The organism is Rickettsia endosymbiont of Cantharis rufa (assembly GCF_964026445.1).
Classification (GTDB): domain Bacteria; phylum Pseudomonadota; class Alphaproteobacteria; order Rickettsiales; family Rickettsiaceae; genus Rickettsia.
Genome location: NZ_OZ032150.1, coordinates 1,263,592 through 1,321,262, shown reverse-complemented (window position 1 = coordinate 1,321,262; position 57,671 = coordinate 1,263,592). Strand labels below are relative to the sequence as shown.

The window sequence follows — 57,671 nt, the reverse complement described above, 5'->3', positions numbered from 1 at the left end:
TGGCTATTAGATCGGCATTACATCGTGCTCGTGAAGCATCGGTTCAATATCCTGAAAATTTTAAATGTCCTAGCCCTTATGAAAGAAAATAAAAATTAACTTAAAGGAGTGCTATATGCAAAAAATTATTACAGGCTTATTTCTATTAGTTATAACATTTTCAGCTTATTCTAATGAGAAAGTGCCTGCCGGTTTGAATGGTTACGTTACTAATTTAGTAAATGAAGCTTCTAGTATATTAAACGATAGTAAACTATCTGAGAGAGTAAAGATTGCTAAAGCACGTGAATTAATGTCTCAGAACCTAGATTTTGATTGGATGGCTAAATATACGTTAGGCAGAAATGGGATAAAAACTTTATCAGGCGGGCAAGTTCAGGAATTCATCAAAGTTTACTCTAAATATATTACTAAATCTTATACTGACTTAATAAAAGATTATAAAGGCGAACAGCCTAAAATAGTAGGAGTTCGTACTTTAAGCTCAACCGATTTCATGGTTGCTATGAATATCATTAGTAATAAAGAGCAAGACTCTATTAAAGTAGAATATCTTGTACGTGAAATGAAAGGAAGCGGAAAAGATTTTTTTAAAGTTTCTGATATAATTACGGAAGGAGTAAGCCTTATTGGAGCTCAACAAGACGAGTTTACTGATACTTTAAAAAATCAAGGTTTTGAGGCACTAATACAAAAATTAGAAAGTCGTTCTTAAATTCGGGGTTTATAACCATTGCATAGTTCTTAAAAAATGGTTTATGTCATTCCCGCGTAGGCGGGAATCTAGTACTTTAAAGCCTTTTAAAAGCTCGATTTATCTCGCTTTACCCTGGATTTCCGCCTACGCGGGAATGACATAAGAAACATTAATATTACCTCTATGAAAATCCTAGCAGGCAGTAGTAATAAGTTACTCGCATCTCGTTTAGCTATAGCATTAAATATTAAATTTGAGCCGAAAATTACCTATTTCAATGATTCCGAAATAAAAGTAGAAATTCAAGAATCGTTTTATAATGAAGAAGTAATCATAGTACAATCCACATCAAAACCCGTTAATGATCGCTTAATTGAGCTGTTCTTGCTATTAGATGCAGAAAAAAAGCGGGAGTAAATCGAATAATATTGATAATGCCTTATTTCGGTTATGCAAGGCAGGATAATCAGTCCACAATTCCTGCTAGGTTAATAGCTGATTTTTTGGATAAGCTCGGAGTAAACCATATAATTACTATTGATTTGCACTCCGATAAAATAGAGAAATTTTTTAATATCCCTGTTTCTAATCTTGAACCTATAAATTTATATATCCCGTTTTTAAGAACTTATAGCAACTCTTTCATAGTTGCGCCTGATAAAGGAAGTATTAACCGTGTACAAAAAATTAGTAATTTACTGAATATAGATTCAGCTTATATAAACAAAAAAAGGGATAAAAATAATAATTGCGAGATGATAGAAATAAGCGATAAAGCCCAGGGAAAAAATTGCATATTAATTGATGATATTATAGATAGCGGCGAAACAATAGTAAAAGCAGCGAGGTTTTTAAAAGAATATTCGGCTTTAGCGGTTAGTGCTTTTATAGCTCATGCAGTGCTCTCTGTCGGTTCTAAAGATAAAATTGAAAATTCGGCGATAGATAATATTTTTGTTACCGATACTATAGAAGTAGGTGACTTATCTACAAAATTTCATATAATACCCGCGTTGCCTATCATCGTAAAAGAGTTAAGAAATATACTATGAGCTTGTGTACTCTAGAAATAAATCTATCTACAATAAAAGCTAACTATCGTTTGTTAAAAGATATTTGCAAAACCTCACCAGTCGGTGCTGCCGTTAAAGCTGACGGTTACGGTCTTGGGGCAGTACAAATTTCTAAAGCTTTGATAGAAGAAAATTGTCGGCATTTTTTTGTAGCCTCAAGTGAAGAAGGAGCGTATTTACGCAAAGCTTTAGGAGTAGATGTTAATATTTTAGTTCTTAACGGAGTTTTTGAATATGACGCTTTAGAGCTTATAGAATATAATGTAACACCTGTTCTAAATAACTTAAAACAAATAGAAATTTGGCAAAAATTTAGCAATTTGAAAAATAGATTACTGCCTTGTTATTTACATTTTAATACTGGGATTAATCGTCTTGGATTAACTCGTAATGAAATAGAGCAGCTAATTAATGATCGTGATTTGTTAAAAGGGTTAGATTTACAATATATTATAAGCCATCTAGCTATATCCGAAGAAATAGATAATCCTTATAATCTAGAACAATTAAACAGATTTAAAGCTTATTTACAATATTTTCCAAACGTCAAAGCAAGCCTTGCTAATTCCGGCGGTATATTTTTAGGACAGGATTACCATTTTGATTTAGCAAGACCGGGGGCTGCTTTGTATGGGCTAAATCCTTTAACACACAACCCTGTAATCTTAAAAGCCCCTATAATTCACTTACAGAATTTGACACTAGATAGCCACGTCGGTTATAATATGACTTTTACAACTAAGCGTGATAGTATCATTGCAACGTTACCGCTTGGTTATGCCGATGGGTTTAGTCGTAATTTTAGCAATCAAGGCGAAGTATTTATTAACGGTTACAGCGTTCCTATAGTAGGGCGAGTATCGATGGATTTAATAAATATCGATGTTACCGATCTACCACCGCCCGATATTTTTCTAGGGCAGGAAGTGGAAATTATCGGAAATTATTGCACGCCCGATAAGATAGCGAGTATTATAGGTACTATCGGGTATGAGGTATTGACTAGCCTTGGTAATAGATATAAGAGAGTGTATAAGTAAGCGTCATTGCGAGCGACTGAAAGGAGCGTGGAAATCTCAGAATTTTGGTACGAGATTGCCTCGTAAAAATTTTTAATTTTTCCTCGTAATGACTATTAGGTACCCACTAACATATAATAAAAAATATACACAAATGTTATTAAATATAGCTAATTCAGTCGGTAAACGTATCATAAAAATAGCACAAAATGTAGGTAGTTTTTCTTTATTTAGCTTTGCTGCTATTAGTAGTATTGTAAGACCGCCCTTATATTTGAGTTTAATCATTCGACAATTATTATTTATCGGATTTTACTCTTTACCGGTTGTCGCTATGACGACTTTTTTCTCAGGTGCGGTACTTGCTCTGCAAAGCTATACCGGATTTTCCCGTTTTTCGGCTGAAAGTTCTATTGCAACGGTAGTAGTATTATCGCTGACTAGAGAGCTTGGACCTGTCTTGGCCGGATTAATGGTAGCAGGACGAGTAGGAGCATCGATTGCCGCAGAAATAGCAACAATGAGAGTAACGGAGCAGGTAGATGCTTTATACACTTTATCTACCGATCCTATTAAATATTTAGTTTTCCCAAGAGTAATAGCTGCCATTATTACAATGCCTTGCCTTGTTTTAATCGGTGATGTAATAGGTGTTATGGGTGGTTATTTGGTAGGGGTATATAAACTTGATTTTAATAGTGCGGCTTATTTAACCAGTACTTTTCAGTATTTAGAGCCGATTGACGTAATTTCTGGTCTTGTTAAAGCAGGAGTTTTTGGGTTTATTATTTCTATAATAAGTTGCTATAGTGGCTATTATTCAGATAAAGGAGCTAAGGGAGTCGGAAGAGCCACTACCTCGGCAGTAGTAAATTCTTCTATCCTTATCTTAATAAGCAATTATTTAATAACCGAATTATTTTTCAAAGTGTAAATATGGCAACAAAGGAAGAATTTAAGATTAAAATTCGGTCATTATATAAATCTTTTGCTAATCATAAGGTGTTAGACGGAATAGATTTGGATGTAAAAAAAGGCAGTTCATTAGTTATTTTAGGTGGTTCCGGTAGCGGTAAATCAGTTCTAATAAAAAATATAGTAGGATTGATTAAACCTGATAAAGGTAAAATTTTTATTGATAATGCAGAAATCCAAAATATCTCAAGTAAACAAAAATTTGAGGTTATGGACGGTATAGGCTTTTTATTCCAAGGCGGAGCATTATTTGACTCCTTAAATGTACGTGATAATATTACTTTTGCGACTAAAAAATTATCTAAGAAAGAAAAAAACGACCTTGCCGGTGCAAAGCTTAATTCCGTAGGTTTATCCACTAGAATACTCGATCTTTACCCATCGGAATTGTCGGGAGGAATGCAAAAAAGAGTAGCTCTTGCTAGAGCAATTTGTAGCACGCCGTCGATTTTATTCCTTGATGAGCCGACAACAGGGCTTGATCCCATAATGGCAAATGTTATTAATGAGTTAATTATAAAAATCCAAGAAGAGCTTGGAGCAACTACGATTACTATAACTCATGATATGATTAGTGCCGAAAAAATAGCTAAAGAAGTAGCTATGATTTATCAAGGAAAAATTAAATGGTACGGCAATAAAGATGAAATGCGTAATAGTGATAATCCTTATTTAAAACAATTTATAAATGGATTAACTACCGGTCCTATAGATTTTAATTAGGATAAGAATCTATTCTAAATTCGCATTATTGAGGTATAAAATGTTAAGAGATTTATTATTTGCAATAGTGTTTTTAGGTATAAATCTAAATGTTTATGCTATAAATACTAGCGCTTATACGGCAGATGATATAATAAAAGTAGTAATTATTCTTGGAATAGTTATTTTAATTTTTAGTCCTGCAAAATTCCGTATAGTAGCTATTGGAACTATTTTAGGTTTGGTCTTTGCCTATTTCGCGTATAAATACATAGTACCTATCTTTGTTTCTTCATTAAATGGACCATAATTAACTCTTGACACTATGGTAGTATTACTTTATATTTTTGTCTATTGTGTATTTATAAGTTTTAAGGTATTTAGCTTATGTCTCGTAAGTGCGAACTCACAGGTGTGGGTGTTTTATACGGCAATAATGTGTCACATTCTCAGCGTAAAACTAGAAGACGTTTTGAGCCTAATTTAAGGTCTGTTAAGTTTACAAGTGATATAACGGCTGAAGGATATAGATTATCAGTTAATGCTAAATGTATTAGTTCTGTTGAAAAAGCTGGCGGGTTTGATGCATATATTCTAAAAGCCAATGATAATGTTTTATCTAATACGGCTAGAGCTATTAAGAAAAAAATAATTCAGACTAAAATGGCGAAATCATCATGAAAAGCGGTATACATCCAGAATATAAAAAGTTTTTGATTAAAGTAGGAAGCGATGTTTTTGAAACAATGTCTACTCATCCTACAGGTGAAATTTTAATGGACGTTGATTTTAGAAAGCATTCGGCATGGAATAAAGATTCCGGAAATGTAGTAAATCAATCGAACAAAAGTGTTAGTGATTTCAACAAAAGATTCTCAGGTCTTTCTTTTGGTAACAAAAAAGAAGCTAGCTAGATTTTCGCTTTCGCGAGAATGGCATTAGCGATGTTCGTATAGTAGTGAGTAAGTCACGATATAATGCGGACAAAGTCATTAATTCTCAATTATTGCGGGGTGGAGCAGCTCGGTAGCTCGTCAGGCTCATAACCTGAAGGTCGTTGGTTCAAATCCAGCCCCCGCTACCATATTTTATATTTTCAGTAAGCTATTTTCTGAGGATTTCCACTTTTAGCGATGTTGTCGCATGGCTTATTTATGCCATTCCCGCCTTCGCGGTGAGGTATTGTTGTGTGAATACCCGAACCGTCATTGCGAGGAGCGAAGCGACGCGGCAATCCAGAAAAATAATTAAAAAAATTCTGACTTACAGAATTTTTAACTGGATTGCTTCGTTGAATTACTGCGTAATTCTTCTCGCAATGACGAGAAAACCGGTCCACGCAACAATGCCTCGCGGGGATGACATCGCACAGGTTTTTCGAGCCATACAACAACGCCTAATTCTTCCTGCAATGATTACACAATACCTGTAAATTTATCAAATCTAAAAAATTATGACTACTCAGAAAATAGTGCCTACAAAATTGACTGATGGCAGCAAGCTTTTTCGTCATGAAGCTAAATTTGTAGCTGGTGCTATGAATATAAGCCAAATCCCCAATTCTTCATTACTGGAAATTGCTTTTGTCGGTAAGTCAAATGTCGGCAAATCAAGTCTAATAAACGCGATATGTAATAATAAAAATCTTGCTAAAGTTTCCAATACTCCAGGGCGTACTAGGCAAATCAATTTCTTTAACCTTGCAGATAAACTTATTATAGTTGATCTTCCCGGCTATGGTTTTGCTAATGTTCCTATATCAGTCAAAGAGCAGTGGGAAGTATTAATTAGCTATTATTTACAAAATAGCCATAATTTAAGGTTAGTTAACTTATTGATTGATTCAAGAAGGGGTATAAAAGAAAACGATAAGAAAGTAGCTGAGCTATTACTTGCAAATAAAAGAGAATTTCAAATTATTTTCACAAAATACGATAAAGTTACGGATCGCAAAAACCTTAACGACGAAGCACAGAATTTTCTTGCAACTTTAAACTACTCATGTAATGTTATGTATGTAAGTAGTAGGAGTAAAGAAGGTGCAAGAGAACTTAAAGCTAGTTTGGCAAAATGCATCAAACCTCAAAGGTAAAGAGGTAGATAGTATTTCTTCATTAAATAACATTGCTATAATTAAGAATATAATAAAGTGTAGTAGTGAGTTAAAGAATCAAGCAATAGTTCTAAAATTACCTGCTACTATTATTATTGACGATAAATTATTTACGGCTTTTATTGAATCTGTTAGATTGCTTGAGATGTGCGGTGCTAAAATATATATAGTACATGATCATATTGATTTACGAAGTTCGTCTTTAATATCACAAATAGATGAAAATTTTAGTCAAAAAATTAGTAAAATAAGCGACTATAGTTCCCTAAATAATCCTATTATTATGGAAATTTTATCCAGTTACGTTAACAAGCTCATAGTAACAAAATTAAGTAGTGTAGGTTGTTATGCAATTGGTATTTCAGGTAAGGATGTCAATTTACTGCAAGCAAAAAAGTCAAAATTATCTCACCGAAAAATTGTAAATAATGATGTTATAAATATTGGTTTTTTAAGCGAGCCTATTATCATTAACCCGGAAATTTTATTAAATTTTGAAGATAATAATATTATACCTGTAATAGCACCATTTGCGAGCGACGATCAGGAGAAAACACATTTATTAAATGTTAACTTAACGGTAGCAACAATTGCTTCTGCATTAAGTGCGGAACATTTAATATTTCCATATGAGATATTACAGGTATCTGAGACGTTTCCGTATAATATAAAAATACGAGATATTAACTTATTGAAATCAATGTTGGGTGATAGTAATAATTTTATCGAAGAAGAATTAATTAAGATAGCAGTTAATGCGCTTGAAAATAATAACAGTTACGTACATTTTGTAAATAGTGAAGTACCGAATTCAATACTATCAACTATGTTTGATATAAATATAAACTAAAGAGGTTTTTTATGGCAGGAGCACTAGCATCCGATCTTTTATTTGTAGGGTTAACTAGACCACCGATGATATTTGGAGTAAGTATTAAGTTTGCTGCATTAAATATGATAATGACGATGATAGTATTTATTTGGAATAACGGTATTATGATTTTATTCATTGCGGCTGCTTTGCATTTGGTAGCTTATATTATATGTTTTAAAGAACCGAGATTCATAGAGCTATATTTAAATAAAATGTCAAGAACTAGCCAATGTCCTAATAAATTTTACTATGGAGCAAATTCGTATAATATTTGAGTTTGTTATTCATTCCCGCGTGGATACCAAGTCGTCATTGCGGGGAAAAACTGTAAGTTTTGACGAAGCAATTTTAGTAGTTTGTTATTATTTCATGAGATTGCCACGTCGAGGCTTCGCCTCTCCTCGCAATGACATTTAATAAATCAAAATAGTTAAATCAGGTGAGGTAATGAAGTTATTTAGAACTAGAGCAGCTAAAGAATTAAGGTCTAAACAAGAAAGACCCACTTCGCATTTTATTCCTTATAAATGTCACTGGGATAGTAATACTATTTTAACCAAAGATAATTCATTATTGCAAGTCATTAAAATAAACGGCTTTTCTTTTGAAACTGCGGATGATGAAGATCTAGACATTAAAAAGAATATCAGAAATGCCTTACTTAAAAATATGGCTTCGGGAAATATCATTATGTATTTCCATACTATTAGAAGACGTAAAGCAGTGATATTTGACGATACGGAATTTACTTATGATCCTACCGTAAAAGTCCCTAATGATTTTATTACTTATTTAGGTGCAGAATGGCGTAAGAAACATGCGGGCTCCAGGTCGTTTTTTAATGAATTATATGTTAGTATTTTATATAAGCCCGATACCGGCGGTGCTGCTATAGTTGAGTATTTTCTAAAGAAGATTAGACAAAAATCTAATAAAACCGCTTGGGAAAATGACATGAAGGAGATGAAAGAAAATCTTCAAGAAATGTCAACTAGAGTGGTTAATACATTAAGAAGTTACGGAGCAAGATTACTTGGAGTTCGTCAAACGCCATCAGGTAGTTATTGTGAAATTTTAGAATTCCTTTCATCTTTAGTTAATTGTGGCGACTCACCCGGACCTATATCATTACCGCGTGGTACTATTGATGAATATTTACCAACCCATCGCTTATTTTTTGATTCTCGTACTATTGAAGCAAGAAGTCCACTTGGCAAGAAATATGCTGGAATGATCAGTATACTTGAATACGGTCCTAATACTTCAGCAGGAATTTTTGACGGATTCCTGCAAATGCCTTTTGAATTTGTCATGACTCAAAGCTTTGTCTTTGCTAATAGAACCGTAGCGATTGGTAAAATGCAATTACAGCAAAATAGAATGATACAATCCGGTGACAAGGCTACTTCACAAATTGCTGAAATCAATACGGCCCTTGATATGGCTACTAGCGGCGATATCGGTTTCGGTGAGCATCATTTATCGCTCTTATGTTCCGCAAATAATATTAAAGCTTTAGAAGATATATTATCAATGGCAGCAGTTGAGCTTTCTAATTCAGGAATTCAGCCGGTTAGAGAAAAAGTCAACATGGAACCTAGCTACTGGGGACAACTGCCCGGAAATATGGATTATATAGTACGTAAATCTACTATCAATACATTAAATATGGCTAGCTTTGCATCGCACCATAATTATCCACTCGGTAAAATTAAAGATAACCATTGGGGAGAATATGTCACAGTACTTGATACTACTTCAGGTACACCGTTTTATTTTAATTTCCATGTGAGGGATGTTGGACATACTCTAATTATTGGTCCAACAGGTGCTGGTAAAACAGTTCTTATGAATTTCTTATGTGCTGAAGCACAAAAATTCAAACCTCGTATGTTCTTTTTTGATAAAGATCGAGGAGCAGAAATATTTATACGTGCTTTAAACGGAGTTTATACAGTAATTGATCCGGGTTTAAAATGTAACTTTAACCCTTTGCAGCTTGAAGATACTAGTGAGAATAGAACGTTTATTTTAGAGTGGCTTCGCGTGCTTGTAACTTCTAACGGCGAAAGTTTAACTGCACAAGATAATAAGATCTTATCTCAAGCAATAAGCGGTAATTTTAGATTAGAAAGAAAAGACAGGAGACTCAGTAATGTTATAGCATTTCTTGGTATTGATACACCAAATAGTTTGGCAAGCAGGATTGCAATGTGGGTCGGTAAAGGTTCGCACGCTAAGATATTTGACAATGAAATAGATGATATTGATTTACAAAAAGCAAGGGTATTCGGTTTTGATATGACTGAATTACTTAAAGATCCTATAAGCCTTGCACCGGTATTATTATATGTGTTCCATCGTATTAATATCTCTTTAGATGGGCAGAAAACTATGATAGTGCTTGATGAAGCATGGGCCTTAATCGATAATCCGGTATTTGCACCTAAGATCAAAGATTGGTTAAAAGTGTTGAGAAAATTAAATACTTTTGTTATATTTGCTACACAGAGCGTTGAAGATGCAGCTAAGAGTAGAATTAGCGATACATTAATTCAGCAAACAGCTACGCAGATTTTTTTACCTAATTTGAAAGCTACAGATATTTATCGTAGTGCATTTATGTTAAGTCAGCGAGAATATATTTTAATTAAAACTACCGACCCTACTACACGTTATTTCTTAATAAAACAAGGAATAGATGCCGTGGTTGCCAAAGTTAACTTAGACGGCATGAATAATATAATTAGTGTTTTATCCGGCAGAGTTGAGACTGTAATATTGCTCGATCAAATTAGAGAGAAATACGGTAATGATCCGGATAAATGGTTACCTATATTTTATGAAGCAGTTAAAACATTATAAATTCCTGCTTGTCACCCCGCGAACAAGCCGGTGTTGTTGCATAGACACCCTAACCGTCATTGCGAGGAGCGAAGCGATGCGGCAATCTAGAAAAATAATTAAAAAAATTCTGACTTACAGAATTTTTTACTGGATTGCTTCGTCGAATTACTACGCAATTTTTCTCGCAATGACGTTAAGAGCCATCTCATACGGGGCAAGTAACTAGTTATGAAATTATTTCCTCGTAGTATACTTATAACATTAATATTAAGCTTTGTCCTAAATTTAGGGCTAGTTACTAAAGCTCATGCCAAAGATACTCTTGATAGCATTGTAGATGTTTTAAGCGGCTTAACTTGCGAAACTCAAGGAGTCGGAGATTTATTGCGTAGTGAATTCTCTCATACATGTGTTGTTGCTCCGTTCTTTACTTTTGCGGTAATGAATCTTGTTTCCCCAGTTTTGTACATGAATACGTTTCTGAAGCTTAAAATAAATGATAATGAATTATTTAACGATAGTAGGTTTGGAAATTTTCCAGGAGGTCAATGTACTCGTGAAAATAGAATTAATCCTAAAAACCCGGAATTACGTTTTGCCTTATGTAGTAATGCTAAATTAATTGTAGCTCGAGCAGGGGCGGTAGCAAAATCGGCGCTTGCTATTTCTAAAGCCGTATTAACAGGGAGTGATCCTTGGGGCGATATAAAAGAAGCGTGGAAAAATAATAAAAAGGATTATTATGTTCCATATAGAGGTAAGCCCGGTGATGACGGCTTTGCATTTGATGTGGGCTTCCCTGTAATATATTGGAAAGTTATTCAAGATAAAGATAGGATATGTGTCTCAACAAAGGGGTTTACAGGAGACGTTCCCGTCGGCTGTAAATATATGAAAGAGCCGTTTCCGAAATCCATGTATAATAACTTTATGGATGTAGCAGATAAGGATTTTATTGAGGACCCAAATGCAACTCCTACCGATCCTTTAGCCTTAGTTTCCTGTAGTGCCGCAGGCGATGGATGTTATCAAAAAGCTTATAATGCTTCAAAAACTGCAGTAGTCATGACTTCTCCTCTTATAGAATGTATGAGGCAAATGATTGCTAGATTACTAATTAGTAAAGATGTTTGTAGTTTTGATAATGTAAGTCAAGTGGTTAATTTGGCTTCAAGGCAAGATAGTGCATTATTTCAGTTCCAAGTAGGAATGTATAAAATAGTTACGGCCTTTCTAACTTTATATGTTATGTTTTTTGGCTTTAAAATGTTACTTGCAGGTGAAGTGCCACCAAAAAGTGAATATATAAATTTTGTATTGAAAATGATATTCGTAACTTATTTTTCAATAGGAATTAATATAACCCCTGGTAGCGGCTCTCCGTATGATCGGCTTGACGGTATGATTCAGTGGGCGTTTCCTTTCTTACTTGACGGTATAAACGGTTTAGCAAGTTGGGTTATGAATGCTGCTCCGTCCGGTTTATGTAAATTTAACAATATTTCCTATGAGGGCAGTGTTTCTTATATTGCATTATGGGATGCGTTAGATTGTAGAGTAGCTCATTATTTAGGGCTTGATATATTATCTACGTTACTTGTCGAAAATGCTTATCGAAGCCATGATTTTTTAAATTTTGATTTCTTTAGCTTTAGTGCCCCGCCATATATTTATTTGCTAATTCCGGCAATAATATCAGGTAATATGATGTTAGTGTCGCTCGCTCTTTCTTATCCGTTACTTGTGATTTCAGTTGCTGCCTTTATGGTTAATGCAACGATTATGTGTATGATATCTATAGTAATACTCGGTATTTTAGCTCCTCTTTTTGTACCGATGTTTTTATTTTCATATACACGAAGTTATTTTGATAGCTGGGTTAAACTGATGATCTCATTCTTGCTACAGCCTATGGTGGTAGTTACTTTTATGATCACGATGTTTTCGGTTTATGATTACGGTTTCTACGGTAAATGTCAATATAAGAGCAAGTTGATTAATAATAGTATAGAAGACAAAATTCAAGGTGGTATTATTTCTAAGCGGGATGTTTTAATATTCTATATTAATAATGATTGGACGCAATATACTAAAGACGATGCAAAAAGTTGTCAAAATAGCTTAGGTTATATGTTAAATAACCCTATTACCACGGCATTTAATTTTGCAAAAGATAGTGTACAACAAATAGTTACCAGCAAACCAGATGAGACTTGCAATCCAGACGGTACTTGTACTCCAAAACCAGGGGAGGCTACTTGCTCTTGCAATGCAAAACCAGGGGATAGTAGTACAAGTAGCTTCCTTGGTAAATTCCAGTTTTTATCGGGAGTGGTTTTAGGTCCAGGGATGTTTTTTATGTCTCCAAAAGTGCTTTTTGAGAAAATTAAAAATATTTTGCTTTCGTTAGTTACGGCATGTTTTACATTGTATTTGATGTATAATTTTAGTAGTCAGCTAGCTGAATTTGCTGCAGATATGACGGAAGGGGTAGCTCTTAGTAATGTTGCTATAAAACCGCAAGTAATATTTAAGGCAGCTATGGAAGGGCTTGCTATGGCGGGGGTTGCAACCAAGGGGCTTGATAGTATAGCAAGTAGGGGAGAAGGAGCCGGTGATTTAGGTGCAGCTAAAGGTGGGGTAAGTGATAATGTCGGTGCAAGCGGAGGAGGAGTCGGTGATAATATTGCTGTGAGTGGAGGTACATCGGCACCCGCGGTAACAACGCCGACAGCTTCGTCTTCTGTAGCAACTTCTAGCCCTAAAACTGTAAGTAGTGAAGCAAGATCGAATATTGTTACTCCTCCTTCTGCTCCTCCGAAATCTGTTTCATCGCCTGCTAGCATTAGAACTTCTATTTCTACACCCGCACCTGCGCCACAAAGTAATATTGAACCTGAAAGTGTCGGAAAAATCATAAGAGATAATAATCAAGAAAGTAAAAAAGAGGCCGATAATATTCCGCCTCCACAAGAGAAAGTTGATAATACATCGCCTTCACAAGACAAAGTTGATAACGCAAGTAAAGGTACAGGAGTAATTGGTTATAGTTTTAACTTAAAGGAACATGATAATCCTACAGGAGTAAAGCAGATACGAGAAAATGCAGAGATTCGGGATAAGCGTGCAGCAGTAGAGAAAGCGTGGAATGAATTAGTAGCAAGCGGAGGAGGAAGAGTAAGAGACCAGCAAGGTGAAGAAACATCCGAGCGACGTACGAATGCAGAAAAGAAATGGAATGAATTAGTCGATAGTGGTGTAGCAACTGAGATAAGAGAAAGAGATAATAGTGTAACTAATAAATTTGATAAATTAGATGATCAGATTAATAAATCCGAAAAGTCAGAAGACGTTAGACCAGAAGATAAAAAAAATCAGAGGATAAAAGAAACTACCGAAGTTGAACCTGAACTAGATTTACCCGGTGATCTTAAGATTGATCGTACTATTAGAGGGCCTCAAGATAGTAATAACCCTGAAAGAAAAGACGAAGTAAATGAGAATAGAAGCAAAAAAATAGATAGTGGTTCCGATGAAAATTCATAATTTTATAAAAATTTTTATTGTAATTTGTCTTGAGGTTTTCGCTTTAAATAGCTTTGCCGGCTTTGGGGAGTCATGTTCTAGTTTGTCAACTACCGGAGATGGATATTTAGAAACCGATACGGCATATGGCTATATAATTCGTAATATTGATATGAAAGATCCGAGAGGTAATTGTAACTCGGCTGCGTCCGGTATAACGTTTTGTTTTAAAAATGTAGAGGGTAGTAGTAGTCCTTGTACCATATATACTTTAAATGAGGGCGACTCTAAGAAGATTAGTGATTTAAGTATTGATAATAATCCTGATCTTGGAGCAAATCCCGTATTACAGAATATTGTTTTAACGGTTAAAAAATGGGATAATGATCTATGTTTAGTTATGCCCACGTCAAGGGGACCGTTGCCGGTAGCATGTAAATCTTTAAGTGCAACTCCGACGCCTACCCCGCCTGATAATGAGAATTGCAATATAGGAAAAAGCTGTTATACGGGAGCAAATTATAGTCAATCATTAATTAATTTTTCCGGTCTTGCAGTTCAGTGTTTGAGCGAAACGCTTAATAAAATATTTTTTGTCGGAAATGGCTGTAGTTCTCAAGATCAAAATTCTAGAATAATCAATCTTGCCGCTTTTTCTACGTTTCAAGGTTATTTAAAGAGAACTATAGGTGCGGCACTAATTCTGTATACTATGTTTTTTGCCTTTAATATGGCTCTAAATAAAGAATATGCAAGTACTGAAAAAATAGCTCTTTTTGTAATAAAATTCTTATTTGTTGCTTATTTTTCTATCGGTCTTGGGCCTTTAGATTTTAGCGGCAGTCAGCCGACAAAAGAAAACGGTATGTTAACATACGGATTACCTCTTTTGACAGGGGCAGCACCTAGCTTTGCACAGATGGTCTTTAATGCAGTAGGTTCTAGAGGATTATGTCAGTTTAATAATTCAAAATATAAGGACAGTTATAAATTTTATGGTTTATGGGACGCTATTGATTGCCGTATAGGTTATTATCTTGGCTTGGATTTACTTTATAATATAGATAAGAATGGAGTTTTAGGGAGGCCGGTCGGAAATGGTCCCGGCGGTAATAATACACCTATACCTAATTTTGATCCTGATGGCAAAAAAGACAGACCAAAGGATTTAAGTAAAGCGGGATCATTGAGATTTTTTACCGTTATGTTTGGCTTCTTTATGGCTGGAAACATCATTATACTTGCAGCAGGTTTAGTATTTTCTGTAATATTTTTATCTATACTTTTATATTTTATTACGCATTATTTAGTTTGCATGATTACTATTTACGTTATGACATATGTTTCTCCTATATTCATCCCTATGGCTCTATTTACTCGTACAAAAGCTTATTTTGACGGGTGGTTAAAAGTATGTATCTCATGTGCATTGCAGCCGGCAGTAATAGCAGGTTTTATAGCTTTATTAGTCACTATGTATGATTCCGCAATATTTAAAAATTGTGAATTTCTTAGATATGATTATGAAAAAGGAGATATTAAATTTAGTACTTTTGAGTTAAGGTTACCAAGCGGCGGTCAAGATAAATGCCAGGAAAGTTTTGGATATAAAATGTTACAATATTATGCAGGTGAAGGTTGGGAAGAGCATTTATTGATACTTTTCCCAATAAAATCAATTGTTAGAGATGTTGTATCTATTTTAGCGGAACTTTTGTGCGTATTAGTATTTTCGGTTATTTTTTATTATTTCTCTAAATCTATAGGACAGTTTGCGGCTGATTTAACTAACGGTCCTAATATGAATGCAGTAACGGCAAGTCCAACTAAAATTGTTGATTTAGTAAAGAAAGGAATAGATTTTGCTAAAGATGCTACTATGGCTACGCAAGGTAAGCCGCCGGTAGGAGATAAACCTGGTGAGAGTGGACGTAAGGGTGGAGAACAAAGCGATGATACACTTGGTTCAGCGGAAGGAGGTGGTGATAATGCCAAAGATGCTGTATCATCAGTTGGAGGTAAATGATAGAATATGCAGAGTAACTTATTAAAAGTTTTAGGAATACTCGCTATAGTAGCAACGCTAGTTTGCTTTATTTTTGCAGCACTTGGTATGATAGGAGCAGTAAAAGTCGGTAATGGCTGTTATATGAGATATGCTCCGGACGGTAAAGGAGGCTCGGATTCAATAACCGGTACTATAACCCTTAATGCTAATGCTAATCATGTAAACACTTCTAAAATGCTACCTGACGGCACAACTCAGCTCATTCCTGATCCTACTCGTTACAATGAATGGTTAAATACCCAGGTGCTAGTAGAAAACAACCAACAGGTGAATTTACAAGTGGTCGGTCAGACTAGTTTATGTTTAGCTTATATACCAAAAGATAATTTACAACGTACAGGAGCTGGATCTAATTTAGACGATAGCGGTAAAATGATTCCAATCCCTCGTGTTACCGATGCAAATAATCCGCCTGTCTCTCTAATAATGGATGCAAAAAATAATGAATGGCGTAATATTACCGAATTATATGCTAATGATAGAGTTTTAGTTTCCGTATATCCTAGTTTTGTCAGTACGGGTGCAACAGTTAATGATGTTTTTAAAGGTAATGTGGTTAAGAAAGATTGCTCACAAAATCAAACTTCCTACGATCCGATTTGTGGAAAATATTCTATTTATTCCGGTCCATATGTTAATGCTTGCGAATTGAAGCAGAATTATTGGAAAGGCAATAAACGTAGAGAAAAATGTTCAGGATGGTGTCTTGCGGGTTGTATTCATCCAGAGGGTGGTCAATTCTGGTGTAATCTTGCGGGTGCTTGTTGTACTTATTGGATATGCGATTCTTTATCTGCTTGGGTAAATCACGAGGGCTACATGCCGGAAGCTTATAAAGATGACGATAGTTTTACCTTTAATTGGTCAGATAATCCGGGTAATTTATATATAAATTACATGAATATAAAATGTAATAATGCTAATATTGGTCAAAAACCTGTCGGAACTTGTCCCGATAATGATGATTATAGTGTATCAAAAGATAAAGATTATATAAATGGAGATTTTCAAAAGAATCGGAGATTTTGGTATACGGCTGATGGTAAAGGAGGCAAAGGACCAACCGGATTAATGTGGCAGCTTAGTCATGATCCTCAGGATAATCAATTTGCTAAGTTTGTTGCAGATTCAGATCAACCGCCTGAGTATAAAGATAAAGACGGTAAATATATATATAAAGTTGTATATAATATACCTTTTAACAGTAATATTGAAAAAAGTTATTTACAATATAGGCTTTGGTCTCCCACCTCACAAGATGCTAATAAGAATACGGGCGGATATGTTCTAAATATTAAACAGACTAGATGCTATAGAGAGAACGGTAATAGTTTTAACGATACTTTTGATGATCGGGGACAAGTGCAATATATAATAGTACCGGCTTCAGAAGATCCAAATTCTAAAGATTCCAACGGCAACCCTATTAAACCTTATTCAGTCACCGGAATTAACGTTGATAGTGATGGTAAAGCTACCCCCCCTATTACAGCAAACGAAGCGGGTTATATATGGATGAAAATTCTAAATGATCCGAAGGATTATAAAGACAGTGACGGTAGCTATAAAGTACATTTCTCAACATCCTTAAAAGTAGGAAGTTTTACTATTAAAGTAATGGAGCCATTACTTCAGTTATTTAAAACTAAAGTTCAAGGGGCTGCTACTTCTATTTTTAAAAATATGGTATGTTATAAAGCCACTGATAATTCATCATGTACTAACTTTTTTACCTATATTAAAGCAATTTTAATTCTATATGTGATGACTTATGGAGCAATGTTCTTGCTCGGCTTTGCCAAGATAAACCAAAAAGAGCTAGTAATTAGAATAGCAAAAATCGGAATAGTTAGCGGGCTTATGAACGGTAATACTTTTGAATTTTTCAGTAATTACCTTTTTGATGCAATTACTGGTTTTTCAGACTCAATTATTGCTAATATGAGTGGGTATAGCTTATTTACTTCTACTAATACTATTTCTAATCCTTTTATGTTTTTAGATGCAGTAATGAGTAAAATATTTTTTAGTCAAACATTTATCGCTCAATTACTTGCGCTTCTTTCTCTTGGGCTTAGCGGTATTATATATTTTATAATTACTTTTATTGCGGTCGGTATAGTAATTATTACGGCACTTAGAGCTATTGCCGTTTATATTATGGCATTTATGGCAACTTGTATATTAATCGGTGTAGCTCCTTTATTTATTAGTTTCTTATTATTTGATTTTACTAGGTATTTATTTGATAATTGGGTGAGGTTTACGATCCGCTATATGGTAGAACCGGTAGTTATGATGGCAGGTATTATAGTACTAACACAGCTATTTACCATTTATCTAGATTTTGTTTTAGGTTATAGCGTTTGCTGGAAATGTGCTGTACCGATAAAAATTCCGTTTATCGGTACTATTTTACCTATTGCATTACTGAACGTACCTATCTTCTGTATTAATTGGTTTGCTCCTTGGGGAATGGATTATATGTCAGGTATGATGGGAGTAAATATGCAAAATATCGTAGCTCTGGTTATTATTGCTTACGGTATGTACGGTTATATTGAATTTTCAGGACGTATGGTAGCAAAATTAACTAGCGCTGCCGGACCTTCAGCTACCGGTATGGGGGCAGCAATGTCTGACGCAGCAGAAAATAAAGCATTAAGTCAAATAGGTATGGATGCTAAAACAAGACAAGGTATCGCCGGCAGAGCGGAAAGTCGATTAAAACAACGCAATAAAACGTTAGGTCAGGCTGAAAAAAATAGAAAAAATATGACACAAGAAGGGGGTGAGAAGAAAAATGAAGAACCACCTAAACCTGAGTTGCCGAGATAGAGAGTGAATCAAAAATCGTCATTGCGAGCGACTGAAAGGAGCGTGGCAATCTCGTGAAAGGGATTGCTTCGTCAATTACTTACGTAATTTCCTCGCAATGACAAAAAATAAAAATCACGGTATGACGTGTTGGATAACAATTTAAATTATGAAAATCCCTAAGAGTTTAGTTTTATTAGTTTTGTTTATGGCAATGCCAGCTAAAGCTGTTGATGCTTTTTCATGGATGTCAACCGGTTTTGGTGGGTTAAAAAGCTTACTCGGTTGTTTAGAAGTGCCTGAATTTACAAGTTTTCAAGAGGGCAATATAGGAATTAGTTTATCTACCGCCGGAACTTGGCAGTCAACAGGTAACGCTGTTGAGAAAGGTAAATTGTTAAAAATAAATTGGTCTACTTCAGGTATTACTCCTGAACCTAGAAAATATCTAGTATTATATAGAATTGATCCAAGATTTAGTACGCCGCAAGTTTTCATTAAAACTTATAATTATTCTAAATTACAATTTGAAGCTTTAGGATTTCCTCGTTTTGTTACAGACAATAACAGTGAAACACCGGGGGCTATACCGCCTGATAAAGATCTTGATGCACTTTCATTTAATAAAATGTCTGATTCTGTTAAATATTTTAACTATTCTAACGGTAATTCGAGAATTGAAGTTAAGGCCGGCGATATAGTAAATATTAGTTTAGTGAGTAAAGATAATTTTTTTAGCCCTAATGCTCCAGTATTTCCAAGTACCGTAGATAATATTTTAGCGCAGGAACTTGATAGTTCGATATTTGCCGCTTCCGCACTTTATACTGAAAGCAACCTTGGCAACTTTGATAATAGAATAATTTACTCATCTGCAGAGCAGGTATGTAATCTTATAGATGCTTCAAGAGATCCTGACAAACCAAGCGGATGTAGCGGAGCTGGCTCAGCTACAAAATATAAAAGTATAAATAGTAACGAAGCATTAGTCGGCAAACCTATGAGAGTTGGAGTAGTACAGAATTTTATGGGCTTAATTAATTCTTGCCCTATGGGCTCTAATTTAAATACTAGCCCTGCCTGCTATTACGATCAAGGTAGAGGAATGACAATTAAGGTAGGCGGTCAGGTTATTAAGGGGCGGGATCAAAGTTTTGTAAATTCAAGTAGTACTCAAAGTAGCTTTATATATTATCAAGCGACTAGCGGCGGTACTATGGATTTTACTAGCGATTGGCAAACAAATAATATGTTTGCTGAGTCAGCCCTCATGAGTGATTGGAGTCGAAATTTTTCGAATTATAATGATTTTAATGATTTCATAACTAATAAACCTAATCCTAATCCCCCGCCTCCTAAGGTGCCTAAGGATTGGTTAGTTAATTTTTTATATTTTGGTCGTTATGCGATGATTGTTGAAATAGGTAATGGAACAAATTCAATTAGTCCGGGTGATCAGCAAAATATAAGTTTAGAATATGTAATAACACAGGACGGTGCGTTACCTGATTCATCTGTTCGCGGTACGCCAGTAGATTATAATTTTGCAGCTGATGCATCGCAAGATGGATATTTATGGTTAAGGGTAGTAAATCCTAATAGTAATATACAAGGGGTAGTTAGTGTAAATTATGCTAATTATACCGGTACAACTTGGTTTTCGGATATAGTATATAATGGTGCTATTAAACCTATTACCGATCAGTTTAGAACTTTTAGTAAAATGTTCTATATGAATCTAGTTAAAAATTCTGCAGTGCAGAATATAGCTAAAGCTGCATTAACCCTCTATGTTACTATATTTGGACTAATGTTTGTTATGGGAGCATTAAAATTAACTGCCATAGAAGTAATAATACGTATATGCAAAATAGCTATGGTAGCTTTTTTAATTAGAGAAGAAAGCTGGAGTTTCTTTAATACATACTTCTTTAGTGTATTTACTGACGGTATTGATTTCTTTGTAACTAACGTAGTAGGTGCTACAAGCTCTAGATCTAATATTTTTGGTTTTATTGATCCTATATTTGATAAATACACTAACGGCAGAATTTGGGGGTTGTTATTTATTGAATTATTACAAATACACAACGGGTTAACATTTATTGCTATTATAACCATCTATGGTCTTATTACTTATTTTAGAGCTGTTTTAGAAGTTATAATAGGTTATGTTATTGCGTTCATAGGGGTAACCGTTATGATTTCATTAGCACCGTTTTTCATAATATTAATGTTATTTGAAAAAACTAAGAGTTTATTTGATAACTGGATATCGACATTGCTTAGTTATGTAGTGCAGCCGACAATATTATTGATTTTCTTTTTATTGATAGATCAGATTTTATCTGAGCAGCTTTTAAAAGTGGTAGTTAGAGCCTGCTGGGATACTCTTATACCGATAAAAATAGGGCTTGATTTAACAAATCTTGGTGTTCCGATCAATTTCTCTTTTACATTACCGTTCTTACCCGGAATACCTTTCTTTGTACCGGATGTTCCGGAAATTAGTAGTTCTAATATTTTAACAAATAATACTAATACCTTCTTAGTATTATTTACTACAGCTTTATTATTTTATTCATATTGCTTGATGTCATATGGTTTAGTAACTTTTGTAAATATAGTAGTCGGAATGCTTACAAATGTTACGCCGGCACGAATATCAGGAAATTATCAAGAACGTTCTGATCCTGTAGGAGCTGTTATGGATGATATATTACTAAAACCAACTAATAAGGATGGTACAAAGGGATCTTCAAGGATTAAGAGTGCCGTAATGGCTCCGGTAAATCTTTTCAAGGATAAAATAATTGATCAAAATTATAAAGCTAGAGAACCTCAAGGTGGCGGTGAACATATAAGTAAATTTTTATCTGAACGTAATGATGTATCGAAGAAAGAAGAAGAGAGAAAGTAGTATAGGTTATTTTAGTGTCATCCCAGCTAATTTGAAAATCGCCATTTCGAGTAGCCGTAGGCTGTGCGGCAATCTCATGAAATAATAACAAACTTCTGGGATTGCTTCGTCAATTACTTACGTAATTTCCTCGCAATGACGTTGAAATTAAGAATATAAAAATAACACATAAAAAATAAATGAACAAAAATATTTTTATTACATTATTAATATCGTTATTGCTGCTGCTTTCCGGTTGTAGTGGTGATACTTGTATTGATCCTGATGATTTTGGTTTTATCAAATTCAATGTCTCTTCTAGATATGATCAGGAAGAAATTACTTCAAGACAAGAGGGTGATCAAGTAGCACCGTGGCGTGACAGTGCTTATAAAGTAAACGGCTATCCGTTAACAGTTATGGTAAGACCATGGAATTATATACTTGGAGATAAAAATACTTCAGGTCAGTTATCTGCATGGTGTCCATGGTACGGTCAAAAGAATAATACAACTACTTTGGCTGCTTTTTGTGTTAAGCTACAACCGTGTACTTTTTGGGATAATGCTAGGCTTGATATGTGTACTCCTAATCCCGCAAGTCAAAATGATGCAATGATTAGTAATGCTCCATGTATAATGACAGACGGCGTCGGGCTTTATTTTCTTATTGCCGCTAAAAATGCTGATCCTAATATTTCACCGGATAAACAGCGTAAACCGGACGGTATAACTCAACATTTAGGAGAGCTCACTTCGAGTGTAGGCTATGACTTTTATAGTATTAGTAGTACGGGACAATTCTTAAAAGCCGGGGGTATAAATTATCAATATAAAGGTGAAGATAAGTCAAAACATGCTCAATCGCCCCTTTATTTTAAGATTATAGATAAATTTTATAATGATAATAGCGGGCAATATAGATTAGTAATAAAGTCCGGAGTTAGTGATACTAGACCCGATCCATTACAATTTTTAACTGATTTAATAAAAGGAGTATTGTTTGGTAACGATGGGATCATAAAGAAAACTTATCAACAAATAATTGATACGCCGGGTTATAGGATGAGTGTCTCGGCTATTTTAACTCTATATATAATGTTTACGGGCTCCTCCTTTTTAATAGGTAATATAAACCTTACTCATGTCGAACTTATAGTTAGAATATTAAAAGTTAGTATAGTTTCAATATTATTAAGCACTAGTAAAGCTTGGACATTTTTTCATGATTATTTATTCGTATTTTTTATTGATGGGGTTCAGCAAATACTACAAATAGTTAATGAGGCTTCGGCTACTGGTCCGGGTTCTCAAAGCTTGCTTGGGTTACTTATTTCTCCTCAAACTTTATCTAAATTATTTTCGTTACTGTTTGTTGATTGGCTTGGCTTTATATATATCATTCTATATATGATAGCCCTGTATTTTATTTTCTTCCTTATATTTAAAGCTACTATTATCTATCTCACTGCCCTTATAACTATCGGTATGATTATAATTATGGGGCCGATATTTATTTGTTTTATGTTGTTTAATATAACTCGTTCGTTATTTGAGAATTGGTTAAGACAATTAATATCATACGCATTACAGCCTATAATTTTATTTGCCGGTATCGCTTTTATTTCAATGATAATCAGAAGTGAAGTATATTCAACACTCGGTTTTGCTGTATGTAAGCATGATTTTCCTAATTTAGGTCCGATAAATGAAATATTTGGTAGTTTCCTTGAGGATATAGATCCAAGCCTCAGTAATTCAATATTTTATTGGTGGTTCCCCGTACCAATGAAAGGCGGTATAAATAATTTCCACAAAGCAAAGATATTAGTTCCTAAAGATTATATAAAAGATGATGGTACTACGCACTGTTCTGCGTATGAGTGTATAGAGGAACGCTATATTGAGTTACCGTTTTTAGATTTAGTTAAAGATGCAAAAAGGATTAGTAATTTTATAAATGGGAAATTTGTCCAACTTGATGGGATATTACTAATTTTTGTGTCTATTTATTTGCTAAGTAAATTTAACGATACTGCTATATCGACGGCACAGTTTATTGCCGGTACTTCAGGTAATTTAACGGATATACAAAAAGTTAATCAGCAATCTTATGATTCGGCTGCAAAACAAATGAACAGGCCGCTAAGTTATGTGGCTAAGACGGTAAGTGCACCTATAACTACACGGGTAAGTGCGAAGGTAGAGGAAGCTAGCATGTCCGTTGCCAAAGGATTTGAGGGTATGATGATGGGAAGACTTGAAAAGCAAGCCCTTGGCCCTTCTGCTAATAAAGCCATACAAAATGAGGTTAAAAGAAAATACGGCATAGATTCTAAAGATGTAAAAATGAATGCTATTACGGACTATGAAAACGGTATTTCAGGGTTATTAAAGAATTTACCTAAAGGGAATGAATTAAAAGCAAAAGAACTATCGCAAATGAAATTTACTCAGCTTCGAGATAAAATTGCCGCAAATAAATATGAAGTGAAAGATTACGCCGCTTTAAGTAAAGAGCAAAAAACTGAGCTTGATAAGTCATTAAAAGATGCTAACTTACGTGAACTCGCTAGTGACGCAAGCTTTACTAAGGACTATCAAGATGCTTATAAGTATGCCCACCAAGCAATGTCAGGGCGAGGTGTTGGTCTGTTTGGTAAGAATATAGGAGTGCTTAGAAGTTGGCAAGAGATGGAACATCGTATTGATACAAAACGTAACCTAAAAGAAGAAAAGCGCGTAGGTATAGGTGAAAAAATCTATGCCGGTTATACGGGATTAAAGCGAGAAGCATTAACTGCTATAGTTGGTAAAGATTTACGTGATAAATATGAGGGTAATCTCACAAGTGCCGAATGGCATGATTTTGAATATAACGACCCAAGACTTAGAACTTATAGCGAAAAATTAAAAGATGAAGAAAAAGCGCGAGAATTTAGTGAGCTTCAAATGCATATTAATAAGGAAACGCTGGCTGCTCAAGCAGATATATTATCTCCTGAATATTTAGCAAGGCTAGAGAAAACAGGTAGACAGAGTGATGCGGAATATTATCAAGAATTAGCTCAAAGAAAGCTCATTCATGAAGTGCGTAGTAGGTTATTCGAAGATGATGATCCGGTGATGATGGGTGATAGATTTATGCGTGAAAAAGCTACTGACTCTCAGATGCATGATATGATAGATAACGCTCATAGAAAACATGCGCAATTTATAGATGAAGATCGATATACTCGTCGTCAAGAGCATTATGATATTGTACATGAGAAAGCTCAGGAAAATATAGAGCAAACGTATAAAGAGCTTAAAGATCATTTTAAAAGAGATGATATCAAGATCGAAGAAATACCGGCATTAATAACACAAAAAGTTAAAGATACCACCGAGGGAGTTGAAATAGACCAAAAGATTACAGAAGAGCTTAATAACTTTAATGCTGATGTTAAAAATTATGAATATAGTACTGAAGTGTTAAATAAAATAGAGGATAGAAAGCAAGCTATTACCGATGAAGTAAATGCTCAGATCGATCAGGTTAATAAGTATAGGGAAAATGCAAAAATGCAAACCTATGTAAAACCTATAGTAAATGAGGGTAGAAAACTAAGAAAATTAGAAGATCATTTGAGAGGGGTGAAGTAGTATACTCGCTCAATTTGAAAAATTGGTTACGTCGTCTTTGTAAGACCTCGAATGCTCATGTATTAAGTATACGCTCCGCCCCTTGGCTTACAGACCGATTACTCTTTTTCAAATTAAGCTTCGTCTACCAATCAATTACTAGCCACTTGTCCGGCGTTGCATGACTCTTATGTCATTCCCGCGAAAGCGGGAATCCAGAAAAAAATATCAATATAGCAAATTTTTAAAATTAAAAGCTCGATTTATCTCGCTTTAGGCTGGATTCCCGCTTTTAGCTAGGAATGACATAAAGTAAAAATTGTCCGCTACTAGAGGACAAGCCACGGGATGACATTGCGTATATACACTGTTGCGCTAATAGTACTTAAGAAATTCCCACTAAAAACAATAATTAGTTTTCCATATATTAATTGGGCTATATATTATTTAATAATATATATAATTACTAATTATTATTAAGGGGTTTATGAAGAAACAACATATAATAAACGAGACATTTTTAGATGCGATTCTAGCTAAGAAATTAGGCGCTACTTACACTCCTCCAAAAGAAATCAACGATCCTGACTTTGATGAAGCAGCAAAGCATTTCATCAATCTATTACTTAGAGCAGACGGCTTTAAGCCTGTTAAAACTGCCGTAGTTCATCCGATCGATAAAGAATCATTATTCGGAGCAGTTAGAGCATCACAACTTGATATAATAAAACCGATTCTTATAGGACCGCAACATAAAATCGAATCAGTAGCAAAAGTTAATAATGTAGATCTTGAGGGTTATCAGCTTATTAATGTTGAGCATAGCCACGAAGCAGCAAAAAAAGCTGTAGAGCTTGCAAAGAAAAGAGAAGTTGCAGCGATTATGAAAGGGTCGCTGCATACTGATGAGCTTATGTCTGCGGTAGTTCATAAAGAGAATGGTCTTCGTACTGAACGCCGTATAAGCCATGCTTTTTTAATGGCCGTTGCTACTTTTCCAAAGCCTTTTATTATTAGCGATGCTGCTATTAATATCCGCCCTACTCTAGAAGATAAGCGTGATATAGTACAGAATGCTATTGATTTAATGCATATGATCAAAGAAGAAAAGCAGGTTAGAGTTGCAGTATTATCGGCAGTTGAGACAGTAACCTCTGCAATTCCTACAACCCTTGATGCTGCCGCTTTATCAAAAATGGCAGATCGTGGACAGATTACGAATGCTATAGTTGATGGTCCCCTTGCGTTTGACAATGCTATATCTTTATTTGCGGCTGAAGCGAAAGGTATTAGCTCTGCAGTTTCAGGAAATGCTGATATATTAGTAGTGCCTGATCTTGAATCAGGTAATATGCTTGCAAAGCAGCTAAAATATTTGGGACAAGCGGTTATGGCAGGTATCGTGCTTGGGGCCCGTGTGCCGATTATTCTAACCAGCAGATCTGACCCTATGGATATGCGTGTTATTTCCTGCGTACTTGCTTCATTTATTTATAACAATACCAAGGCAAAGTTACATATCCAAGCAGGTAAATAATATGAAAGATGTTATTTTAATAGCTAATGCTGGATCATCTAGTTTGAAAATTTCTATTTTTGAAATTCAGAATAAAAAAGTTAAGGATAAAATTTATAATATTTTTTTAGAAAAAAATGATAATAAAATATTATTTCATATAAATAAAAAACAAGAATTTGCTATCGACATTAAAGATGATGCTATTGAAGTGATGATTGATCTTTTTGAAGATTGGTGGAAAAAACAAGAGAATCTCAATTTAATTGCAACCGGTCACCGTATTGTCCATGGTGGAAAAAATTTTAATAAACCGGTTATTGTTAATGAAAAAATTAGCGAAGATTTGAGAGCATTAATACCCCTAAGCCCCTTGCATCAACCTTATAATTTGCAGGTACTGGATTTATTTCTTCAAAAATATAAAGAAATCTCGCATATAGCATGTTTCGATACGTCGTTTCATTTTACCAATCCGCCTATTACAAAAGCTTTCGGTTTACCGAAAAAATATTATGATAAAGGGGTAATTCGTTACGGTTTTCATGGGTTATCATATAAATATGTTAGCAACCATTTTAAAGAAATGACAAAGGAAGATTTACCTGCAAAGACTATTATAGCCCACTTAGGAAGCGGTAGTAGTCTATGTGCTATTAAAAACGGTCTCAGTTTAACAAGTTCCATGGGCTTTAGTGTACTTGACGGTGTTATGATGGGTACAAGAACAGGTAACCTTGACCCTGGAGTAGTGTTATATCTTATCGATCATGAGAAAATGACTACACAAGAAATAACTGAGTTATTATATAAGAAATCAGGCTTGCTAGGTATGTCCGGTGAAAGCTCTGATATGCGCACTTTGCTTGCCAGTAACTCGCCTGATGCTAAATTTGCTATAGATTTATTCGTGTATCGCATTGTACTTGAAATAGGTAAGCTAACCGCTGCACTTGAGGGGGTTGATTGTCTAATTTTTACTGCCGGTGTTGGACAGCATTCCGCTGTAATACGTGAAATGATTACCGAAAAACTTTTATGGCTAGGTATTAAAATAGATGATGTAAAAAACCAAAAAAACGAGCATCTAATAAGTGCTGAAAGCAGTAAGGTTAAAGTTTTCGCTGTGCCGACAAACGAAGAGCTAATCATTGCCGAGGAAATGCTGATGTTTTTTTATAACACAAATTAGTTAATTTTTGATTACTTATAAATATATTTTATTTATTAACTTTCTTTAAAATAAAAGATATGCAACTATAGGTATATTTTTAACTTAAATATTGGAGAAAGTTATGGTAGAAAAGTTTGATAAAAAGAAAGTAGAAAAATAATAGAGGATATTAAGAATGATAAGATAAATCCATTCTCTCTTTCCCCCAATAGTGATGAAAAGGCTGAGAAGGCCAGTAAAGCTTACAAAGAGCATTAAAAATAGAAGAAGAAGCAAAAAATGCAGAAGAAACTTTAAGTAAAGATGCTCAAAGACGCTTAAATAAAATAAAAACTCGTTATAAAAAAGCCGTCGAAGAAAGAATGAAGGATATTAAAAACAATAAGATAAATCCATATAGTGATACAATGAAGCAGGGTTCTAAAGTGGATTTTATAGAAAGGCAAGTTATAGCTAAAAACGCAGCCGAAGGTTATAAGGTCGCATTAAAAATAGAGCAGCAAGCAAAAGAAACAGGTGTTAGTTTAGATAAAGATGCCATGAGACGCTTAGAGAAAATAAAAAGTCGTTATATGGCAGCTGATAAGGAAGCGAAACTTAAAAAACAACAAAGCGATCAAGCTTATAAAACGAATCAACAAAAAGCTGAAGCATTTAGAAGTGACGCAACAACTGCTACTAGAAAACAAAGAAAAGAAGATTATAGAACAGGGGATGGGGTAGATAATCAAATTATAATTGTATTGTATTAATTGGTACTATGCACTATTTTAAAAATATGCTTCTATTACGCGCCACAATCTTAACCGTTTTTCCTGAAATGTTCCCCGGGGCTCTAGGACATTCTTTAGCAGGTCGGGCTCTGAAAAAAAATATTTGGTCATATGACGTTATAAATATTCGAGATTTCGGTCTAACTAAGCACAAAAATGTTGATGATGAGGCTTACGGAGGAGGTAGCGGGCTTATAATGCGTCCTGATGTTCTAGGTAGTAGCATAGATCATGCTTTATCTTTAAATCCTAATGCTCAGATTTACTATCCATCACCTCGCGGTAGAGTCTTTACCCAAAGCTTTGCTAAAGAGATGTTACAGGGTCAAAATCTTATATTCTTATGCGGACGTTATGAAGGGATTGACGAACGTGTAATTGAAGAGTATAATATCATGGAAATTAGTGTGGGTGACTACATTTTATCCGGCGGAGAAATACCTACTCTTACCATTCTTGATTGCTTAATTAGGCTACTTCCTGAGGTGTTGATAAATCAAAATACCTTATCTTCCGAGTCTTTTGAAGAAGACGGGGAATTTAAAGGAGGGCTTGAATGCGGTCTATATACAAGACCTGAAATTTGGCGCGATCGAGCTGTACCGAGTGTTTTATTATCCGGTAATCATAAACTAATTAATGAATGGAAAAGAGAGCAGTCTCTTATGATTACTAAATTACGCCGTCCGGAGTTACTTAAAGATTTATAGTATGGAGTTAATAAAATGAATATTATTGATAGTTTTGAACAAGAAAATATTTCAAAACTTACGGCAAATAAAAAGATCCCTGATTTTGAAGCCGGTGATACAGTTAAAGTAACCGTTAAAATTATCGATAGATCAATTGAAAAAGACGGTAAGGAAAAGCTATCAGAAAGATTTCAAGCTTATGAAGGTGTAGTTATCGCTAAAAGAAATCGTGGCATTACCTCATCTTTTTTAGTACGTAAAATTAGTCACGGTGAAGGTGTTGAGAGACGCTTTATGATTTACTCGCCGATAGTACACTCTATTGATGTAGTAAAGTACGGGGTAGTTCGTCGTGCTAAACTCTACTATTTAAGAGAAAGAAGCGGTAAGTCGGCTAGAATTAAGGAAAGATACGTTCATGTTTCTAAAAAACTTGAAGCCAAAGCAGCAGAAGCTTAAGAATATTCGCAGCTAACGTCATTCCTAGCTCAGCATTATTGCGTGGATTGATTTCACTGCTGCCATTCCGCGACTTGATCACGGGATCCAGTTTAAAATACTAAAGTCATCAGTATCTCTTATTGTTTTTCTGGATTCCGCGGTCAAGCCACGGGATGACAAGGAGAATTCTAGATTCCCGCTTTCGTGGGAATGGCATTAATCTACGTAGCAAGACACTAAATTCCTAAAGTATCTCTATAAAGTTCAAGCATAGCGTCCTGCTCGGCAAGTTTATCTTTATCTAATTTCTTTAGTTTCAATATAGATTTCATAGCCTTAACATCAAATCCATGTGAAGAAGCATCTTGGAAAATATTTTTGACTTCTTCCGATAAATCAGCTTTTTCTTGTTCTAATCTTTCTATTTTGCTTATATACTGCTCTAATTGTTCTTTTACTACTACTTCTGACATAAAAAATCATTTAACCTTTTTGAATTTACTATATAATACAAATATACTGCCTGTATTTCAAGAATTGTTCTTTCATTTTATCAAGGATTTGCATCCTCACCTATTAAGTATAGGCTGTGGGTGTTCACCTCTCAAAATAAAATGAGGGTTCTTGAAGTACAAGTAGTATATAACTTTCATTCAACGAAATAGTAATAATGCAAATTTACCCTTTAAGGCTTTTACCGAATAAAATCAATTTTGATTTTATGAACTTTAAAAAAGTCAGCTACAGTTTCTCAATTATTTTATCACTTATTAGCTTTATTTGGATCGGTATATATAAATTTAATTTCGGTATTGATTTTGCCGGCGGTATAGTTATTGAAGTAAGGCTTGATCAAGCCCCTGATTTGCCAAGAATGCGGGGGGTTCTAGGCGAGCTTGGAATAGGTGAGGTGGTCTTACAAAATTTCGGTAGTGAGCGTGATCTATCAATTAGATTCGGTAGTAGTAGTGAAGAAAATCTTATGAAAAATATTGAGCTAATTAAAGCGTCTTTGCAAAATAATTTTCCATATAAGTTTGAATATCGTAAGGTAGATTTTGTCGGTCCGCAGGTTGGTAAACAGTTAATAGAAGCAGGGACTATGGCAATGTTGTTTTCTTTCTTAGCGATTATGGTTTATATTTGGTTGCGTTTTGAGTGGTATTTTGGTCTTGGTATACTTATCGCTTTAGTGCATGATGTAATACTTGCTCTTGGGTTTATGAGTATGACAAAGCTTGATTTTAACTTAAGTACTATTGCCGCAGTGTTAACTATTATAGGTTATTCCGTTAATGATTCAGTAGTAATATATGATAGGATTAGAGAGAATTTACGCAAATATCATAAAAAAGACATTACGCAAATTATAAATTTAAGTATTAATGAGACTTTATCAAGAACTATTTTAACGGTAATTACTACGCTACTTGCCAATTTAGCCCTTATTCTTTTTGGTGGTGAGGCGATCCGTAGTTTTAGCGTACTTGTATTTTTTGGGATAATAGCCGGCACTTATTCCTCGATTTTTATATCAGCTCCAATACTTACAGTGTTTGCTAATAGAAAGTTTGAGAAGAAGAAGTAAAGAGTGTTATATGCCATTCCCGCGGAGGCGGGAATCCAGCCTTTCGAATGTTTTTTCTGGATTCTCGCCTCCGCGGGAATGACATAAACGTACATACCGTAATTTCTAAGAGAGTGTATGCTAAAAGAAGAAGACAAAATTTTTACTAATCTACATGGACAGCAAAGCCATGATTTAAAATCTAGCAAGAAGCGAGGCGATTGGGATAATACTAAAGCTTTGCTTGATAAAGGTAGAGGCTTCATTATTGAAGAGGTTAAGAAATCAGGACTTAGAGGGCGAGGCGGTGCTGGGTTTTCTACCGGTATGAAATGGTCTTTTATGCCTAAAAATTCTGAGAAGCCTTGCTATTTAGTAGTAAATGCTGACGAGTCTGAGCCTGGCACATGCAAAGATCGTGATATATTAAGGTCTGAGCCGCATAAATTGATAGAAGGCTGTTTGCTTGCAAGCTTTGCTATAGGAGCGAATAATTGTTATATCTATATTAGAGGTGAGTTTTATAATGAAGCTTCTAATATTCAGCGTGCATTAGATGAAGCTTATAAAGACGGGTTAATAGGAAAGAATGCTTGCGGTTCAGGCTTCGATTGTGATATTTATCTACATCGTGGTGCGGGTGCTTATATTTGTGGCGAAGAAACGGCATTGCTTGAAAGCTTAGAGGGTAAAAAAGGTATGCCACGGCTGAAGCCTCCTTTTCCTGCCGGCTTTGGGTTATATGGCTGCCCGACTACTATAAATAATGTTGAGTCTATCGCAGTAGTACCGACCATTTTAAGACGAGGAGCTAGCTGGTTTGCTGGTATAGGTAAACCTAACAATACGGGAACTAAGGTTTTCTGCATATCCGGCCATGTTAACAAGCCTTGCAATGTTGAAGAAGCAATGGGGGTCCCATTAAAAGAATTGATTGAGAAATACGCCGGTGGTGTTCGAGGCGGTTGGGATAATCTTAAAGCAATAATACCGGGTGGTTCTTCTGTTCCTTTACTTCCTAAGTCATTATGTGAAGTAGATATGGATTTTGATGCTTTGAGAACGGCAGGTTCCGGTCTTGGTACAGGCGGTATTATAGTTATGGATAAATCTACCGATATTATTTATGCTATAGCCCGCCTTAGTAAATTTTATATGCATGAATCGTGTGGACAATGTACTCCTTGCCGTGAGGGTACGGGCTGGATGTGGCGAGTTATGATGCGGCTAGTTAAAGGTAATGCCAAAAAATCCGAAATAGACGAGCTCCTTAACGTTACGAAAGAAATAGAGGGGCATACTATTTGTGCTTTAGGCGATGCGGCAGCTTGGCCGATTCAAGGACTGATACGTCATTTTAGAAGCGAGATTGAAGAGAGGATAAAGAGTTAAGTGTGGCTTGAGGTCCAGTGCTATATGAACGTTTAAGATGTCATTCCTGCGAAAGCAGGAATCCATAAAATAACCTTAATGTTAGTACAATAATTATATATTTTACTAGATTCCCGCTTTCGCAGGAATGACATTAATCCATAAAAAAAGACATATATTATGCAAACTGATAACACAAAATCAAATAATACTAAAACTACAATGCAAGAGTGGGGTTCTTTTGCTTTTGTAATATGTGTCGCTTTACTTATTAGAATACTTGTTATGGAGCCGTTTACCGTTCCGACCGGTTCTATGAAAGCAACCATACTTGAGAATGATTATGTTTTTTCCACAAAATATAGTTATGGTTATAGTAATTATTCTTTGTCATTCTTTGATTTCATCCCTCTTTTTAAAGGGCGGGTATTTGCATGTGAACCTGAGCGTGGAGATATTATAGTTTTTCGCCCTCCTAACGATATGAGTGTTAGATATATAAAGCGTTTAATAGGGATACCCGGCGATAAAATTCAATTGATTGATGACGTAATATATATTAACGACAAAAAAATAGAACGCACGGAAGTTGGAACTTATATAAGCGAAGAGGGAAGAAAATATTTGAAATTTAAAGAAACTTTGCCAAACGGCAGAACTTATTTTTCTTATAAGCTTGCTCCTGTTTTTGGCATTATATCTGATGATAGGTACGGTAATACTGATGTTTTCTATGTACCTGAAGGAAAATATTTCTTTTTAGGAGATAATAGAGATCAGTCAAATGATAGTAGAGTAAATCTTGGATTTGTACCATTTGAAAATTTTATTGCTAAAGCACAATTTATCTGGTTCTCAACAAAAATAACTTGGTGGGATAATGATATAGGAGTTATTAATCTAATATTAAAGTTAAAGCCATGGATTGAGTCTGTTAGACTAAATAGAATTCTCAAGAATCTTTATAGCATGGATTAGTATACTCGTTTAATTTGAAAAATTGTCGGCGTTACTTCTCGCTTATAATACTCACGTAGTATAACTATGCTACGGTTATAAGCTTCAAAGTGCCTTGCTCTTTCCAAATTAAATCTCGTCTACATCGACGTCACATTTATCAGAGGTTTAATGATAGCATTTAACGAATTAGAAAAATTACTCGGTTATAGTTTCAAAAATAAAGAGCTTTTAATAGAGGCGTTAAGTCACCCGTCTTTAAGACAACATCATGAGTACAAGGATGATAAAGATTATGAGCGGTTGGAATTTTTAGGTGATGCAGTATTAAATTTAGTAATTACAGAAATTTTATTTAGTAGTTTTAAAGATTATAACGAAGGGAATTTAGCTAAAATTAGATCATATTTAGTTTGTAAAGAAACAATATGTATGGTTGGTGCTAAGCTTACTCTAAAAGATTATATAATTATGACTCATGGTGAAGAAGTAGCAGGTGGGCGTGATAACCCTAATAATATAGAAAATACTACAGAAGCTTTGATCGCTGCTATATATCTTGATAGCGATATTGAAACAACTCATAATATTATCGGGAAATTATGGGTAGAATTTATAAATGTTAAAGATTTGACGGATTATGACCCAAAAACTGCTTTACAAGAATGGACTCAAGCTAGAGAACATCATCTACCCATATATCAACTCATTAAAAGAGAGGGAGTAGCTCATTCATCAATTTTTACGGTTCTTGTAAAAGTAAAAGATTATGAACAAACAGGTGTTGGTCACTCGATAAAAGAAGCAGAGAAAGACGCAGCTAGAAGCTTATTGCATGGGCTTAAGTTATTATGATGGATAAGCAGCAGCGCCAAAAAACAATTTCGGTTTGTATAATCGGTAGACCAAATAGCGGGAAGTCTACTTTATTAAATAGAATAATCGGTGAGAAGCTTTCAATAGTTACCCCAAAAGTTCAAACTACTAGGTCAATTATTACCGGTATTATTACTTTAAAGAATACGCAGGTAATTTTATACGATACGCCCGGTATATTTGAGCCGAAAGGAACGCTCGAAAAAGCGATGGTCAGATGTGCTTGGTCAAGTTTGCATAATGCCGATATAGTTATGTTGATTATCGATAGTTTAAAGCCGTTTGATGATATAACACGTAATATTTTAGATAAACTTCGTTCACTTAATATTGTGCCGGTATTTTTATTGAACAAAATAGATGTTACGTCAAAATATCTAGATGAGATTAACGCTTTTTTAACAGGAAATCATCCTGATGGTTTAGTTTTTCCTATCTCTGCGCTATCGGGCAAAAATATTGATGGATTACTTGAATATATAACAAGTAAGGCAAAAATTTCTCCTTGGCTTTATGCAGAAGACGATATAACGGATTTACCGATGCGTTTTATTGCGGCAGAAATCACAAGAGAGCAATTATTTTTTAATTTACAGCAAGAACTCCCATATAAACTAACTGTACAAACCGAAAAATGGGAAGAGCTTAAAGACAAATCAGTAAAAATTAATCAGGTTATAATAGTATCAAGAGAAAGTTACAAAACTATAATTCTCGGTAAAAATGGCTCTAAAATTAAGGGGATTGGAGCAAAATCCCGAATGCAAATGGAGAAATTCTTCGGCTTTCCCGTTCATTTATTCCTGTTTGTTAAGGTTCGTGAGTTGTGGGAGAATAACCAAGAATTTTATCAGTATATGAAGATATGATCAATTTAAGCGTCATTACGAGGAAAATTACGAAGTAATTGACGAAGCGACCTCGGGATATTTGATAAGATTGCCACGCTCCTTACAGTCGCTTGCAATGACGATTTCAAAAAAATAATATTAAAAAAATAATCATGATAGTACTTGGGATTGATCCGGCACTTGGGAGTCTTGGATGGGCTGTGGTTGCAAAGGATACCGCAAAGCTGAAATATTTAGCTAGCGGTACTATTAAAACCAGCAGCAAAGATGAAATACATAATAGACTTGCGTTTATCAATAATACGTTAGAAAAAGTAATATTAGAATATAAACCTGATATGGCAGTGATTGAAGAAACATTTGTTAATACTAATAACGTGACTTCGTTAAAGCTTGGCTATGCTAGAGGTGCGATAATGTCGCTAATTGGTAGATATAATCTGGACATGCGGGAGTTTAAACCTAATACGATAAAAAAAACCGTGACCGGTTATGGGCATGCAGAGAAAGACCAGATTTTGCATATGATCAAGCTTTTACTGCCTGGAACTTCCGCTATTACTAACTCTGATGAAGCTGATGCCGTAGCAATCGCTTATACTTGTCATGTTATGAGAGTTTAGATGAACGATTTTAACCCGGTTATAATATTAGTTGCACCGCAAATGGGTGAGAATATCGGTGCTACTGCAAGAGCAATGAAGAATTTTGGCCTAAATGAGCTTAGAATCATAACCCCAAGAGACGGCTGGCCAAATGAGCAAGCACGTAGTAATGCAGTCGGAGCGGTTAATATTATAGATAATGCAAAAGTTTATGATAGCCTTGAGGATAGTATTAAAGACCTCGAATATTTATACGCCACTACTTGTATTAAAAGGACTATGAATAAAGATTATGTATTTTCACAAAATCTGCCCTTAGATTATCCAAATTCTGAAAAAGTCGGGATAATGTTCGGGAGGGAAAATAACGGGCTTAGTAATGAAGAAATCGTACTTTCCAATAAGATTATCACTATTAATACAACTGAATTTAGCTCACTAAATATTGCCCAAGCGGTTATTATAATATGCTATGAATTGTTCCGCAATTCTATGCCTAGAGAGGATATATATAACATTCAAAAATTAACTACTAAAGAAGAAATAGAACATTTCCTAACAAATTTATTCGAAAAACTCGATAAAGTCGGGTTCTTCAAAGCTCCTGACAAAAAGCCTGCTATGAAGCAAAATATCACTAACATATTTACACGTATAAACAACCTTTCGTCCCCAGAAGTTCAAATCTTGCATGGTATTATAAAGTCGTTGAATCGATAATATTTAGTAATTTTTTAAGTTCAGTAGCATAATTTTTGGCCGCACCTCCATTTTACAGATGTGGATATTAAAAGGCTATACGTTCAATAAGAGTTCCGATGACTTTATCATGAATATCCAATGACTTGGAAAAACAAATTGTTTTACGTGTCAGTCTTTTGCATCTTGTTCTAAGATTTAAGTTACCCCGTTCTATCCGTTGAGTATATTTTTTACTAACAATGTGTTTTTTGGGATCTAATAACCTAGCATAACTTCCCCATCCATCTGTAAAGTAAAAAGTAACCTTAAAATCCTCCAGTTTTTTTCAGTAATGATTCTGATGTGCTATCACATCTTGTACCAAAAGTATAAGCAACTACTTTTAACAAAATCTTATCCAAAGAATATCAAAGCCATCTTTGTTTGGATTTATTCTGTACATAAGACCATTGTTCATCTATTTCAGGAGCAATAATTACTTCTATCGTATTGATAGAATGATTTATCTTTTTTAACGCTAGATTTTTTTTAAAACACGGATAACCGTATTGATACCCACTTTTAATACTCTTACTGTATCCCTAACTCCAGAGCCATTGATTGACATATCTACTATCTGAGCCTTGACTCCAGGCTTAGAGGCATTATTAATATATTACAGTTAAAAATATCGATTACACTGCTTGCATTGATATCTCTGTTGTTTTGAAATTGAATATCCCGCCTTTACTACTTTTTCTGTGTCGTTATAATATCTACACTTAACATCTATTCTTGATCTACACTTAACATATATTCTTGCCATAACTCCTTAACTATAATTCTCTCTTATTACTGTTTGAGGATTATAGACTATTCATGCTAAGCTGCAATACGGGGGCGCGGCCTATGATTGTATACCTTTATCTATATAATTACCAGCTTTTGACTAAAGATTTAATAATTTCAGCTACTCTTTCTGCTTCATTTAAAGGTTTATAGTTATATTCCCCCAGCATCGTTACTGACTCATCAAAAATTCTTGCTATTTTCTGCTCCACTAATTGCTTTATAAAAATTTTATGCTTTGAGGAATTAAAGTTTGGTGGGCAGAATATATAAAGAGGTTTACCGCTTGAAGCCGCTTCACTGCACATTGAAATCGAGTCGGCTGTAGAGATTATATATTTCGCATTAGCAAGCATAGCTATATAGGGATTATATCCTGTGTCTTCATTCGGGTCATAAATAATTACAGAAACCGGCATGTTATTTTTAATAATAGATTTTACGGCTTGTGGTGTACGTCTACTGAAAGTAATGAAAAACGGTATTTTTTGATTAGTATATATTTTATTTAATAATGAAGAAAATAAAACTGCCTCATCTCCGTTAAAATTGAATTTTTTATTATTACCACCGATCATCACTGCGATAAACTGTTTAAGATTAGGATAATGCTTGTGTAGTTCTAGACTTGCGGCAGTAAATTTAGCGGTTACGTTGTTAATAGCTCCGCTGATGGGGATTGTCATTCCGCGACTTGATCGCGGAATCCAGTCCTCTTTAATTTTTTTTTGGATACCGTGGTCAAGCCACGGGATGACATTCTGGTTATTACTCAAATCATGATAAGGTAGAATAACGGTAGCAAATGCGTCATAAGGCAAGGAGGGCTGCATTATTTGTATTAAATTGATATCCTTTTTGAGTTTCTTTTTTAAATAAAATGCTAAAACTGCTGTTCTTCTTCCGGCAGTTATTATTATATCAGGTAAAGGTTCTGCTATGATATCCTGTAATAATTCACTTTTTATATGAATAGGATAATATTTTAGTAAAAAATTCGGTAATTTAGCTAAGCAATTATATTGAAGTTTAATTAAAGTGTAATCTGTAGCTAATTTTGGTGCTGTTGTATGACTTGATTCTTCAGTTGTCATCCCGCGACTTGACCGCGGGATCCAGCTAAAAATACTAATATTATTAGTATTTTTAGTTATTTTTTGGATACCGTGGTCAAGCCACGGTATGACACCGAGTGGGTTTTCCGAGTTATGCAACAATGCCGTTAATTTTTCAGCAAGTGCAATAGCCTGATGTGTGTTTCCTGTTCTATCATCTGCCAATACGTATATTTTCATCATAAATATTTTTCTAAAGGTAATGTTAGCAGGTTGGTAAGAGGTAACGATTTATCGCAAGCATCGGCTATTTGTGATGTGATAGGAATTTGAGCAATTAAAGGTATATTATATTTTTGTGATAAGCGGCTACCGCTATTATTTTCAAGCCTATAACTCATATTCTCAATTATTCCTAGTATCGATAGCCCTAATTTTTGATATAAATCGATAGAGCGTACTACGTCTATTTCTGACATTTTTTGCGGTGTTGTTATAATTATCACGCCGTCTAAATGATAATTCTCCAGCATACTTAAATGTATATCACCGGTCCCCGGCGGCATATCAATAATTAGATAATCTAGATTATCCCATTTTGTTACTGATAATAATTGATGGATAGTTTTACTAGCCATAGGACCACGCCAAATAATTGCCGAATAGTCTTTAACGAAAAAGCCCATAGACAAAATTTGGATATTTCTAGTCGTTACCGGTATTATTCGTCCATCTTTTGTTTGCGGTACTTCGTTAACGCCGAATATGTGAGGAATTGACGGACCATAAATATCTGCATCTACTATCCCGATTCGATGACCTTCAATATTTAACTGCTGAGCAATAAGAGCGGATATTGTAGATTTTCCTACCCCACCTTTTCCTGATGCGACCAAAATAATCTTTTTAACATTTTCTACGAAAAGCTTTGGTTTTTGAGTTTTTTTCTCTGAGATTTTACTACTAGTAAAAATAATTGTTATTTTACCAATATTTGTAATTTCGTTAAGCTTATTAATTGCTTTAGCTTTTATTTCTTCTGCTTCTAACCTATCTTTACCTGATATATCTATGGAAAAACCAATATTATTTCTTTTAATTACTATATCGGATATAACTTTATTTAAAAGTGTGTCGTCTTTAAAGGTAATATGCTGAAGTTTATCGATGATTTGCTTTTGGTGTAAATCCGTCATAATTAATTTTCCTTTTTAAATCTATTAAAGCTCATACCTTGACGTTAAATACTATAGTATATATAATCATTTAATCTTTAAAATAATACAAAAAGCAAATGCTTAATAAAAAATATAGCTCGATTTTAAAAAAATCCCCTTGGAAAGATTTTGATTCTAATAAAGATGATAACATATTTACAAGACCGCGTAAAAATCAATTTAATTTTGATAAATTCCAGTTTCAGTTTAATTTTAATGCCAAAACAATAATTTTAGCTATTGTTGCGATAATTGCTTTATGGCTTGCTTCTGGTATTTATGAAGTAAAAGAAGGTGAAGAAGCGGCGGTAATAAGATTTGGACGCTTTGTGCGTAAGGGCTACCCAGGACTTAATTATCATCTACCCACTCCTTTTGAAAAAATAATAATCGAGAAAGTTAAGCAATCACGCCGAATTGAGATCGGTTATCGTACAAATAGCTCGGTGCGTAGCGGTAATGATAATACTAAAAATATTATCGGTGAAAGTATTATGTTAACCGGTGATGAAAATATCGTTGCTTTAAATTGTGACGTAATGTGGCATATTAATAATCTTGAAGATTTTATCTTTAATGTACAAAAACCTGAGGAAACAGTAAAAGCAACAGTAGAAAGTGCCGTTAGGGAAGTAATAGGCAATACTCCTATTTCTTGGGTATTATCCGATCAAAAGCAAGAGATTACTTATAAGATAGAAAAATTAGCTCAAAAAATACTAGATAGTTATAATGCCGGTGTAATGATTGAAAAGGTACAATTATTAAAAGCCGAGCCACCTTCTGAAGTAATAGACGCTTACAGAGATGTGCAAACTTCAAAGGCCGATAAGGAGAAAGAAATAAATCAGGCTCAGGCCTATAATAATAAAATTTTGCCGGAAGCTAGAGGAGCGGCCGCAAAAATTATAGAGGAAGCGGAAGGATATAAAGAAGAAGTAATATCAAAAGCAGAAGGTGATGGCCAAAGATTTAATGCTATTTATAAACAATATGCTATAGGTAAGCAAGTAACTAGAGATAGGTTATATTTAGAGGTGGCTGAAGAGATATTAAGTGGTTCAAATAAAACGATTATTAATAATGCACTACTGCCGCACATGGATATTAAACCCTAGGATGCCGTATTATTCCTAGCTAAAAGCGGGAATAGTAAACCCATGGAGTCCATAAAACAACTTAGAAATACTAATAATATTAGTATTTCTAACTGGATCCCGCGATCAAGTAGTGGGATGACATTATGGCAGCATAGAATACAAAAAAACAACAGGGAATATTAAATGCAACAAAAGATTTACTATATAATTTTTACAATTGCTTCAGGGCTGATATTGATTTCTAGCTCCTTATTTTCACTTGATCAACGTGAATCCGCGGTGGTGTTTCAGTTTGGTGAAGCAGTTAGAACTATAGAAAAGCCGGGGTTGCATATTAAAATCCCGTTTATTCAAAATGTCGAATTTTTTGATAAGCGTCTTTTGGACGTTGAAGTTGAAGGAAAAGAACTAACGGCGGCTGACGGTAAACGAGTTATTGTTGATGCTTATGCTAAATTTCAAATTAATAATCCGGTAATGTTTTATAAAACGGTGCATGATTATCAAGGCGTGAAAATTAGGCTGACTCGAAATCTTGAATCATCAATGCGTAAGGTAATAGGTAAAGTTTCTCTAAGTAGTCTTTTAACGCAGGAACGTAGTAACGTAATGCTAAATATCTTAAATCAAGTAGATGGAGAAGCTAAAAGCTTTGGTATTGACGTGGTAGATGTTAGAATTTTAAGGGCAGATTTACCGAAAGAAAATAGTGCAGCTATTTATCGCCGCATGCAAACAGCTCGTGAAAAAGAAGCAACCCAAATTAGAGCTGAAGGACAAGAAGAAAGTGTGCGTATTCGTTCAAAAGCAGATAAAGAAAGTAAAATAATACTTGCTATAGCTTATAGAGATGCACAAATTATCAAAGGTGACGGTGATGAGAAAGCAGCAAAAATATATAATTCTGCTTATTCCATCGATCCGGAATTTTACAAATTTTATAGGTCACTTTTAGTATATAAAAATGCTTTAAAGAAAGAGGATACTAATTTTGTAATTTCACCTGAGGCTGAAGTTTTAAAATACCTTAATTTAGCTAAGTAGTATACTCGTCTACCTACTTATCTATTCATGTGGAGTATATGATAAATCTAAAAATATTTCTTATTGTAATAGTTTTAATATCAAGTAACGGTATTCTAGCAAAAGAAAATAATAAGTCTTTAAAAGTAGCGGATCAAGAAGAAAATGAGTTTACGGCAATAAATTCCGCTCCTTTAAAAGTAAGTGAAGCTGCCCGTTATAGTTTTGCCGATATAGTTGAGTCGTTAATTCCAGCAGTCGTTAATATTTCAACAATAGAATATGTTAATAGTAAGTCGGAAAATGCTGAAAAAGACCCTCTGCAAGAAAAAAAACCTTTAGACTTCATTAATGATTTTCTGGAGCGCCTTAATATACCGTTGAATTTGGAAGAGGTCGACCAAACTCCTAAAAGCGTTCCACTTGGCTCAGGATTTATTATTGAGCCTAACGGCTTAATAGTGACAAACTATCATGTAATTGCAAATGTTAATAAAATTAATATAAAACTTGCGGATAATACTGAATTACCAGCTAAATTAATAGGTAGCGATACTAAAACCGATTTAGCCCTCTTAAAAATAGATAGCGACGAACCCCTACCTTTTGTTGAGTTTGGAGATTCAAATGATGCAAGAGTAGGAGACTGGGTTATTGCAATCGGTAATCCGTTTGGTAATCTAGGTGGTACGGTGACAAGCGGTATTATCTCTTCTAAAGGTCGGGATATCGATATAGACACGGATAATATAGTCGATAATTTTATTCAAACGGATGCTGCAATTAATAACGGTAATTCCGGCGGCCCTATGTTTAATTTGGATCAGAAAGTAATCGGCGTAAATACAGCAATTTTCTCACCGCTCGGTACTAATATAGGTATAGGTTTTGCTATTCCTTCAAATACGGCACAACCCATAATCGAACGTCTTAAGAAAGATGGAAAAGTAAGTAGAGGGCGTCTTGGGGTAACAATACAAGATTTAACCGAGGAAATTTCTGAAGGGTTAGGATTGCAAAGTATTAGTGGGGTGTTAGTATCTAAAGTACAAGAAGACGGTCCAGGTGATAAAGCAGGGATTAAAACAGGTGATATAATAATAGAGTTTGCAGATATATCGGTTAAAAATACTAAAAAATTACGTGTAATTATTGCAGATGCTCCTATTGATCAGGAAGTAAAAGTAAAAATACTTCGTGACAAAAAAGAGCTCGAATTACCTATTAAAATTACTACAGATAATGAAGAAGCTACCAAAGGTTCTACAGAACAAGTCAATCAAGAAGAAGTAATAAGCAAAGAAGAAAATAACATATCTTTTACTAAAAGTAATATTACTTTTAGTAATTTGACTGAAGAATTAAGACAAAAATATAATATTCCTAACGATAAAACGGGAGTAGTTATAACTAATATTGATGAAGAGGAAAGCAGTTTCAAAATTGGTGATTTAATAACCAATATTAATCAGGAAAGCATAGAAGATATAAGTAAGCTAAAAGAATTATATGAAAATGCTAAAAAATCTAATAAGCAAAATATTTTGCTTTTGATTGAAAGGGACGATACAAGTGTGTTCGTACCATTATCGGTGGTGTAGAGTACTCGTCGTCATTGCGAGGAAATTATGGAATAATTGATGAAGCAATCTCAGGAGTTTGGAGCGAGATTGCTTCATCAAAATTTTCAATTTTTCCTCGCAATGACGTTAACAATAATAATACCAAAATAATTATGAGTGAAAAAATAGCAATTTTAAGTGCATATAGCTTTGTTAATATAGAAGAGCCGACGAATTTGATACCGAAGATTTTGCTTATTGGTAAAAAAAAATATGTCAGAGGTACTATTTTATTAGCTAATGAAGGTTTTAACGGTTCTTTTTCAGGCTTATATGAAAATGTAAATCTTGTACTCGAAGAACTAATAAAACTAACTAATCCCAAAGATGTTAACGTTAAAATAAATTATAGTGATGTTCATCCTTTTTATAAGTTAAAAGTCAGACTTAAGAGAGAAATTGTAGCGATGAATGTTGATGATTTAAATGTTGATGTGTTTAAAGGCGAATACATAGAGCCGAAAGATTGGGATGAATTTATCACAAAACAAAATGTTATAGTAATAGATACTCGAAATGATTATGAAGTAGAAGTCGGTACATTTAAATCAGCAATTAATCCTAATACCAAGACATTTAAACAGTTTCCGGCTTGGGTTCAGCAGAATCAAGAATTACTTAGAGGTAAGAAAATTGCTATGGTTTGTACGGGTGGTATCAGGTGTGAAAAATCCACCAGCTTACTTAAAAGCATAGGTTATGAAGAGGTGTATCATCTAAAAGGTGGTATATTGCAATATTTAGAAGATACACAAAACAAGAATAATTTATGGCAAGGCGAGTGTTTTGTCTTTGATGATAGAAGAGCAGTGGCGGATGATTTATCGCCGGCTGAGGGATTTTGTCATTCCCGCGTAGGTGGGAATCCAGTGCCTTAAAGCTTTTTTAAAGAGCTCGATTTATCTCGCTTTACGTTGGATTCCTGCCTACGCGGGAATGATATAAACGAGCTAGGACCAGCCACGAGATGACAACGGAAAATATTAATAGCATGACTAAAACCAAACAAGAAATTTATAATAGGCGTCCGACCTCGCCACACTTAAGCATATACAAACCACAAATAAGTTCTACGTTATCGATTTTGCATCGTATGACCGGTGTAGCTTTATTTTTTGCGGTGTCAATCTTGACTTGGTGGTTGATTCTTAGTAAATATGACAATAATTATTTACAGCTTGCTAATTGTTGCATTATAAAAATATGCTTAGTAGCCGTTAGCTACACTTGGTTTTATCATTTATGTAACGGCATCAGGCATTTATTTTGGGATATCGGTTACGGTTTTTTTATAAAAGTCGTTAATATCACCGGTTGGTGTGTAGTTGTATGCTCTATATTATTAACTATATTGCTATGGATATGAAAATATTGTAAAGATATTGGTTTTTCTATTGTCATCCCGCGACTTGATCGCGGGATCCAAAAAATAATTCATAACTTAATAAAATGAAAGAATATTATGTTTATATACTTTTTAATAAATGTAACGGTACTCTATAATGTAGGCGTTACTTCAGATATTATAAAACGTACTTGGCAACATAAGTATAAGATAAGAAAAGATTTTACTACAAAATACGATATAGATAAACTAGTTTATTTTGAACAATTTAATAATGCTAATCTTGCAATTGGGTGTGAAAAGCGTTTAAAGGTATACAAGAGGAAGTGGAAATTAGATTTAATTAACCCTAGTAATCCAAGTTGGCATGGTTTGTATGAAGATATTCTAAAATAAATTATGCTTTATTAATAATAAGTTTTTTTGGATACCGCGATCAAGTCGCGATATGACAGCATAACAGAAAAAATGTGTTTAGAGAAAATTAATGGTATATGATTTTAAAGCAGAAATCGTAAAAGCAAAGGGGCAGGGAACCGCTAAAAGCGGTTCTCATCACTGGCTGTTACAAAGAATAACGGGTATTATATTAGCTTTATGCTCTGTGTGGTTAATATATTTTACGTTAACCAACAAAAACAATGATATAAATATCATTATGTGGGAGCTCAAAAAGCCTTTTAATACAGTAGCATTGTTAATTACGGTGGCTATTTCATTGTATCATGCGATGCTTGGTATGCGTGTAGTGATTGAGGATTATATAAATTGTCACAAATTACGTAATACATTGATTATAATAGTGCAATTATTTTGCATTGTGACTATTGTAGCTTTTGTAGTAGCGATGTTTTATAGGGGGTAATCTTGTGTGTTTTTTATGCCATTCCTGCGAAAGCAGGAATCCAGAAAAAAATTATAAATACAGCAAATTTTTGAAATTAAAAGCTCGATTTATTTCGCTTTATGCTGGATTCCTGCTTTCGCAGGAATGACATAAGCAACGTTCGTAGCAACAACATCGAATGAAATTAAATAGTAAAAAATTAACTTAATGACCAAAGCATATAATATCATTCATCATAAATTTGACATTGTTGTCGTAGGTGCCGGTGGAGCGGGTCTTCGTTCTGCATTCGGTATGGCCAAAGAAGGGCTAAATACCGCTTGTATAACTAAGTTGTTTCCGACTCGTAGTCATACTGTTGCTGCTCAGGGTGGAATCAGCGCAGCCCTTGGAAATATGGGAGAAGATGATTGGCGTTGGCATATGTATGATACGGTAAAAGGCTCAGACTGGCTAGGTGATCAAGATGCCATCGAATATATGTGTAAGAACGCTCCCGATGCGATTTTAGAGCTAGAACATTACGGCGTACCTTTCTCAAGAACCGAAGAGGGAAAGATTTATCAGCGTCCTTTTGGTGGTATGACGACAGAGTATGGTAAAGGAAAAGCAGCCCAGCGTACATGTGCTGCGGCAGATCGTACGGGGCATGCCATACTTCATACTTTATATCAGCAATCATTGAAGCATAAAGTACAGTTTTTTGTTGAATATTTTGCTATTGATTTATTGATGGAAGATGGTGAATGTAGAGGTGTAGTTGCGTGGAATTTAGACGATGGTAGCCTGCATTGTTTTAGAGCTCATAATGTAGTGCTTGCAACGGGTGGATACGGGCGTGCTTATTTTTCGGCTACTTCTGCACATACTTGTACAGGTGATGGGGGCGGCATGGCAATTAGAGCCGGTCTGCCGCTGCAAGATATGGAGTTTGTGCAGTTTCATCCGACCGGTATATATTCGGCCGGTTGTCTTATCACCGAGGGAGCAAGAGGTGAAGGGGGGTATCTCGTTAATGCAAACGGTGAGCGTTTTATGGAACGTTACGCTCCTGCTGCAAAGGATTTAGCTTCAAGAGACGTAGTTTCAAGAGCAATGACCATAGAAATCAGAGAAGGGCGAGGAGTCGGTGAGAATAAAGACTATGTATTTTTGCATTTAAATCATTTATCGCCTGAGATTCTACATAGTCGTTTGCCCGGTATCTCCGAGACTGCTAAAATTTTTGCCGGTGTGGATGTCACTAAAGAGCCGATACCGGTACTTCCTACGGTCCATTATAATATGGGCGGGATACCGACGAATTATCGCGGTCAAGTCATTATTAAAGACGGTGCAAATCATAATAGCGTAGTAAAGGGGCTTATGGCAATCGGTGAAGCTGCTTGTGTATCGGTACACGGTGCTAATCGTTTAGGGTCAAACTCTTTACTTGATTTAGTAGTATTCGGTAGAAGCTCTGCATTAAAAGCAGCCGAGCTTATTAGCCCCGCAAGCCCCCATAAGCCGTTAAAAGAAGAAAGTCTTGAAAAAGTTATAAATAGGTTTGATAAAGTTCGTTATAGCAGCGGTAATATTTTAGTTGCAGACTTAAGACTTAAAATGCAAAGAACTATGCAAAGTCATGCTTCGGTATTCAGAACTCAAGAGGTACTAGATGAAGGAGTAGAAATGATTAGCGAGATAAGAAGTGGTTATAAAGATATAAAAATTAATGATAAATCCTTGATTTGGAATAGTGATTTAGTGGAAAGCCTAGAGCTAGATAATCTTCTTGATCAGGCTTTAGTAACGGTATATTCGGCAGCTGCAAGAAAAGAAAGTAGAGGAGCCCATGCTAGGGAAGATTATCCTGATCGTAACGATGGAGATTGGATGAAACATACTCTTAGCTCTATCGATGAAACTGATAAAGTCATGCTTGATTATAAACCTGTTACTTTAACAACTCTAACCGATGAAGTGAAAGCAGTTCCGCCGGCTAAGAGAGCGTATTAAAATTATTTCTAGTCACTCCGTGGCTTGAACCACGGGGTCCAAAAAATAACTGATAGTGTTTGATGCTTTTACTGGATACCGCGGTCAAGTCGCGGTATGACAAGAAAAAAATATATAAAATATGTTTGAATATTTAATAAAATTCTATCCTAAAATCCTTTTCATTGTAGAGGGGACTTTAGTTACTTTAAAATATAGCGTTATTGCCGTTATATTTGGTTTAGTGATAGGGATGTTACTGGCAATTTGCAAGGTAAGTAAGAATCGTGGTATAAGATTTTTTGCTGATTTGTATACTTCTATTTTTAGAGGAACACCTTTATTAATTCAGTTAAGTATTATTTATTTTGCATCGCCTTATATAATAGGTATTAAGTTTAGCGTGTTTATGGCAGGGGCCATTTCCTTTTCTCTTAATTCAGGCGCATATGTTTCCGAAGTAATCAGGGCGGGGATTAATGCAATCGATAAAGGTCAGTTTGAGGCAGCCGAGGCTCTTGCTATTCCAAGATTTTTAATAATGAAAGATATAATTTTACCGCAAGCAGTTAAAAATATTTTTCCCTCATTAGTAAATGAGCTTGTAAATTTAATTAAAGAATCAGCTATTATTTCTATGCTTGGTGAAATGGATTTAATGCGTAGAGCACAAGTTGTATCAATTGAAACATATAATTACTTTTTTCCAATGTTTATTGCTGCTTGCTGTTATTATATTTTAGTTATGTTAATCAGCTTTATAGCAAAAATAATTGAAAAAAAATGATTGTTAATTAAAACATACTTGCTTTTATGGAAAAAGTAATTATAATTTAAATTTAGTGTAATTTACAAATAATTTAAAATTAAAGGGTAGAAACATTTTCTACCCTTTAATTTTCGTATATATAAGTTTTTTTGGAGTGTTCATTTTAATGCCGACATATAATCAATTAGTACGTTTTGGAAGAAAGTCAAAAACTCGTAAGACCAAATCTCCTGCCCTAGAGGCTAATCCTTTTAAAAGTGGTGTTTGCTTAGTTGTAAAAACCGTTACCCCTAAAAAGCCTAACTCTGCACTTCGTAAGATTGCAACGGTGCGTTTAAGTAATAAAAGAACAGTAAATGCATATATTCCTGGTGAAAAGCATAGTGTAAAGGAGCATGACAGGGTGTTAGTAAGAGGTGGCCAAGTTCCTGATCTTCCAGGGGTGAAGTATCATATTGTACTCGGTGCTTATGATATTGCTGGAGTTAAAGGACGTAAGCAAGGTCGTTCACGTTATGGCGCTCCCCGTAAACAAGTTGCAGTTACAAAAAAATAAATTATTAGTTAGAGAGAAAAAATAAAATGTCACGTCGTCATGCCGCGGAAAAGCGAGTAATTTTACCTGATATGAAATATAACAGCACTTTGCTGTCAAGATTTATCAATAATATTATGAAAGAAGGGAAGAAAGTTCTTGCAGAGAAAATTGTCTATTCAGCTTTTAATAAAATTGAAAAGAAGCATAGAGTTGATCCGTATCAAACCTTTAATAATGCTATGCATAACGTAAAGCCGCATTTAGAAGTAACTTCGGTTAGAGTGGGTGGAGCTAATTATCAAGTTCCGACTCATGTTGATGAAAGAAGGGGATATGCTCTTGCTAGCCGTTGGATTATTAATGCTGCGTCAAAACGTTCTGAAAAAATGATGATTGATAAACTTGCTGAAGAGTTGTTTGAAGCTTCTAATAACAGAGGCGTCGCCATTAAGAAGAAAGAAGATACTCATAAAATGGCTGAAGCTAACAAAGCCTTCTCTCATTTTAGCCCTAAAAAAATGAAATAAGGTAGGGTAATATGAGTAAAATAAACAAACTTGAGCATATTCGTAATATAGGTATATGCGCCCACATCGATGCCGGTAAGACTACAACTACCGAACGTATTTTATATTATACCGGTAAATCACATAAAATAGGTGAAGTTCATGAGGGTGGTGCTACCATGGACTGGATGGAACAGGAGCAGGAGCGTGGTATAACCATTACTTCGGCTGCTACTACCTGTAGATGGAAAGATAAGATAATCAATATTATCGATACTCCCGGACACGTCGACTTTACTATCGAAGTAGAGCGCTCGCTTCGCGTTCTTGACGGTGCAGTTGCAGTATTTGACGGCGTGGCAGGCGTTGAACCGCAGTCAGAAACGGTTTGGAGACAAGCAGATAAATATAACGTTCCTAGAATGTGTTTTGTTAATAAAATGGACAGAATGGGAGCGGATTTTTATAGATGCGTTGAAATGATCAAAGATCGTTTAGGAGCAAAACCGGTTGTTATTCAGTTACCTGTAGGAATTGAAGAGAATTTTAAAGGTATAATTGATATTGTTAAGATGAAAGCGGTGATTTGGAAAGATGAATCACTCGGAGCTGAGTATTTTGAAGAAGATATACCTTCTGATATGAAAGATAAAGCTGAAGAATATCGTGCTAAATTACTTGATATGGTTGTTGAGTTAGATGACACTATCATGGAAAAATATTTATCTGGTGAAGAAGTAACAGAAGAAGAGATTAAAAGATTAATCAGAAAAGGTACTATTTCAGCAGCTTTTTATCCGATTTTATGCGGTAGTGCTTTTAAAAATAAAGGAGTACAACCCTTACTTGATGCCGTAGTAGATTTTCTACCTTCGCCTATTGATATAGGTATAGTGAAAGGTATGGAAGTAAATATCGGTGAAGAAAAAGATTTTCCCATTTCAGTAACTGAGCCTTTCTCAGCTTTAGCATTTAAAATTATGAATGACCCGTTTGTCGGTTCATTAACTTTTATTAGAATATATTCAGGTAAAATTGCTTCAGGAACAACTGTTATTAATACCGTAAAGAATAAAAGAGAAAAAATCGGCAGAATGCTATTAATGCATGCTAATAACCGTGAAGACGTAAAAGAAGCGTCGGCAGGTGATATAGTAGCGTTAGCAGGGCTTAAAGATACTACTACGGGTGATACGTTATCTGATGCTGACAAGCAAGTAATCTTGGAAAGAATGGAATTTCCGGAACCGGTTATTGAGCTTGCGGTAGAGCCTAAATCAACAGCTGATCAAGAAAAAATGGGCTTAGCACTTTCTCGCTTAGCAGCAGAAGATCCGTCATTTAGAGTTTCAACAGATCATGAAACAGGACAAACAGTGATAAAAGGAATGGGGGAACTCCACTTAGAAATTATCATTGATCGTATGAGAAGAGAGTTTAAGGTTGAAGCAAATATCGGAGCTCCTCAAGTAGCATATCGTGAGACTATAACTAAGTCTTGTGAAATCGATTATACTCATAAGAAACAATCCGGTGGTGCAGGGCAATTTGCGCGTGTAAAAATTATTTTTGAACCTCTAAAAGATGTGAAAGATCTAAAGGATGAAGATAAAAACAAAACTTTTGTTTTTGAAAGTAAAATTGTCGGCGGATCAGTACCTAAAGAATATATTCCGGGTGTTGAAAAAGGATTGAATAATATTAGAGAAACCGGTGTCATTGCCGGATACCCTATGATTGACTTTAAAGCTACTTTGATTGATGGAACTTTCCATGATGTGGATTCTAGTGTACTTGCGTTTGAAATTGCTGCAAAGGCAGCATTTAGAGAAGGGATGCCGAAAGGTAATCCTAAATTACTTGAGCCGATTATGAAAGTTGAAGTTATCACTCCTGATGAATATATGGGTGATATTATAGGCGATTTAAATAGTCGTAGAGGGCAAATCCAAAGTATGGATCCAAGAGGAAATGCTCAGGTAGTTACCGCAAATGTTCCTTTAGCGGAAATGTTTGGTTATGTTAATACGCTTAGGTCTTTATCTCAAGGTAGATCTCAGTTTAGTATGACATTTTCTCACTATGATCAAGTACCGAGTCAGGTAGCTGATATTATTAAAACTAAAAAATAATTTAGGGGCCTAATTAGATATAATTAATGTCACGTCTTGCAAAGATAAATGTTGTTTTACAGTGATAGCTTAAAAATTAGAAGTACCGATTATTATAGTAATTTTTTAATAATAACAAATATTTTTAATAAACTTATTGATTTTTTATTAAAAATATGATAGGAGTGTAGCTCAATTGGTAGAGCGCCGGTCTCCAAAACCGGAGGTTGCGGGTTCGATGCCTGTCGCTCCTGCCATTATAGATTTAGAGCTTTTTTGCTATAAAATATGGACTTTTACAAAATTCGCTCATAAAGAGAGGAATTTGAAAGTGATGCTCCACTTCACTAGTACGTGAGAATTGGAGCGCTGGATCATTATCCCAATTACCTTTAGAAGTAGAATTTTATAAGAAGTCTAATAAAATCACCTAACAAAAGTATGTTTAAAGAATATAAAATTTATAAGTTTTTTGAACAAGTTAAACAAGAAACTCATAAGGTAGTTTGGCCAACTAGAAAAGAGCTTGTTGCTTCAACATTAGTAGTGGTGGTAGCAGTTTTTATTTTTAGTTTAATTTGTTTGGTGCTTGATTATAGTATACATAATATAATGCAGCTTTTGCTTAATATTGGCAAGTAGTATAAGGAATAAATTGTGACAGAACAGAGTATAGATAATATATTGCCTCCTTCTGAAAAAAGTGTAAAGCAGTGGTATGTAGTACATACGGCATCAGGAGTAGAGAAACGCATAAAAGAAGATATGCTTAGAAAAATCGCTAAGCAGAAGATGGTGGATTTTTTTGAAGATATATTAATACCAGTTTTTGGAGTTTCTGAAGTTAAACGAGGTAAAAATGTCAAGGTAGAAAAAAAACTAATGCCGAGTTATATCTTGATAAAGATGAATATGACTGATAAATCCTGGCATTTGGTAAAAAATATACCTGGAGTAACCGGCTTTTTAGGAAGCAAAACCACACCAAAAGCTCTTACAGAAAGCGAAATACAAAATATTTTTAATAATTTGGAAGCAGAAGCTAAAGAAGCAAAAAATTCTAAATTGTATGAAGTTGGTGAAATAGTGACTGTTACAGATGGTCCTTTTGAAACTTTTATTGGTACGGTAGAGGAAATAGATCAAGAAAAAAATAGATTAAAAGTTTCAGTTTCAATATTTGGTAAAGCAACCCCAATAGAACTAAATTTTAATCAAGTAAAGAAAAATGATTAAAACTTTAAAATGATAGTATAAAACAACCGTCCAAGCTATCATTTTTACTTAATTATTTTTTATTTTAAGCTAATATTAGCAAAGTACGGTGTATAAATTACCTCTACGTAAGAGTGTTATAAAGTAATATTAATTCTAAGAGAAATAAGGATATTTATAAATGTCGCAGAAAGCAATAAAAGGTTATATTAATTTAATCATTCCGGCTGGCGGAGCTACTCCCGCTCCTCCTATAGGACCGGCACTTGGACAAAGAAAAGTTAATATTAAAACATTTTGTGATGAGTTTAATAATAGTACGAGTAGTATGGAAAAAGGAGTGCCTTTGCCCACTGTAATTACTGTTTATGAAGATAGTAGCTTTTCTTTTAAAATAAAAACCCCGCCGGCATCTTACTTTTTAAAGAAGTATGCTAAAATTACTAAAGGTTCTAGTGCGACTAAAAAAGAAGCCGTAGTAGGTAAAGTTACTATGGATGATTGCCGTGAAATTGCAAAGTTAAAAATACCTGATTTAAATACAAAAAATATTGAAGCAGCAACAAAAATTATTTGTGGTAGTGCTGCATCTATGGGACTTGAAGTGGTAGGAAATTAATTATTATGTCAAATAAGAAAGATGTTGCTGTAAAAATTAGCGGCGGTAAAAGAATAAGAGAAGCTAGAGAAAAAGTAAAATCAGATGCTTTATATAATTTAACAAATGCAATTGAGCGATTAAAATCAGCATCATATGTTAAATTTGATCCAACCTTAGAAATAGTTATGAAGCTTGGAATTGATCCTAGGCATTCTGATCAAATGGTACGCGGTGTAGTTAATTTACCTGCCGGTACAGGCAAAACCGTAAGAGTTGCCGTTATTTGTAAAGAAGAAAGAGAAGAAGAGGCTAAAAGTGCTGGAGCAGATTTAGTAGGTTCGACAAATATCATTGATGAAATTAAAATAGGAAAAATTAATTTTGATGTATGTATAGCCACTCCTGATATGATGGTAGCTATAGGTTCAGTTGCAAGAATTTTAGGGCCAAAAGGTTTAATGCCTAACCCTAAACTTGGTACCGTAACTTTAGATATTAAAAATGCTATTAAAAATGCTAAAAGCGGTCAGGTAGAATATAGAGCAGAGAAAGCAGGTATAATTCATGCAGGGCTTGGAAAATTATCTTTCCCAGACCAAGATTTATTAAAAAATTTAAATACGTTTATTGAAGCAGTAGTTAAAGCAAAACCTGTCGGATTAAAAGGAAGTTATTTAAAAGCAATGTATTTATCTTCTACTATGGGAGTATCGGTACAAATAGATTTAACTAGTATAGCATAATTTTTATAGTCGTTTAACGATAGTATACTAATAATAAAAAAGTTTTATTATTTTAAGCATTTGTATCAGTTTTAATATATTAAACTGGTTATAAAAGGAGAATTAAAAGGTGTTAAGATCAGAAAAACCAGTAGCAGTAAAGGAGATTGTAAATATTTATAAAGAATCGCCATCTGTAATTATTACTCATTATCACGGGTTAACCGTTAGTCAAGTGAGTTCGCTTAGAGAATTACTTAAGTCTAAAGAAGCAGGTTTTAAAGTAGTTAAAAATACTTTAGCAAAAATAGCTGCAAATCAAACAGGGCTTGATAATATTGCTAATTTATTTGCAGGTCCTACTGCTATTGCTTATTCTAAAGAACCGGTTGAGATGGCAAAATTAGTAGTTAATTTTGCTAAGGCTAATGATAATCTTAAGATTATTGGTGGAATAGTCGATAATCACGTGTTAGATGAGCATTCAATAAAAGAACTTTCTAAGCTACCTTCACTTAACGAGCTTAGAGGTAAAATTGTTTGGTTATTACAAGCACCGGCTACTAAGGTTGTAGGTGTTTTACAAGCCCCGTCTTCGAGTATGGCGAGAGTAATACAAGCGCATGCTAGTAAAAATTAACTTAATATAAAAAAGTAAAAAGGAAAAAATTATGGCAGATTTAGCTAAAATTGAAGAACAATTATCATCATTAACATTAATGCAAGCAGCTGAGCTTGTGAAAATGCTAGAAGAAAAATGGGATGTATCTGCAGTAGCACCTGTAGCAGTAGCAGCGACTCATGCGGCTCCTGCGGCTGAAGCAGCTGCTGAAAAAACCGAATTTGAAGTAGTTTTAGCGGCTGTAGGTGACAAGAAAGTTGAAGTAATTAAAGTTGTAAAAGATATCACAGGTCTTGGTTTAATTGAAGCTAAGAAATTAGTTGATGAAGCTCCAAAGCCGATTAAAAGCAATGTGAAAAAAGCAGAAGCAGAAGAAATCAAAGGTAAGTTAGAAGTTGCCGGAGCAAAAGTTGAATTAAAATAATTATTTTTGCATTAGGTTCTGTAAAGAAAAGTTAAATTATTTGTATTTTTAAGTAAAAATTAATAAGATTCTTGCTGGGATAGTTATCTCTGTTCCAAAAAACTTATAATTTGTAATTAAAAAGAACTAAATATAGATTAATTTCTCTTTACAGAACCTAATGTTTTTTGCATCACAGATAAAAATTTTATAGCTTTAAATTAACTTCTTAAAATCTAAAAAGCCTTATTTTAGCGATTAAATTTGAACAAGGCTTTTTTGTTTAAAAATTATTTTAAAGCTAATTTAAGTTATTTTTTTGAAATAGAATAAAGCTATTCACTAAAAGTCTTATTAATTAAAATAATTTTATTAACGTACCATACGTCTAGAAATTTAAATTATTGAAATTTCCTAGGTTCTGTGAACATTTCTAATTAATTTGTTATTATTAGATATTTTAAGTAAAAATTAATAAGATTTTTAAAGAAATAGCTACCTATTTTTCTTATAATTTTTTGTAGCAAAAAAATAGCCAAAATTAAATCTTTTTAGAAATGTTCACAGAGCCTATACAAGGTCTGTAGTTAATTCATTTGAATTTGGTGACAGGTGTGAGAAGCGAAGCCTATAATAGGCAAGCCGATGAACAACGAAGAGCCAAGTTCAAATCAATTGACTATAAACAAGAAGCTTACTAGGTTTCTTTAATTTAGGTTCTATGCAAAAAAAATTTAAAACAGTATAGTTTAGTTTTTTACTGTAAATTATAAGCATCTTATTGACATAGGTATCTATTCCAATAAGAGCTTTATTGCTTAAAATATAAATAATTTAAATTTTATATACAGAACCTAGTCATTTCAATACGGGCAGTAATTTTATCAGTCAGGAGATTATATGGTTTCATTAAGGGATAATATAGAAGCACAACCCTTGTCACATAATAGAAGAATAAGAAAAAATTTCGGTCACATAAATTTAGTAGCAGATATACCGAATTTGATTGAAATTCAAAAAAATTCATATGAAAAAAACTTTCTACAACTAAATATTAAAGATTCTGAAAGAAAAAACAAAGGTTTACAATCTATATTAAACTCAATTTTTCCTATTTCAGATTCCTCTAATATTGCTAATTTAGAATTTGTAAAATATGAATTCGATACTCCAAAATATGATGTAGAAGAGTGTAGTCACAGAAGTTTAAGTTATGCCGCCCCCCTTAAAGTTACCTTAAGATTAAGTATTTGGGATATGGATGAGGATACCGGTACTAGAGAAATTAAAGGTATTAAAGAGCAAGAAGTATATATGGGTGATATCCCATTAATGACTAAAAACGGTACTTTTATTATCAACGGTACGGAAAGAGTAGTTGTATCACAAATGCATCGCTCACCAGGTGTATTCTTTTATCATGATGAAGGAAAAGTCCACTCTTCTGGCAAACTTTTATATTCTGCTCGTGTTATTCCATATAGAGGGTCTTGGCTTGATTTAGAGTTTGACGCTAAGGATGTTATTTATTTCAGAATTGATAGAAAAAGAAAGCTTTATGCTACTACTTTGCTTAGAGCTATAGGTATGGGTACTGAAGAAATTATAAAATTTTACTATAATTCAGTAACTTATAAGCTTGTTAAAAATAAAGGGTGGGCGGTTAAATTTATACCTCAGCATATTAGTGCTCATCGTTTAACAAGTGATTTAGTAGATGCAGATACCGGAAATATTTTACTGAAAGCAGGGCAAAAAATTACCACACGTTTGGCTAAAAAATATTTTGGAGAAGGGCTTAATAATATTTTAGTAGCTCATGAAACTTTAATCGGCAAATATCTATCCGAAGATTTAAGAGATCCTGCAAGTGATGAAATATTAGCAAAAATCGGCGAAATGATTACTGCTGATATGCTAAATGTTATTAATGATCTTAAAATTAAAAATGTTAACGTATTAGTGATCAATCCTCAATCTGGTCCATATATAAGAAACACCTTATTTGCTGATAAAAACCAGGACCGCGAGGCAGCATTATGCGACATTTTCAGAGTTCTAAGACCAGGCGAACCTGCTAATATTGAAGCAGCCGAAAGTCTGTTTTATAATTTATTTTTTGATGCAGAAAGATATGATCTTTCGGAAGTCGGGCGAATAAAAATGAATCCTAGGTTAGAGCTGAATATTTCTGAAGAAGTTACAGTTTTAACAATTGATGATATTAAAAATATCGTAAGAGTTTTAGTAGAGCTTAAAGACGGTAAAGGTATCATAGATGATATTGATCATTTAGGTAATAGAAGGGTTAGATCGGTAGGTGAATTGATAGAAAATCAATTTAGAATAGGTTTAGTCCGAATGGAAAAATCCGTAATTGAAAGGATGTCGGCAGGTGATGTTGATACCGTAA

Annotated in this window: 55 protein-coding genes, 2 tRNA genes and 1 pseudogene (2 of these 58 only partly in view); 52 read left to right on the top strand and 6 right to left on the bottom strand. The window is 34.3% G+C overall.

The window, feature by feature from the left end; all coding sequences use genetic code 11:
* From AAGD46_RS07460 to rplS, 25 genes and pseudogenes are all read left to right on the top strand, one after another.
* Positions 1–92, top strand: partial view of a VacJ family lipoprotein gene (locus AAGD46_RS07460; RefSeq protein ID WP_341787154.1) — the final stretch only. Its footprint begins 670 nt before the window's first position; the window shows 92 of its 762 coding nt (coding positions 671–762); its start codon lies off the left edge, out of view; the stop codon is at positions 90–92.
* 23 nt (positions 93–115) lie between these two features.
* On the top strand, positions 116–715 hold the full coding sequence (locus AAGD46_RS07455) for a phospholipid-binding protein MlaC (protein WP_341787153.1): 600 nt from the start codon (positions 116–118) through the stop codon (positions 713–715).
* Between the two features lie 165 nt (positions 716–880).
* Positions 881–1,155 (top strand): annotated as a pseudogene (locus AAGD46_RS07450) (ribose-phosphate pyrophosphokinase-like domain-containing protein); the annotation flags it as partial.
* Positions 1,132–1,749: a ribose-phosphate diphosphokinase gene (locus AAGD46_RS07445; RefSeq protein ID WP_341787151.1), complete on the top strand. Its 618-nt coding sequence runs from the start codon at positions 1,132–1,134 to the stop codon at positions 1,747–1,749. The pseudogene AAGD46_RS07450 and the gene AAGD46_RS07445, both read left to right, overlap by 24 nt.
* On the top strand, positions 1,746–2,810 hold the full coding sequence (locus tag AAGD46_RS07440) for an alanine racemase (protein ID WP_341787150.1): 1,065 nt from the start codon (positions 1,746–1,748) through the stop codon (positions 2,808–2,810). The genes AAGD46_RS07445 and AAGD46_RS07440 overlap by 4 nt, the downstream gene beginning before the upstream one ends.
* A gap of 133 nt (positions 2,811–2,943) precedes the next feature.
* Positions 2,944–3,723, top strand: coding sequence for an ABC transporter permease (locus AAGD46_RS07435; protein WP_341787149.1), 780 nt, complete (start codon positions 2,944–2,946; stop codon positions 3,721–3,723).
* Positions 3,724–3,725: 2 nt separating this feature from the next.
* On the top strand, positions 3,726–4,487 hold the full coding sequence (locus AAGD46_RS07430) for an ABC transporter ATP-binding protein (protein WP_341787148.1): 762 nt from the start codon (positions 3,726–3,728) through the stop codon (positions 4,485–4,487).
* Between the two features lie 40 nt (positions 4,488–4,527).
* Positions 4,528–4,776: a DUF5510 family protein gene (locus tag AAGD46_RS07425; protein ID WP_341787147.1), complete on the top strand. Its 249-nt coding sequence runs from the start codon at positions 4,528–4,530 to the stop codon at positions 4,774–4,776.
* A gap of 77 nt (positions 4,777–4,853) precedes the next feature.
* A complete protein-coding gene (gene rpmB / locus AAGD46_RS07420; protein ID WP_341787146.1) occupies positions 4,854–5,147 on the top strand; it encodes a 50S ribosomal protein L28 in 294 nt (97 codons plus the stop codon).
* Entirely contained in the window at positions 5,144–5,380 is a 237-nt protein-coding gene (locus AAGD46_RS07415; RefSeq protein ID WP_341787145.1) for a 50S ribosomal protein L31, read from the top strand. The genes rpmB and AAGD46_RS07415 overlap by 4 nt, the downstream gene beginning before the upstream one ends.
* Before the next feature lie 93 nt (positions 5,381–5,473).
* Positions 5,474–5,550 (top strand) — tRNA-Met (locus tag AAGD46_RS07410).
* Between the two features lie 369 nt (positions 5,551–5,919).
* Entirely contained in the window at positions 5,920–6,558 is a 639-nt protein-coding gene (gene yihA, locus AAGD46_RS07405) for a ribosome biogenesis GTP-binding protein YihA/YsxC (protein ID WP_341787144.1), read from the top strand.
* Positions 6,506–7,429: an acetylglutamate kinase gene (locus tag AAGD46_RS07400; protein ID WP_341787143.1), complete on the top strand. Its 924-nt coding sequence runs from the start codon at positions 6,506–6,508 to the stop codon at positions 7,427–7,429. The genes yihA and AAGD46_RS07400 overlap by 53 nt, the downstream gene beginning before the upstream one ends.
* Positions 7,430–7,440: 11 nt before the next feature.
* On the top strand, positions 7,441–7,728 hold the full coding sequence (locus AAGD46_RS07395; RefSeq protein WP_010976817.1) for a type IV secretion system protein VirB3: 288 nt from the start codon (positions 7,441–7,443) through the stop codon (positions 7,726–7,728).
* 172 nt (positions 7,729–7,900) lie between these two features.
* Positions 7,901–10,318: a VirB4 family type IV secretion/conjugal transfer ATPase gene (locus AAGD46_RS07390; RefSeq protein WP_341787141.1), complete on the top strand. Its 2,418-nt coding sequence runs from the start codon at positions 7,901–7,903 to the stop codon at positions 10,316–10,318.
* Positions 10,319–10,528: 210 nt separating this feature from the next.
* Positions 10,529–13,846, top strand: coding sequence for a type IV secretion system protein (locus AAGD46_RS07385; RefSeq protein ID WP_341787140.1), 3,318 nt, complete (start codon positions 10,529–10,531; stop codon positions 13,844–13,846).
* The gene (locus AAGD46_RS07380; protein ID WP_341787139.1) at positions 13,833–15,851 is read left to right on the top strand and encodes a type IV secretion system protein; all 2,019 of its coding nucleotides are present in this window, start codon (positions 13,833–13,835) and stop codon (positions 15,849–15,851) included. The genes AAGD46_RS07385 and AAGD46_RS07380 overlap by 14 nt, the downstream gene beginning before the upstream one ends.
* Positions 15,852–15,857: 6 nt before the next feature.
* Entirely contained in the window at positions 15,858–18,731 is a 2,874-nt protein-coding gene (locus AAGD46_RS07375; RefSeq protein ID WP_341787138.1) for a type IV secretion system protein, read from the top strand.
* 148 nt (positions 18,732–18,879) lie between these two features.
* Entirely contained in the window at positions 18,880–21,630 is a 2,751-nt protein-coding gene (locus AAGD46_RS07370) for a type IV secretion system protein (protein ID WP_341787137.1), read from the top strand.
* Between the two features lie 179 nt (positions 21,631–21,809).
* Complete coding sequence (locus tag AAGD46_RS07365) at positions 21,810–25,253, top strand: type IV secretion system protein (RefSeq protein ID WP_341787136.1); 3,444 nt, start codon at positions 21,810–21,812, stop codon at positions 25,251–25,253.
* A 466-nt stretch (positions 25,254–25,719) separates the two neighbouring features.
* Complete coding sequence (locus AAGD46_RS07355; RefSeq protein ID WP_341787135.1) at positions 25,720–26,769, top strand: phosphate acetyltransferase; 1,050 nt, start codon at positions 25,720–25,722, stop codon at positions 26,767–26,769.
* 1 nt (position 26,770) lies between these two features.
* Entirely contained in the window at positions 26,771–27,940 is a 1,170-nt protein-coding gene (locus AAGD46_RS07350) for an acetate/propionate family kinase (protein WP_341787134.1), read from the top strand.
* 344 nt (positions 27,941–28,284) lie between these two features.
* Positions 28,285–28,674, top strand: a complete 390-nt coding sequence (locus tag AAGD46_RS07345; RefSeq protein WP_341787133.1) for a hypothetical protein — start codon at positions 28,285–28,287, stop codon at positions 28,672–28,674.
* A gap of 26 nt (positions 28,675–28,700) precedes the next feature.
* Positions 28,701–29,405 (top strand): tRNA (guanosine(37)-N1)-methyltransferase TrmD, encoded by a 705-nt coding sequence (gene trmD / locus AAGD46_RS07340; RefSeq protein WP_341787132.1) that lies wholly within the window; start codon positions 28,701–28,703, stop codon positions 29,403–29,405.
* 15 nt (positions 29,406–29,420) lie between these two features.
* Positions 29,421–29,846 (top strand): 50S ribosomal protein L19, encoded by a 426-nt coding sequence (gene rplS / locus AAGD46_RS07335; RefSeq protein ID WP_341787131.1) that lies wholly within the window; start codon positions 29,421–29,423, stop codon positions 29,844–29,846.
* Between the two features lie 218 nt (positions 29,847–30,064).
* On the opposite strand, the gene AAGD46_RS07330 is transcribed toward rplS, so the two are convergent.
* Positions 30,065–30,301: a DUF2312 domain-containing protein gene (locus tag AAGD46_RS07330; protein WP_341787130.1), complete on the bottom strand. Its 237-nt coding sequence runs from the start codon at positions 30,299–30,301 to the stop codon at positions 30,065–30,067.
* A gap of 197 nt (positions 30,302–30,498) precedes the next feature.
* Between AAGD46_RS07330 and secF the strand changes: the two genes are divergently transcribed.
* The 7 genes from secF (at position 30,499) to AAGD46_RS07295 (ending at position 36,775) form a co-directional block, all read left to right on the top strand.
* On the top strand, positions 30,499–31,416 hold the full coding sequence (secF, locus tag AAGD46_RS07325; RefSeq protein ID WP_341787129.1) for a protein translocase subunit SecF: 918 nt from the start codon (positions 30,499–30,501) through the stop codon (positions 31,414–31,416).
* Between the two features lie 117 nt (positions 31,417–31,533).
* Positions 31,534–32,787 (top strand): NADH-quinone oxidoreductase subunit NuoF, encoded by a 1,254-nt coding sequence (gene nuoF / locus AAGD46_RS07320; protein ID WP_341787128.1) that lies wholly within the window; start codon positions 31,534–31,536, stop codon positions 32,785–32,787.
* 159 nt (positions 32,788–32,946) lie between these two features.
* Positions 32,947–33,744 carry a signal peptidase I gene (gene lepB / locus AAGD46_RS07315; RefSeq protein ID WP_341787127.1) on the top strand — a complete coding sequence of 266 codons (798 nt, stop codon included), beginning with the start codon at positions 32,947–32,949 and terminating at the stop codon, positions 33,742–33,744.
* Between the two features lie 150 nt (positions 33,745–33,894).
* On the top strand, positions 33,895–34,578 hold the full coding sequence (gene rnc / locus AAGD46_RS07310) for a ribonuclease III (RefSeq protein WP_341787126.1): 684 nt from the start codon (positions 33,895–33,897) through the stop codon (positions 34,576–34,578).
* The gene (gene era / locus AAGD46_RS07305) at positions 34,578–35,468 is read left to right on the top strand and encodes a GTPase Era (RefSeq protein WP_341787941.1); all 891 of its coding nucleotides are present in this window, start codon (positions 34,578–34,580) and stop codon (positions 35,466–35,468) included. Before rnc ends, era begins: the two co-directional genes overlap by 1 nt.
* Positions 35,469–35,602: 134 nt before the next feature.
* Positions 35,603–36,073 (top strand): crossover junction endodeoxyribonuclease RuvC, encoded by a 471-nt coding sequence (gene ruvC, locus AAGD46_RS07300; RefSeq protein ID WP_341787125.1) that lies wholly within the window; start codon positions 35,603–35,605, stop codon positions 36,071–36,073.
* Positions 36,074–36,775 carry an RNA methyltransferase gene (locus AAGD46_RS07295; protein WP_341787124.1) on the top strand — a complete coding sequence of 234 codons (702 nt, stop codon included), beginning with the start codon at positions 36,074–36,076 and terminating at the stop codon, positions 36,773–36,775.
* 67 nt (positions 36,776–36,842) lie between these two features.
* Here the strand turns inward: AAGD46_RS07295 and AAGD46_RS09700 are convergent, their stop codons facing one another.
* The 5 genes from AAGD46_RS09700 to AAGD46_RS07280 all read right to left on the bottom strand — a co-directional run bounded on the left by AAGD46_RS09700 (position 36,843) and on the right by AAGD46_RS07280 (position 39,836).
* Entirely contained in the window at positions 36,843–37,076 is a 234-nt protein-coding gene (locus AAGD46_RS09700; protein WP_410525955.1) for an IS1 family transposase, read from the bottom strand.
* Between the two features lie 88 nt (positions 37,077–37,164).
* Entirely contained in the window at positions 37,165–37,218 is a 54-nt protein-coding gene (locus AAGD46_RS09695) for a hypothetical protein (RefSeq protein ID WP_410525952.1), read from the bottom strand.
* Between the two features lie 56 nt (positions 37,219–37,274).
* Positions 37,275–37,364 carry an IS1-like element transposase gene (locus AAGD46_RS09690; protein WP_341786649.1) on the bottom strand — a complete coding sequence of 30 codons (90 nt, stop codon included), beginning with the start codon at positions 37,362–37,364 and terminating at the stop codon, positions 37,275–37,277.
* Positions 37,365–37,671: 307 nt separating this feature from the next.
* On the bottom strand, positions 37,672–38,799 hold the full coding sequence (locus AAGD46_RS07285) for a mitochondrial fission ELM1 family protein (RefSeq protein WP_410525991.1): 1,128 nt from the start codon (positions 38,797–38,799) through the stop codon (positions 37,672–37,674).
* An 80-nt stretch (positions 38,800–38,879) separates the two neighbouring features.
* Positions 38,880–39,836, bottom strand: coding sequence for an Mrp/NBP35 family ATP-binding protein (locus AAGD46_RS07280; RefSeq protein WP_341787123.1), 957 nt, complete (start codon positions 39,834–39,836; stop codon positions 38,880–38,882).
* 98 nt (positions 39,837–39,934) lie between these two features.
* Between AAGD46_RS07280 and hflK the strand changes: the two genes are divergently transcribed.
* The 20 genes from hflK to rpoB all read left to right on the top strand — a co-directional run.
* The gene (gene hflK, locus AAGD46_RS07275) at positions 39,935–40,975 is read left to right on the top strand and encodes an FtsH protease activity modulator HflK (RefSeq protein ID WP_341787122.1); all 1,041 of its coding nucleotides are present in this window, start codon (positions 39,935–39,937) and stop codon (positions 40,973–40,975) included.
* A gap of 165 nt (positions 40,976–41,140) precedes the next feature.
* Positions 41,141–42,001, top strand: a complete 861-nt coding sequence (locus AAGD46_RS07270) for a protease modulator HflC (RefSeq protein WP_341787120.1) — start codon at positions 41,141–41,143, stop codon at positions 41,999–42,001.
* A gap of 38 nt (positions 42,002–42,039) precedes the next feature.
* Entirely contained in the window at positions 42,040–43,581 is a 1,542-nt protein-coding gene (locus tag AAGD46_RS07265) for a Do family serine endopeptidase (RefSeq protein ID WP_341787119.1), read from the top strand.
* A 134-nt stretch (positions 43,582–43,715) separates the two neighbouring features.
* Positions 43,716–44,480, top strand: a complete 765-nt coding sequence (locus AAGD46_RS07260) for a rhodanese domain-containing protein (protein ID WP_341787939.1) — start codon at positions 43,716–43,718, stop codon at positions 44,478–44,480.
* A 113-nt stretch (positions 44,481–44,593) separates the two neighbouring features.
* Positions 44,594–44,968: a succinate dehydrogenase, cytochrome b556 subunit gene (gene sdhC, locus AAGD46_RS07255; RefSeq protein ID WP_341787938.1), complete on the top strand. Its 375-nt coding sequence runs from the start codon at positions 44,594–44,596 to the stop codon at positions 44,966–44,968.
* Between the two features lie 96 nt (positions 44,969–45,064).
* Positions 45,065–45,343, top strand: coding sequence for a GIY-YIG nuclease family protein (locus tag AAGD46_RS07250; RefSeq protein WP_341787118.1), 279 nt, complete (start codon positions 45,065–45,067; stop codon positions 45,341–45,343).
* 91 nt (positions 45,344–45,434) lie between these two features.
* Positions 45,435–45,812 carry a succinate dehydrogenase, hydrophobic membrane anchor protein gene (gene sdhD, locus AAGD46_RS07245; RefSeq protein WP_341787117.1) on the top strand — a complete coding sequence of 126 codons (378 nt, stop codon included), beginning with the start codon at positions 45,435–45,437 and terminating at the stop codon, positions 45,810–45,812.
* 189 nt (positions 45,813–46,001) lie between these two features.
* A complete protein-coding gene (gene sdhA, locus AAGD46_RS07240) occupies positions 46,002–47,792 on the top strand; it encodes a succinate dehydrogenase flavoprotein subunit (RefSeq protein WP_341787116.1) in 1,791 nt (596 codons plus the stop codon).
* Positions 47,793–47,913: 121 nt separating this feature from the next.
* Entirely contained in the window at positions 47,914–48,558 is a 645-nt protein-coding gene (locus AAGD46_RS07235) for an amino acid ABC transporter permease (protein WP_341787115.1), read from the top strand.
* Between the two features lie 148 nt (positions 48,559–48,706).
* Positions 48,707–49,096 carry a 30S ribosomal protein S12 gene (gene rpsL, locus AAGD46_RS07230; protein WP_341787114.1) on the top strand — a complete coding sequence of 130 codons (390 nt, stop codon included), beginning with the start codon at positions 48,707–48,709 and terminating at the stop codon, positions 49,094–49,096.
* A gap of 26 nt (positions 49,097–49,122) precedes the next feature.
* A complete protein-coding gene (gene rpsG / locus AAGD46_RS07225) occupies positions 49,123–49,605 on the top strand; it encodes a 30S ribosomal protein S7 (RefSeq protein WP_341787113.1) in 483 nt (160 codons plus the stop codon).
* Between the two features lie 11 nt (positions 49,606–49,616).
* Positions 49,617–51,716 carry an elongation factor G gene (fusA, locus tag AAGD46_RS07220; protein ID WP_341787112.1) on the top strand — a complete coding sequence of 700 codons (2,100 nt, stop codon included), beginning with the start codon at positions 49,617–49,619 and terminating at the stop codon, positions 51,714–51,716.
* Between the two features lie 160 nt (positions 51,717–51,876).
* A tRNA-Trp gene (locus tag AAGD46_RS07215) sits at positions 51,877–51,952 on the top strand.
* A gap of 184 nt (positions 51,953–52,136) precedes the next feature.
* Positions 52,137–52,337: a preprotein translocase subunit SecE gene (secE, locus tag AAGD46_RS07210; protein WP_341787111.1), complete on the top strand. Its 201-nt coding sequence runs from the start codon at positions 52,137–52,139 to the stop codon at positions 52,335–52,337.
* 15 nt (positions 52,338–52,352) lie between these two features.
* A complete protein-coding gene (nusG, locus tag AAGD46_RS07205; RefSeq protein WP_341787110.1) occupies positions 52,353–52,931 on the top strand; it encodes a transcription termination/antitermination protein NusG in 579 nt (192 codons plus the stop codon).
* Between the two features lie 160 nt (positions 52,932–53,091).
* A complete protein-coding gene (gene rplK, locus AAGD46_RS07200; RefSeq protein ID WP_341787109.1) occupies positions 53,092–53,529 on the top strand; it encodes a 50S ribosomal protein L11 in 438 nt (145 codons plus the stop codon).
* 5 nt (positions 53,530–53,534) lie between these two features.
* Complete coding sequence (gene rplA, locus AAGD46_RS07195) at positions 53,535–54,254, top strand: 50S ribosomal protein L1 (protein ID WP_341787108.1); 720 nt, start codon at positions 53,535–53,537, stop codon at positions 54,252–54,254.
* A 109-nt stretch (positions 54,255–54,363) separates the two neighbouring features.
* Positions 54,364–54,873 (top strand): 50S ribosomal protein L10, encoded by a 510-nt coding sequence (gene rplJ / locus AAGD46_RS07190; protein WP_341787107.1) that lies wholly within the window; start codon positions 54,364–54,366, stop codon positions 54,871–54,873.
* A gap of 31 nt (positions 54,874–54,904) precedes the next feature.
* A complete protein-coding gene (gene rplL, locus AAGD46_RS07185) occupies positions 54,905–55,279 on the top strand; it encodes a 50S ribosomal protein L7/L12 (protein ID WP_341787106.1) in 375 nt (124 codons plus the stop codon).
* Positions 55,280–56,158: 879 nt separating this feature from the next.
* Positions 56,159–57,671 carry the 5' end (the start) of a DNA-directed RNA polymerase subunit beta gene (gene rpoB / locus AAGD46_RS07180; RefSeq protein ID WP_341787105.1) on the top strand. 2,609 nt of this gene lie beyond the right edge of the window, so 1,513 of the gene's 4,122 nt are visible here — the first part of the coding sequence; it begins with the start codon at positions 56,159–56,161; its stop codon lies beyond the right edge, outside the window.

Excerpts from the sequence above, each read along its gene's own strand:
- AAGD46_RS07355 (WP_341787135.1), top strand. The coding sequence starts at position 25,720 with ATGAAGAAACAACATATAATAAACGAGACATTTTTAGATGCGATTCTA.
- rplL (WP_341787106.1), top strand. The coding sequence starts at position 54,905 with ATGGCAGATTTAGCTAAAATTGAAGAACAATTATCATCATTAACATTA.
- ruvC (WP_341787125.1), top strand. The coding sequence starts at position 35,603 with ATGATAGTACTTGGGATTGATCCGGCACTTGGGAGTCTTGGATGGGCT.
- AAGD46_RS07455 (WP_341787153.1), top strand. The coding sequence starts at position 116 with ATGCAAAAAATTATTACAGGCTTATTTCTATTAGTTATAACATTTTCA.
- AAGD46_RS07350 (WP_341787134.1), top strand. The coding sequence starts at position 26,771 with ATGAAAGATGTTATTTTAATAGCTAATGCTGGATCATCTAGTTTGAAA.
- sdhC (WP_341787938.1), top strand. The coding sequence starts at position 44,594 with ATGACTAAAACCAAACAAGAAATTTATAATAGGCGTCCGACCTCGCCA.
- AAGD46_RS07415 (WP_341787145.1), top strand. The coding sequence starts at position 5,144 with ATGAAAAGCGGTATACATCCAGAATATAAAAAGTTTTTGATTAAAGTA.
- AAGD46_RS07330 (WP_341787130.1), bottom strand. The coding sequence starts at position 30,301 with ATGTCAGAAGTAGTAGTAAAAGAACAATTAGAGCAGTATATAAGCAAA.
- AAGD46_RS07395 (WP_010976817.1), top strand. The coding sequence starts at position 7,441 with ATGGCAGGAGCACTAGCATCCGATCTTTTATTTGTAGGGTTAACTAGA.
- yihA (WP_341787144.1), top strand. The coding sequence starts at position 5,920 with ATGACTACTCAGAAAATAGTGCCTACAAAATTGACTGATGGCAGCAAG.
- rplS (WP_341787131.1), top strand. The coding sequence starts at position 29,421 with ATGAATATTATTGATAGTTTTGAACAAGAAAATATTTCAAAACTTACG.
- AAGD46_RS09690 (WP_341786649.1), bottom strand. The coding sequence starts at position 37,364 with ATGTCAATCAATGGCTCTGGAGTTAGGGATACAGTAAGAGTATTAAAA.
- rpsL (WP_341787114.1), top strand. The coding sequence starts at position 48,707 with ATGCCGACATATAATCAATTAGTACGTTTTGGAAGAAAGTCAAAAACT.
- AAGD46_RS07375 (WP_341787138.1), top strand. The coding sequence starts at position 15,858 with ATGCAGAGTAACTTATTAAAAGTTTTAGGAATACTCGCTATAGTAGCA.
- AAGD46_RS07270 (WP_341787120.1), top strand. The coding sequence starts at position 41,141 with ATGCAACAAAAGATTTACTATATAATTTTTACAATTGCTTCAGGGCTG.
- sdhD (WP_341787117.1), top strand. The coding sequence starts at position 45,435 with ATGGTATATGATTTTAAAGCAGAAATCGTAAAAGCAAAGGGGCAGGGA.
- rnc (WP_341787126.1), top strand. The coding sequence starts at position 33,895 with ATGATAGCATTTAACGAATTAGAAAAATTACTCGGTTATAGTTTCAAA.
- rplK (WP_341787109.1), top strand. The coding sequence starts at position 53,092 with ATGTCGCAGAAAGCAATAAAAGGTTATATTAATTTAATCATTCCGGCT.
- AAGD46_RS07435 (WP_341787149.1), top strand. The coding sequence starts at position 2,944 with ATGTTATTAAATATAGCTAATTCAGTCGGTAAACGTATCATAAAAATA.
- secF (WP_341787129.1), top strand. The coding sequence starts at position 30,499 with ATGCAAATTTACCCTTTAAGGCTTTTACCGAATAAAATCAATTTTGAT.
- fusA (WP_341787112.1), top strand. The coding sequence starts at position 49,617 with ATGAGTAAAATAAACAAACTTGAGCATATTCGTAATATAGGTATATGC.
- AAGD46_RS07390 (WP_341787141.1), top strand. The coding sequence starts at position 7,901 with ATGAAGTTATTTAGAACTAGAGCAGCTAAAGAATTAAGGTCTAAACAA.
- rpmB (WP_341787146.1), top strand. The coding sequence starts at position 4,854 with ATGTCTCGTAAGTGCGAACTCACAGGTGTGGGTGTTTTATACGGCAAT.
- AAGD46_RS07430 (WP_341787148.1), top strand. The coding sequence starts at position 3,726 with ATGGCAACAAAGGAAGAATTTAAGATTAAAATTCGGTCATTATATAAA.
- lepB (WP_341787127.1), top strand. The coding sequence starts at position 32,947 with ATGCAAACTGATAACACAAAATCAAATAATACTAAAACTACAATGCAA.
- nuoF (WP_341787128.1), top strand. The coding sequence starts at position 31,534 with ATGCTAAAAGAAGAAGACAAAATTTTTACTAATCTACATGGACAGCAA.
- AAGD46_RS07345 (WP_341787133.1), top strand. The coding sequence starts at position 28,285 with ATGAAGGATATTAAAAACAATAAGATAAATCCATATAGTGATACAATG.
- AAGD46_RS07445 (WP_341787151.1), top strand. The coding sequence starts at position 1,132 with ATGCCTTATTTCGGTTATGCAAGGCAGGATAATCAGTCCACAATTCCT.
- AAGD46_RS07370 (WP_341787137.1), top strand. The coding sequence starts at position 18,880 with ATGAAAATCCCTAAGAGTTTAGTTTTATTAGTTTTGTTTATGGCAATG.
- AAGD46_RS07250 (WP_341787118.1), top strand. The coding sequence starts at position 45,065 with ATGTTTATATACTTTTTAATAAATGTAACGGTACTCTATAATGTAGGC.
- AAGD46_RS07295 (WP_341787124.1), top strand. The coding sequence starts at position 36,074 with ATGAACGATTTTAACCCGGTTATAATATTAGTTGCACCGCAAATGGGT.
- sdhA (WP_341787116.1), top strand. The coding sequence starts at position 46,002 with ATGACCAAAGCATATAATATCATTCATCATAAATTTGACATTGTTGTC.
- hflK (WP_341787122.1), top strand. The coding sequence starts at position 39,935 with ATGCTTAATAAAAAATATAGCTCGATTTTAAAAAAATCCCCTTGGAAA.
- trmD (WP_341787132.1), top strand. The coding sequence starts at position 28,701 with ATGCTTCTATTACGCGCCACAATCTTAACCGTTTTTCCTGAAATGTTC.
- AAGD46_RS07440 (WP_341787150.1), top strand. The coding sequence starts at position 1,746 with ATGAGCTTGTGTACTCTAGAAATAAATCTATCTACAATAAAAGCTAAC.
- AAGD46_RS07385 (WP_341787140.1), top strand. The coding sequence starts at position 10,529 with ATGAAATTATTTCCTCGTAGTATACTTATAACATTAATATTAAGCTTT.
- AAGD46_RS07365 (WP_341787136.1), top strand. The coding sequence starts at position 21,810 with ATGAACAAAAATATTTTTATTACATTATTAATATCGTTATTGCTGCTG.
- AAGD46_RS07380 (WP_341787139.1), top strand. The coding sequence starts at position 13,833 with ATGAAAATTCATAATTTTATAAAAATTTTTATTGTAATTTGTCTTGAG.
- AAGD46_RS07235 (WP_341787115.1), top strand. The coding sequence starts at position 47,914 with ATGTTTGAATATTTAATAAAATTCTATCCTAAAATCCTTTTCATTGTA.
- rpsG (WP_341787113.1), top strand. The coding sequence starts at position 49,123 with ATGTCACGTCGTCATGCCGCGGAAAAGCGAGTAATTTTACCTGATATG.
- secE (WP_341787111.1), top strand. The coding sequence starts at position 52,137 with ATGTTTAAAGAATATAAAATTTATAAGTTTTTTGAACAAGTTAAACAA.
- AAGD46_RS07265 (WP_341787119.1), top strand. The coding sequence starts at position 42,040 with ATGATAAATCTAAAAATATTTCTTATTGTAATAGTTTTAATATCAAGT.
- AAGD46_RS07260 (WP_341787939.1), top strand. The coding sequence starts at position 43,716 with ATGAGTGAAAAAATAGCAATTTTAAGTGCATATAGCTTTGTTAATATA.
- AAGD46_RS07425 (WP_341787147.1), top strand. The coding sequence starts at position 4,528 with ATGTTAAGAGATTTATTATTTGCAATAGTGTTTTTAGGTATAAATCTA.
- era (WP_341787941.1), top strand. The coding sequence starts at position 34,578 with ATGGATAAGCAGCAGCGCCAAAAAACAATTTCGGTTTGTATAATCGGT.
- rplA (WP_341787108.1), top strand. The coding sequence starts at position 53,535 with ATGTCAAATAAGAAAGATGTTGCTGTAAAAATTAGCGGCGGTAAAAGA.
- AAGD46_RS07280 (WP_341787123.1), bottom strand. The coding sequence starts at position 39,836 with ATGACGGATTTACACCAAAAGCAAATCATCGATAAACTTCAGCATATT.